The sequence below is a fragment of the Streptomyces sp. NPDC021080 genome (assembly GCF_044333225.1).
Taxonomy (GTDB): domain Bacteria; phylum Actinomycetota; class Actinomycetes; order Streptomycetales; family Streptomycetaceae; genus Streptomyces.
On record NZ_JBIRQM010000005.1, the window covers coordinates 57,672 to 115,342 of the forward strand.

General features: G+C 71.0%; 43 protein-coding genes and 1 pseudogene (2 of these 44 cut by a window edge). 32 read left to right on the forward strand and 12 right to left on the reverse strand.

Annotated features, from left to right (window positions below; genetic code table 11):
• Positions 1 to 531, forward strand: partial view of a M1 family metallopeptidase gene (locus ACH4S8_RS13600; protein ID WP_398393281.1) — the 3' end only. It extends 966 nt beyond the left edge of the window; 531 of the gene's 1,497 nt are visible here — the last part of the coding sequence; its start codon lies off the left edge, out of view; the stop codon is at positions 529 to 531.
• Positions 532 to 820: 289 nt separating this feature from the next.
• Complete coding sequence (gene hflX / locus ACH4S8_RS13605; protein ID WP_398393283.1) at positions 821 to 2,317, forward strand: GTPase HflX; 1,497 nt, start codon at positions 821 to 823, stop codon at positions 2,315 to 2,317.
• 191 nt (positions 2,318 to 2,508) lie between these two features.
• On the opposite strand, the gene ACH4S8_RS13610 is transcribed toward hflX, so the two are convergent.
• Both ACH4S8_RS13610 and ACH4S8_RS13615 read right to left on the reverse strand, forming a co-directional pair.
• Complete coding sequence (locus ACH4S8_RS13610; protein ID WP_398393285.1) at positions 2,509 to 3,690, reverse strand: trypsin-like serine peptidase; 1,182 nt, start codon at positions 3,688 to 3,690, stop codon at positions 2,509 to 2,511.
• 181 nt (positions 3,691 to 3,871) lie between these two features.
• The gene (locus tag ACH4S8_RS13615; RefSeq protein ID WP_398393287.1) at positions 3,872 to 5,101 is read right to left on the reverse strand and encodes a trypsin-like serine peptidase; all 1,230 of its coding nucleotides are present in this window, start codon (positions 5,099 to 5,101) and stop codon (positions 3,872 to 3,874) included.
• A 346-nt stretch (positions 5,102 to 5,447) separates the two neighbouring features.
• Between ACH4S8_RS13615 and ACH4S8_RS13620 the strand changes: the two genes are divergently transcribed.
• The 4 genes from ACH4S8_RS13620 (at position 5,448) to ACH4S8_RS13635 (ending at position 12,312) form a co-directional block, all read left to right on the forward strand.
• Positions 5,448 to 6,929: a diaminobutyrate--2-oxoglutarate transaminase family protein gene (locus ACH4S8_RS13620; protein WP_398393289.1), complete on the forward strand. Its 1,482-nt coding sequence runs from the start codon at positions 5,448 to 5,450 to the stop codon at positions 6,927 to 6,929.
• 105 nt (positions 6,930 to 7,034) lie between these two features.
• Complete coding sequence (locus ACH4S8_RS13625; RefSeq protein WP_398393291.1) at positions 7,035 to 9,101, forward strand: IucA/IucC family protein; 2,067 nt, start codon at positions 7,035 to 7,037, stop codon at positions 9,099 to 9,101.
• 38 nt (positions 9,102 to 9,139) lie between these two features.
• Positions 9,140 to 10,003 (forward strand): GNAT family N-acetyltransferase, encoded by an 864-nt coding sequence (locus ACH4S8_RS13630; protein WP_398393293.1) that lies wholly within the window; start codon positions 9,140 to 9,142, stop codon positions 10,001 to 10,003.
• A 263-nt stretch (positions 10,004 to 10,266) separates the two neighbouring features.
• Entirely contained in the window at positions 10,267 to 12,312 is a 2,046-nt protein-coding gene (locus ACH4S8_RS13635) for an ATP-dependent DNA helicase (protein WP_398393295.1), read from the forward strand.
• A gap of 132 nt (positions 12,313 to 12,444) precedes the next feature.
• Here the strand turns inward: ACH4S8_RS13635 and lexA are convergent, their stop codons facing one another.
• Positions 12,445 to 13,221, reverse strand: a complete 777-nt coding sequence (gene lexA / locus ACH4S8_RS13640; RefSeq protein WP_261708535.1) for a transcriptional repressor LexA — start codon at positions 13,219 to 13,221, stop codon at positions 12,445 to 12,447.
• Positions 13,222 to 13,740: 519 nt separating this feature from the next.
• Between lexA and nrdR the strand changes: the two genes are divergently transcribed.
• The 3 genes from nrdR to ACH4S8_RS13655 all read left to right on the forward strand — a co-directional run bounded on the left by nrdR (position 13,741) and on the right by ACH4S8_RS13655 (position 18,290).
• On the forward strand, positions 13,741 to 14,292 hold the full coding sequence (nrdR, locus tag ACH4S8_RS13645) for a transcriptional regulator NrdR (protein WP_398393298.1): 552 nt from the start codon (positions 13,741 to 13,743) through the stop codon (positions 14,290 to 14,292).
• 161 nt (positions 14,293 to 14,453) lie between these two features.
• Positions 14,454 to 17,360, forward strand: a complete 2,907-nt coding sequence (locus ACH4S8_RS13650) for a vitamin B12-dependent ribonucleotide reductase (RefSeq protein ID WP_398393300.1) — start codon at positions 14,454 to 14,456, stop codon at positions 17,358 to 17,360.
• A 249-nt stretch (positions 17,361 to 17,609) separates the two neighbouring features.
• On the forward strand, positions 17,610 to 18,290 hold the full coding sequence (locus tag ACH4S8_RS13655) for a DUF6215 domain-containing protein (protein WP_398393302.1): 681 nt from the start codon (positions 17,610 to 17,612) through the stop codon (positions 18,288 to 18,290).
• Between the two features lie 70 nt (positions 18,291 to 18,360).
• On the opposite strand, the gene ACH4S8_RS13660 is transcribed toward ACH4S8_RS13655, so the two are convergent.
• Positions 18,361 to 18,894: a TerD family protein gene (locus ACH4S8_RS13660; protein WP_398393304.1), complete on the reverse strand. Its 534-nt coding sequence runs from the start codon at positions 18,892 to 18,894 to the stop codon at positions 18,361 to 18,363.
• 154 nt (positions 18,895 to 19,048) lie between these two features.
• On the opposite strand from ACH4S8_RS13660, the gene ACH4S8_RS13665 reads away from it, so the two are divergent.
• The 4 genes and pseudogenes from ACH4S8_RS13665 (at position 19,049) to ACH4S8_RS13680 (ending at position 23,725) form a co-directional block, all read left to right on the forward strand.
• Positions 19,049 to 19,654, forward strand: a complete 606-nt coding sequence (locus tag ACH4S8_RS13665) for a YdbC family protein (RefSeq protein ID WP_398393306.1) — start codon at positions 19,049 to 19,051, stop codon at positions 19,652 to 19,654.
• Between the two features lie 125 nt (positions 19,655 to 19,779).
• Positions 19,780 to 20,440 (forward strand): annotated as a pseudogene (locus ACH4S8_RS13670) (histidine phosphatase family protein).
• A gap of 12 nt (positions 20,441 to 20,452) precedes the next feature.
• Positions 20,453 to 21,382 (forward strand): ADP-ribosylglycohydrolase family protein, encoded by a 930-nt coding sequence (locus tag ACH4S8_RS13675; protein WP_398393308.1) that lies wholly within the window; start codon positions 20,453 to 20,455, stop codon positions 21,380 to 21,382.
• Positions 21,383 to 22,003: 621 nt separating this feature from the next.
• Positions 22,004 to 23,725, forward strand: a complete 1,722-nt coding sequence (locus tag ACH4S8_RS13680; protein WP_398393310.1) for a DUF4153 domain-containing protein — start codon at positions 22,004 to 22,006, stop codon at positions 23,723 to 23,725.
• Positions 23,726 to 23,913: 188 nt separating this feature from the next.
• On the opposite strand, the gene ACH4S8_RS13685 is transcribed toward ACH4S8_RS13680, so the two are convergent.
• The gene (locus ACH4S8_RS13685; protein ID WP_398393312.1) at positions 23,914 to 25,461 is read right to left on the reverse strand and encodes an MFS transporter; all 1,548 of its coding nucleotides are present in this window, start codon (positions 25,459 to 25,461) and stop codon (positions 23,914 to 23,916) included.
• 275 nt (positions 25,462 to 25,736) lie between these two features.
• Here ACH4S8_RS13685 and ACH4S8_RS13690 point away from each other — a divergent pair, with 275 nt between their 5' ends.
• From ACH4S8_RS13690 to ACH4S8_RS13700, 3 genes are all read left to right on the forward strand, one after another.
• Entirely contained in the window at positions 25,737 to 26,360 is a 624-nt protein-coding gene (locus ACH4S8_RS13690; RefSeq protein WP_398393314.1) for a TetR/AcrR family transcriptional regulator, read from the forward strand.
• A 170-nt stretch (positions 26,361 to 26,530) separates the two neighbouring features.
• The gene (locus ACH4S8_RS13695; RefSeq protein WP_398393316.1) at positions 26,531 to 27,232 is read left to right on the forward strand and encodes a ribonuclease HII; all 702 of its coding nucleotides are present in this window, start codon (positions 26,531 to 26,533) and stop codon (positions 27,230 to 27,232) included.
• 68 nt (positions 27,233 to 27,300) lie between these two features.
• On the forward strand, positions 27,301 to 27,927 hold the full coding sequence (locus ACH4S8_RS13700) for a hypothetical protein (protein ID WP_398393318.1): 627 nt from the start codon (positions 27,301 to 27,303) through the stop codon (positions 27,925 to 27,927).
• A 490-nt stretch (positions 27,928 to 28,417) separates the two neighbouring features.
• Here ACH4S8_RS13700 and ACH4S8_RS13705 read toward each other — a convergent pair whose 3' ends face one another.
• Both ACH4S8_RS13705 and ACH4S8_RS13710 read right to left on the reverse strand, forming a co-directional pair.
• A complete protein-coding gene (locus ACH4S8_RS13705; RefSeq protein WP_398393320.1) occupies positions 28,418 to 29,050 on the reverse strand; it encodes a hypothetical protein in 633 nt (210 codons plus the stop codon).
• Between the two features lie 224 nt (positions 29,051 to 29,274).
• The gene (locus tag ACH4S8_RS13710) at positions 29,275 to 31,479 is read right to left on the reverse strand and encodes a RecQ family ATP-dependent DNA helicase (protein ID WP_398393322.1); all 2,205 of its coding nucleotides are present in this window, start codon (positions 31,477 to 31,479) and stop codon (positions 29,275 to 29,277) included.
• A gap of 132 nt (positions 31,480 to 31,611) precedes the next feature.
• On the opposite strand from ACH4S8_RS13710, the gene ACH4S8_RS13715 reads away from it, so the two are divergent.
• From ACH4S8_RS13715 to ACH4S8_RS13745, 7 genes are all read left to right on the forward strand, one after another.
• Positions 31,612 to 33,354, forward strand: coding sequence for a DUF4192 domain-containing protein (locus ACH4S8_RS13715; protein ID WP_398393324.1), 1,743 nt, complete (start codon positions 31,612 to 31,614; stop codon positions 33,352 to 33,354).
• Between the two features lie 503 nt (positions 33,355 to 33,857).
• On the forward strand, positions 33,858 to 35,993 hold the full coding sequence (locus ACH4S8_RS13720) for a glycogen debranching N-terminal domain-containing protein (RefSeq protein WP_398393326.1): 2,136 nt from the start codon (positions 33,858 to 33,860) through the stop codon (positions 35,991 to 35,993).
• A gap of 128 nt (positions 35,994 to 36,121) precedes the next feature.
• Positions 36,122 to 36,880 (forward strand): NUDIX hydrolase, encoded by a 759-nt coding sequence (locus ACH4S8_RS13725; RefSeq protein WP_351121542.1) that lies wholly within the window; start codon positions 36,122 to 36,124, stop codon positions 36,878 to 36,880.
• Positions 36,881 to 37,001: 121 nt separating this feature from the next.
• A complete protein-coding gene (locus tag ACH4S8_RS13730) occupies positions 37,002 to 38,765 on the forward strand; it encodes an ATP-binding cassette domain-containing protein (RefSeq protein WP_398393329.1) in 1,764 nt (587 codons plus the stop codon).
• Between the two features lie 162 nt (positions 38,766 to 38,927).
• Positions 38,928 to 39,815: a FadR/GntR family transcriptional regulator gene (locus ACH4S8_RS13735; protein WP_398393331.1), complete on the forward strand. Its 888-nt coding sequence runs from the start codon at positions 38,928 to 38,930 to the stop codon at positions 39,813 to 39,815.
• A gap of 407 nt (positions 39,816 to 40,222) precedes the next feature.
• Positions 40,223 to 41,758: an RNA polymerase sigma factor gene (locus tag ACH4S8_RS13740; protein WP_398393333.1), complete on the forward strand. Its 1,536-nt coding sequence runs from the start codon at positions 40,223 to 40,225 to the stop codon at positions 41,756 to 41,758.
• A 132-nt stretch (positions 41,759 to 41,890) separates the two neighbouring features.
• A complete protein-coding gene (locus tag ACH4S8_RS13745) occupies positions 41,891 to 42,709 on the forward strand; it encodes a S1 family peptidase (RefSeq protein ID WP_398393335.1) in 819 nt (272 codons plus the stop codon).
• 109 nt (positions 42,710 to 42,818) lie between these two features.
• Here the strand turns inward: ACH4S8_RS13745 and ACH4S8_RS13750 are convergent, their stop codons facing one another.
• Entirely contained in the window at positions 42,819 to 43,049 is a 231-nt protein-coding gene (locus ACH4S8_RS13750; RefSeq protein WP_103549626.1) for a hypothetical protein, read from the reverse strand.
• A gap of 440 nt (positions 43,050 to 43,489) precedes the next feature.
• Here ACH4S8_RS13750 and ACH4S8_RS13755 point away from each other — a divergent pair, with 440 nt between their 5' ends.
• The 6 genes from ACH4S8_RS13755 (at position 43,490) to ACH4S8_RS13780 (ending at position 50,778) form a co-directional block, all read left to right on the forward strand.
• Positions 43,490 to 45,613, forward strand: a complete 2,124-nt coding sequence (locus ACH4S8_RS13755; protein ID WP_398393338.1) for a type IIA DNA topoisomerase subunit B — start codon at positions 43,490 to 43,492, stop codon at positions 45,611 to 45,613.
• A 623-nt stretch (positions 45,614 to 46,236) separates the two neighbouring features.
• Positions 46,237 to 46,764, forward strand: a complete 528-nt coding sequence (locus ACH4S8_RS13760) for a DUF1453 domain-containing protein (RefSeq protein ID WP_398393340.1) — start codon at positions 46,237 to 46,239, stop codon at positions 46,762 to 46,764.
• The gene (locus tag ACH4S8_RS13765) at positions 46,761 to 47,912 is read left to right on the forward strand and encodes a sensor histidine kinase (protein WP_398393342.1); all 1,152 of its coding nucleotides are present in this window, start codon (positions 46,761 to 46,763) and stop codon (positions 47,910 to 47,912) included. The genes ACH4S8_RS13760 and ACH4S8_RS13765 overlap by 4 nt, the downstream gene beginning before the upstream one ends.
• On the forward strand, positions 47,909 to 48,595 hold the full coding sequence (locus tag ACH4S8_RS13770; protein ID WP_398393344.1) for a response regulator: 687 nt from the start codon (positions 47,909 to 47,911) through the stop codon (positions 48,593 to 48,595). Before ACH4S8_RS13765 ends, ACH4S8_RS13770 begins: the two co-directional genes overlap by 4 nt.
• 105 nt (positions 48,596 to 48,700) lie before the next feature.
• Complete coding sequence (locus ACH4S8_RS13775; protein WP_398393346.1) at positions 48,701 to 49,189, forward strand: DUF485 domain-containing protein; 489 nt, start codon at positions 48,701 to 48,703, stop codon at positions 49,187 to 49,189.
• On the forward strand, positions 49,186 to 50,778 hold the full coding sequence (locus tag ACH4S8_RS13780; RefSeq protein WP_398393348.1) for a cation acetate symporter: 1,593 nt from the start codon (positions 49,186 to 49,188) through the stop codon (positions 50,776 to 50,778). The genes ACH4S8_RS13775 and ACH4S8_RS13780 overlap by 4 nt, the downstream gene beginning before the upstream one ends.
• Before the next feature lie 74 nt (positions 50,779 to 50,852).
• On the opposite strand, the gene ACH4S8_RS13785 is transcribed toward ACH4S8_RS13780, so the two are convergent.
• Positions 50,853 to 51,545, reverse strand: a complete 693-nt coding sequence (locus ACH4S8_RS13785; RefSeq protein ID WP_398393350.1) for a response regulator — start codon at positions 51,543 to 51,545, stop codon at positions 50,853 to 50,855.
• Between the two features lie 162 nt (positions 51,546 to 51,707).
• Here ACH4S8_RS13785 and ACH4S8_RS13790 point away from each other — a divergent pair, with 162 nt between their 5' ends.
• From ACH4S8_RS13790 to ACH4S8_RS13800, 3 genes are all read left to right on the forward strand, one after another.
• Positions 51,708 to 52,523: an ABC transporter ATP-binding protein gene (locus ACH4S8_RS13790; protein WP_398393352.1), complete on the forward strand. Its 816-nt coding sequence runs from the start codon at positions 51,708 to 51,710 to the stop codon at positions 52,521 to 52,523.
• A complete protein-coding gene (locus ACH4S8_RS13795; protein WP_398393354.1) occupies positions 52,513 to 53,376 on the forward strand; it encodes an ABC transporter permease in 864 nt (287 codons plus the stop codon). The genes ACH4S8_RS13790 and ACH4S8_RS13795 overlap by 11 nt, the downstream gene beginning before the upstream one ends.
• Positions 53,377 to 53,519: 143 nt before the next feature.
• Positions 53,520 to 54,578, forward strand: a complete 1,059-nt coding sequence (locus ACH4S8_RS13800) for an ABC transporter substrate-binding protein (RefSeq protein ID WP_398393356.1) — start codon at positions 53,520 to 53,522, stop codon at positions 54,576 to 54,578.
• Between the two features lie 120 nt (positions 54,579 to 54,698).
• Here the strand turns inward: ACH4S8_RS13800 and ACH4S8_RS13805 are convergent, their stop codons facing one another.
• The 3 genes from ACH4S8_RS13805 to ACH4S8_RS13815 form a co-directional block, all read right to left on the reverse strand.
• Positions 54,699 to 55,379, reverse strand: a complete 681-nt coding sequence (locus ACH4S8_RS13805) for a response regulator (RefSeq protein WP_398393358.1) — start codon at positions 55,377 to 55,379, stop codon at positions 54,699 to 54,701.
• Complete coding sequence (locus ACH4S8_RS13810; RefSeq protein ID WP_398393360.1) at positions 55,376 to 57,091, reverse strand: ATP-binding protein; 1,716 nt, start codon at positions 57,089 to 57,091, stop codon at positions 55,376 to 55,378. Before ACH4S8_RS13810 ends, ACH4S8_RS13805 begins: the two co-directional genes overlap by 4 nt.
• Positions 57,092 to 57,350: 259 nt before the next feature.
• Positions 57,351 to 57,671, reverse strand: the 3' portion of a protein-coding gene (locus tag ACH4S8_RS13815) for a sucrase ferredoxin (RefSeq protein WP_398393362.1). It continues 624 nt past the right edge of the window; 321 of the gene's 945 nt are visible here — the last part of the coding sequence; the start codon falls outside the window, past its right edge — the gene reads right to left on this strand; it ends in the stop codon at positions 57,351 to 57,353.

Here is a 57,671-nt window from a genome sequence, read left to right on the forward strand (position 1 = left end):
TACGTCGACTCGATCATGGTGCACGAGCTGTCGCACCAGTGGTTCGGCGACAGCGTCACCCCCCGCACCTGGTCGGACGTGTGGCTCAACGAAGGGCACGCCACCTGGTACGAGGCCCTGTACGCCGAGGAGAAGGCGCACAAGCCCATGGAGAAGCGGATGAAGGCCGCCTACCGGCTGTCCGACTCCTGGCGCGCCGCCGGCGGACCGCCCGCCAGGCCCAAGGGCCCCAAGCCCGGCCAGAAGATCAGCATCTTCCGCCCGAACGTCTACGACGGCGCGGCCCTGGCCCTGTACGCGCTGCGCCAGGAGATCGGGCGCCGGGACTTCGAGCGCCTGGAGCGGACGTGGGTGAGCGTCAACCGCGACGACGTCGCCTCGACGGCCGACTTCGTGGACCTCGCCTCCGCCGTCGCCGCACGCGATCTGCGCGGGTTCTTCCACGCCTGGCTGTACGGCGAGAAGACACCGCCGATGCCGGGCCACCCGGACTGGAAGAGCGACGCCCCGAAGGCGCACAAGAGCAGGTGAGGACGCGGCACGGGCGGTCACCCGGAGCGACGGGAGTGGCCCCGGCGCGCCGGGACCGGGCCTGCGGCGGCACCCCGCGGGCAGGGCTGCCCGCGGGTGTCCGGCGGGTCACGATAAGTCGCGTGACGCGCCCGGCCGTGCCGTGCGACCATCTTCGAGCCGGTGGCGCGGCCCCCTTCGGAGGGTGGGCCGGGCCGGAACCGGGAATCTCCCGGAGGTCCCGGACGTTGTTCCCTGTGACGGACGGCATGCGTCGACCGGCAGCTCACCCCATCTACGTAAGGATCCAATGACCTCCTCTTCTTCCCCTTCCCAGGACGCGCAGACTTCCGCGCAGAACTACCCCGAAGGTCTTCGGGCCGATGCCCTGATGGAAGAGGACGTCGCCTGGAGCCACGAGATCGACGGAGACCGGGACGGCGAGCAGTTCGAACGCTCCGAGCGCGCGGCCCTGCGCCGCGTGGCGGGCCTCTCCACCGAGCTCGAGGACGTCACCGAGGTCGAGTACCGACAGCTCCGCCTGGAGCGCGTCGTCCTCGTCGGTGTCTGGACCTCGGGCACCATCCAGGACGCGGACAACTCGCTGGCCGAGCTGGCCGCGCTCGCGGAGACCGCGGGAGCGCTCGTGCTCGACGGCGTCGTCCAGCGCCGTGACAAGCCCGACGCGGCCACGTACATCGGTTCCGGCAAGGCCATCGAGCTCCGGGACATCGTGGTCGAGACCGGCGCCGACACCGTGATCTGTGACGGTGAACTGAGCCCCGGCCAGCTGATCCACCTCGAGGACGTCGTCAAGGTCAAGGTCATCGACCGTACGGCCCTGATCCTCGACATCTTCGCCCAGCACGCCAAGTCCCGGGAGGGCAAGGCGCAGGTCGCGCTCGCGCAGATGCAGTACATGCTGCCCAGGCTGCGAGGCTGGGGTCAGTCGCTGTCCCGTCAGATGGGCGGCGGCAAGGGCGGCGGCCTCGCCACCCGTGGTCCCGGTGAGACCAAGATCGAGACGGACCGGCGCCGTATCCGCGAGAAGATGGCGAAGATGCGCCGGGAGATCGCGGAGATGAAGACCGGCCGCGAGATCAAGCGCCAGGAGCGCCGCCGCAACAAGGTGCCCTCGGTCGCCATCGCCGGCTACACCAACGCCGGCAAGTCCTCCCTGCTCAACCGCCTCACGGGCGCGGGCGTCCTCGTCGAGAACGCGCTGTTCGCGACCCTCGACCCGACCGTGCGCCGGGCCGAGACCCCGAGCGGGCGGCTGTACACGCTGGCGGACACGGTCGGATTCGTCCGCCATCTGCCGCACCACCTGGTCGAGGCGTTCCGCTCCACCATGGAGGAGGTCGGCGACGCCGACCTGATCCTGCACGTCGTGGACGGTTCGCATCCGGCACCGGAGGAGCAGCTGGCCGCGGTGCGCGAGGTCATCACCGACGTCGGCGCGACCAAGGTCCCCGAGATCGTGGTGATCAACAAGGCGGACGCGGCGGACCCGCTCGTGCTCCAGAGGCTGCTGCGGATCGAGAAGCGCTCCATCGCGGTCTCGGCGCGCACCGGCCAGGGCATGGACGAACTGCTCGCGCTGATCGACAACGAACTGCCCCGTCCCTCGGTCGAGGTCGAGGCGCTCGTTCCGTACACGCACGGCAAGCTGGTCGCCCGCGCCCACACCGAGGGCGAGGTGATCTCCGAGGAGCACACCGGGGAGGGCACCCTGCTCAAGGTGCGGGTCCACGAGGAACTGGCGGCGGACCTCGCCCCGTACGTCCCGGCCCCGGCGCTCCGGTAGGCAACCGGAGACCCCGGCGTCGGCGCTTCGGCCGGCAACCGGAGACCCCGGCCCCGAAGTTCCGGTGACCAACCGGATCGGTACGCCCGGCGGGCGATCGCCCCGGACGCACGAAGGCCCGTCCCCTCCCGAGGGGGCGGGCCTTCGCGCGTGCACGCGGGCACGAGGTCCGTACCGGCGGACGGGGCCGCCTACCGGCCGCCGTACTGCCGGCTCATCCGCTCGTAGAGCGCCTGGGCGCCCCTGCCCAGCTGCGGTCCCGCCAGCCAGGTGTGGGCGGCCGGGCCGATCGAGGTGTTCGAGACGAGCTCGGTCCTGCCGTCGACGACCCGGAACCAGCCGCCGCCCGACGAACCGCCGGTCATGGTGCAGCCGATGCGGTACATCGTGGGCATGGCCGGGCTCAGCGACAGACGGCCCGGCTCGTCGACGCACTTGAACATGCTCTGTCCGTCGTAGGGCGGCGCGGCCGGGTAGCCCCAGGCGCCCACCGTCCCGGCGTCCTGGGCGGACGGCGCGGAGAAGTCCACGTCCAGTGCGTTGCCGACGGTCTCCTCCAGCGACTTGGTGCCCTGCTCCGGCTTCACGTGCAGCACGGCGTAGTCGTACGGGGCGCCCGCGCCGCCCGTCTCGTCGCCGCCGGAGATCCACTCGTCGGAGGTCGAGGCCCAGTCCGCCCACCACTGGCCGTACGGCGCGACCTCCGAGGCGTCGGCGCCGGCGAGCTGGGCCTCGGTCCTGCCCTGGTCGTTGTAGGACGGCACGAAGGCGATGTTGCGGTACCAGCCGCCCTTCCTGCCGGCGTGCACGCAGTGGCCCGCGGTCCACACCAGGTTGGACCTGCCGGGGTGGTTCACGTCCTTGACGACCGTGCCCGAGCAGACCATCGAGCCCTCGGGGGAGTCGAAGAAGACCTTCCCGACCGGAGCGGCGTGCTCGTGGTACGGGGTCTGCTCGGCCCGGGCGTCGACAGGAGCGGGCTCCGGGTCGCTCACGCCCTGGTCCGCCGCCGCGTCCTGCACGGAGACCGTCTTGGCCGGATCCTTGGCGGACTTCATCCGCTCGGGCTTCCACAGCCCGGTGATCACCGGGTTGACGAAGTCCTCGGCCTCACTGAGCCACTGGTCCTTGTCCCAGTTCTTCCAGGCGCCTTTCTTCCACTGGTCGACGTCGATGCCGTGCTCCTTGAGCCGGTCCTTGATGTCGTCCGGAATCCTGATCCGGTCGTCGCCGTTCCCGGATCCCTGCGACGCGGAGGCGGTCGGCCCGCCGCCCGCCCGGTCGTCACCGGAGTCGCAGGCGGTCGCGGTCAGCGCCAGAGCGGCCATGAGGCCGGCGGCGAGGACCGTACGACGTGGTCCTGGGATTCGCATTCTGTTGTACCCCCCCGGGTCGATCTCTGTTCTGTACGGGCCGGGCGAGGGAGGCCCTCCGGGGTATGTCCCGGACACCGGACCCCCTCGCGCGCCGGCCGGGGACGGACGGCGGCGGGACGGTGACCGTTCCCGTGCCCCGTTCCACCGCCGTCCGTCCGGACCTGTCACGTCGTGCGCGTCACCGCCCGGCGAACTTCGCGCTCACCGAGTCGTACACACCCTTGGCCACGTCGCCCAGCCGCGGACCCGCCAGCCAGCCGAACTTGACCGGGCCGATCGAGGTGTTGGACACCAGAGCCGGCTTGCCGTCCGGACCCGTGGCCACCCAGCCGCCGCCCGAGGAACCGCCGGTCATGGTGCAGCCGATGCGGTACATGGTCGGGTCGGCCTGCGCGACGGACAGCCGTCCCGGCTTGTCCGTGCACTGGTACATCTTCTGGCCGTCGAACGGAGCCGCGGCCGGGTACCCGGTGGCCGTGATGCTCGACACCTTGGGCACGGCCGGGGCGTTGAAGTTCACCGGCAGCGCCGAACCCACCGTCTCCTCCAGGGACTTGCCGCCGCTGCCCTTCTCCGGCGTCACGTGCAGCACCGCGTAGTCGTACGAGGCTCCCTGGCCGCCCGTCGACCCGCCCTGCTCGATCCACTGGTCCGAGGTCTGCGCCCAGTCGCTCCACCAGACACCGTACGGAGCGACCTCCTGGCGCGGGGCGTTCTGCAGCTGGGCCTCCGTCCTGCCCTGGTCGTTGTAGGACGGCACGAAGGCGATGTTGCGGTACCAGCCGCCCTTCTTGCCGGCGTGCACGCAGTGGCCCGCGGTCCACACCAGGTTGGACTTGCCCGGGTGCGCCGGGTCCTCGACCACCGTCGCCGAGCAGACCATCGTGCCCTCGGGGGCGTCGAAGAACACCTTGCCCGCGACGGGCACGCGGGCGTGGTACGACGTCTTCACGGCCTGCGCCGTCACCGGGGCCGGTTCGGGGTCGGTGACGCCCTGGTCACCGGAGAGGTCGTTGTCGTCGACGCCCTTGTTCTTGTCCGGGTCGTCGGCCCCGCGCATCCGGGCCGGGTCCCACAGCCCCTTGATGATCGGGTTGATGAAGTCGTCGGCCTGGCGCAGCCATTCGTCCTTGTCCCAGTTCTTCCAGGCGCCCTTCTTCCACTGGTCGACATCGATGCCGTGCTCTTTGAGCTTGTTCTTGATGTCGTCCGGGATCTGGATCTTTCCGTCGCCGCCCTGGGAGACGGTCGCGGTCGGCTCCCCGCTCGCCGTGGTGCTGCCCGAGTCGCAGGCGGTGGCCGTCAGGGTCAGGGCGGCGGCGAGGCCGACGGCGGCCAGGACGGGGGACGTTCTGCGGCGCGCGCTCCTGCCTCGACGGTCGGCGAAGGGCGGGCGTATGGATCGCATGGTGTGACTCCCCCTGCGTGGATGGGAACTGTGCGGCGCGTCTGCGGGCGCCTGAGCGGCTCGTCCGGCACGGCCGAACGGCATCACAGACTATGCGGTCGCCATGCGGGACACCCGACGGAACGGCAACGGTTCCGCTACGGGGGGAGCGCGCCCGCAGCGCCCGCCGGGGCCTGACGGACGGTCACCGGGAGGCCGTCGGACGTCCCCGGCAAAGAACCGGCAAGGAACCTCGATTTCACCCGCTTCCCAACGCGACCGGCGTCGTTGGTACGTACGGGGGGCCTGCCGCCTGCGTCCGGACCCCCTGCCAACTCGCCTCTGAACAGCGGGAGGACCTGAAGTCGTGGCCGTGACCGAGTCAGCGGTGGTGCCGGTGGGGGCGCCAGGGGAATCCGAGGGGGCGCGGAACACCGGCGCCGGAGCGGCCGAACGGGCGCGCGCGGCGCACGAGGGCATTCTGCGGCGCCAGTCGGCGCGCGAATCGGCGGCACGCACCTACGCGCGCGCCCTTCCGATCGTTCCCGTGCGGGCCCGCGGACTGACGATCGAGGGCGCCGACGGGCGCCGCTATCTCGACTGCCTCTCCGGAGCCGGGACCCTGGCCCTCGGGCACAATCACCCCGTCGTCCTTGAGGCGCTCAGAAAGGTCCTCGACTCCGGGGCACCCCTGCACGTCCTGGACCTCGCGACACCGGTCAAGGACGCCTTCACCACCGAGCTGTTCCGCACACTTCCGCCGCGGTTCGCCGAGCGCGCCCGGGTCCAGTTCTGCGGACCCGCCGGGACGGACGCCGTGGAGGCCGCGTTCAAACTGGTGCGCGCGGCCACCGGCCGCACCGGCATGCTCGCGTTCACCGGCGCCTACCACGGCATGACCGCGGGGGCGCTCGAAGCATCCGGCGGCGCGACCGACGTACGCGTCGCACGCCTGCCCTATCCGCAGGACTACCGCTGCCCGTTCGGCGTCGGCGGCGACCGCGGCGCCGAACTCGCCGCGCGCTGGACGGAATCCCTCCTCGACGACCCCAAGTCGGGCGTTCCGCTCCCCGCCGGGATGATCCTCGAACCCGTCCAGGGCGAGGGCGGGGTCATCCCCGCCCCGGACGCCTGGACCCGGCGGATGCGCGAGATCACCGAGGCCCGCTCCATCCCGCTGATCGTGGACGAGGTCCAGACGGGGGTGGGCCGGACCGGCGCCTTCTGGGCGGTGGAGCACAGCGGGATCACCCCGGACGTGATGGTGCTGTCCAAGGCCATCGGCGGCAGCCTGCCGCTGGCCGTCGTCGTCTACCGCGACGACCTCGACGTCTGGGAACCGGGCGCCCACGCCGGCACGTTCCGCGGCAACCAACTGGCCATGGCCGCCGGCACGGCCACCCTGGCGTACGTCCGCGAGAACGGCCTCGCCGAACGCGCGGCGACCGTCGGCGCCCGCATCCTGGACCGGCTGCGCTCGCTCGCGACGGAGTTCCCCTGCGTCGGCGACGTCCGCGGCCGCGGCCTGATGATCGGCCTCGAACTCGTCGACCCCGAAGGACCGCCGCAGCCCGCCCTCGACGGCCCCACGTCCGACGGCCCCCGCCCCGCCGCCCCCGAACTCGCCGCGGCCGTCCAGCGGGAGTGTCTGCGCCGAGGCCTGATCGTGGAACTCGGGGGCCGCCGGTCGAGCGTCGTGCGGCTCCTTCCTCCCCTGACGATCAGTGACGAACAGGCCTCCGCCGTGCTCGACCGGCTCGCGGACGCCGTGAGCGCGGTGCACTCGACGGCACGGGAGGAGCTGCGACCCGGGAGGAACGGGACCAGAGGTGCCGACGCACCTCTGTGACGGCCCGGCCCGGCAACAGGCCAGGAACGCGAAAGAGCCCGACGCACCCCGGCTCCGCCCCGGTTCGTCGCCGTACGAGCCCGAACGATCCGCAAGGAACTTCTCGTGAACGCCACCCCCGCACCCGACAGCCCGCCCTCCCCGTACGAGCGAGTTCCGTACGAGGGAGCCCCGTACGAGCGAGTCCCGTACGAGGGAGCCGCCCTCGGCGCACCGGTGCCGCACCTGCCCGGACCCGACTCCCTTCCCCGGCAGAAGGAGGCGGCCGGGGCGATCGAGCGGCCGGGCCGAGCCGGCGCCGACCTGCCGGACCTGCCGGACCTGCTGGATCACCCCGACATCCGGACGGCGGCGCAGACGGCGGCGGTCGAGAACCTGCTGCGCTGCTGGGTACGGGAGAACGATCTGGCCGCCCCCCACGACCGCATCCTGCGCATCGCGCTCCCGGCCAGCGGAGCGACCCTGCTCGTTCCCGTCCACCACTGGTCCCGCTCCGGCTGGCACCGCTTCGGGCTTCCCCGCCTCGCCGGTGCTCCCGAACACGCACCGGCCGTCGACGCGGTGACGGTGGCGGCCCTGCTCGCCCGACAGACGGCCCCCGGAACACCGGCCACGGACACGAGCCACCCGGCGCCCGGCGACGAACCGGCCGCGGTCGCACCGGGCGAAGCCGACCCCGGGCACACGGACAGCCCGGCCGGTGAGGGCGCCGACCTCGTCGGCCGTGTCGCCGACTCGGTCCGGCGTACCGCCGTCTTCATCCGGGACCGCAGGGAGCACCCCGCCGACACCCCCGACCGTTTCCTCGCCGCGGAACAGGCGCTCCTCCTCGGTCACCCCCTGCATCCGGCGCCGAAGGGGCGCGACGGTCTCTCCGACGCGGAAGGCCGGCTCTACTCACCCGAGTTGCGCGGCTCCTTCCCCCTGCACTGGATGGCGGTCGCCCCCTCGGTGCTGGCGTCCGACTCGGCGTGGACGGAACGCGGCCGCCCCGTGCCGGCGGAGCAGCTGGCCCTGCGGCTCGCCGGTCCCGGCCTGTCCCTCCCGTACGGCTACGCCGCCGTACTGCCGCTGCACCCCTGGCAGATGCGCGAGGTCCGGCACCGCCCCGAGACCGCGGCCCTGCTGGACGCCGGACTGCTCCAGGACCTCGGCCCACAGGGCAGCCCCTGGCACCCCACCTCCTCCGTCCGCACCGTCTACCGCTCCGGCGCGCCCGCGATGCTGAAACTGTCGCTGGGCCTGCGCATCACCAACTCCCGCCGGGAGAACCTCCGCAAGGAACTGCACCGCGGAGCGGAGGTCCACCGCCTGTTGCGCGGCGGCCTGTTCGAGCAGTGGCAGTCCGTCCACCCCGGGTTCGACATCGTCCGCGACCCGTCCTGGCTCGCCGTCGACGGCCCGGACGGCAACCCGGTCCCCGGGCTCGACGTGATGATCCGGCACAACCCGTTCGGGCCGGCGGACGACGCCGGCTGCGTCGCGGGGCTGGTCTCACCCCGGCCGTACACCCGACCGGGCACGCACGACCCGGCCGAGCGCGTCCCCTTCACGAGTTCCCGGCTCACCGAGATCGTCACCCGCCTCGCAGGCCGGACCGGCCGCCCGCGCGGGGCCGTCGCCACCGAGTGGTTCCTGCGCTATCTCGAACAGGTCGTACGCCCTGTGCTCTGGCTGGACAGCGAGGCGGGCATCGCTCTGGAGGCGCACCAGCAGAACACCCTCCTCCTGCTGGACGCGGACGGCTGGCCCGCGGGCGGCCGCTACCGGGACAACCAGGGCTACTACTTCCGCGAGTCCCGGCGCGCCGAACTCGACGACCGGCTGCCAGGGATCGGCGCGCACAGCGACACCTTCGTCTCCGACGAGGTCACCGACGAACGGTTCGCCTACTACCTCGGCATCAACAACGTGTTCGGCCTCATCGGGGCGTTCGGCTCCCAACGCCTCGCCGACGAAGCCGTGCTGCTCGCCGCGTTCCGGCGCTTCCTCGGCGGCGTGGCCACCGGCCCGGCGCGGCTGCGGACGCCCCTGCCTGCCCTGCTGCTCGACTCACCCGTCCTGCGCTGCAAGGCCAACCTGCTCACCCGGCTGCACGGCCTCGACGAACTCGTCGGTCCCGTCGACACCCAGTCCGTCTACGTCACCATCTCCAACCCCCTTCATTCCTGAGGGACATGACCCACTCCGTCTCCCGAGAGGATGTCGTCGTGCCTCCCACCGATGAGAGCACCGACGCCGGCACCGCCCGCGCCACCCGAGCCGACCGAGGACCCGGGCCCGCCGTGCGCGCGAGCACCGGATCCGACCCCGGCGCGAGCACGGACTGCGAGGACACGCTCGACCTGCGCCTGTCCGAGGAGCTGATCGCGCTGTTCGCCGGGGACACCGGATCTCGGGACGGGACCGAGGAAGGGGCCGCGTACGGGATTCCGGCCGGCTTCCCGGAAGGAGCCGCCTACGGGATTCCGGCCGACCCTCCGGAAGGGGCCCCGGACGGGGACGATCTGCTCGACCGGGTCGGCGGCTGGGGACCGGCCACGACACCCGCGGGCGTCTTCCACCTCGTCCCGGTACGGGCCGGACGCGACCTGGCACTCGTCCACCGCTGGATGAACGACCCCGCCGTCGCGGAGTTCTGGGAGCTGGCCGGGCCCGAGACCGTGGTCGAGGAGCATCTGCTCCGGCAGCTCGACGGCGACGGACGCAGCGTCCCCTGCCTCGGAGTGCTGGACGGCACCCCGATGAGCTACTGGGAGATCTACCGCGCGGATCTCGACCCGCTGGCGCGCCACTACCCCGCCCGCCCCCACGACACCGGCGTCCATCTCCTCATCGGCGGTGTCGCCGACCGCGGGCGGGGCCTCGGCTCCACCCTGCTCAGAGCCGTCGCCGACCAGGTGCTGGACAAACGCCCCGCGTGTGCCCGGGTCGTCGCGGAACCCGATCTCCGCAACACCCCGTCCGTGTCCGCGTTTCTGAGCGGAGGCTTCCGGTTCTCCGCCGAGGTCGATCTGCCCGGCAAACGGGCGGCCCTCATGATCCGGGACCGGGCCCTGCGCGATCTGCTGTAGAGCCGCCGCTCTTGGTCCAGCGGCCGATCGCCCGGTCCGGTTCCCCGCCGAGGAGTCTGCGTGCCCCATCCGTCCGCCGTCCCGTCCACCCGGGAGAGGCCCGTCCGGGAGACATCCGCCCAGGAGACGCCCGTCCGGGAGACGCTCGCCCCGCGCGGCCCTTCACCGGCGGTGATCCCCCTTCCCGCGCCCGCCTTGATCACGCCGTCGGTTCCGGGCTTGATCGCCCGGTTGTCAGTGGCGCCCCGTAGGCTGGCAGCGCTATGACAAAGCCCTCACTCCCCGAACTCCTCCATGCCGCCGTCACCGCCGTCGGCGGTACGGAGCGCCCCGGCCAGGTGACGATGGCCGAATCCGTCGCCGCCGCCATCGACGACAGCTCCCACCTGCTGATCCAGGCGGGCACCGGCACCGGAAAGTCGCTCGGCTACCTGGTGCCCGCGCTCGCGCACGGCGAGCGGGTCGTCGTGGCGACAGCCACCCTCGCGCTCCAGCGCCAGCTCGTGGAGCGGGACCTGCCGCGCACCGTCGACGCGCTGCACCCGCTGCTTCGCCGCCGCCCCGAGTTCGCGATGCTGAAGGGCCGGTCGAACTATCTGTGCCTGCACCGCCTGCACGAGGGCGTGCCGCAGGACGAGGAGGAGGGCCTCTTCGACCCGTTCGAGGCGGCCGCGCCCAGCAGCAAGCTGGGACAGGACCTGCTGCGGCTGCGCGACTGGTCGGACGAGACCGAGACGGGGGACCGCGACGACCTCACCCCCGGCGTCTCCGACCGGGCCTGGGGCCAGGTGTCGGTGTCCTCCCGGGAGTGCCTCGGCGCCACCAAATGCGCCTACGGAGCGGAGTGCTTCGCCGAGATGGCCCGCGAGCGGGCCAAGCTCGCCGAGGTCGTCGTCACCAATCACGCGCTGCTCGCGATCGACGCCATCGAGGGCGCGCCGGTCCTGCCGCAGCACGAGGTGCTGATCGTGGACGAGGCCCACGAGCTGGTCTCCAGGGTCACCGGTGTCGCCACCGGCGAGCTCACGCCGGGACAGGTCAACCGTGCCGTGCGCCGCGCCGCCAAGCTCGTCAACGAAAAGGCCGCCGACCAGCTCCAGACCGCCGCCGAGGGCTTCGAGCGCCTGATGGAGCTGGCCCTGCCGGGCCGCCTGGAGGAGATCCCCGAGGACCTCGGGTACGCGCTGATGGCACTGCGCGACGCCGCCCGCACGGTGATCACCGCCCTCGGTTCCACCCGCGACAAGTCCGTCCAGGACGAGGACGCCGTACGCAAGCAGGCCCTGGCGTCCGTCGAGTCCGTGCACGCCGTGGCGGAACGCATCGCGAACGGCTCGGAGTGGGACGTCGTCTGGTACGAACGTCATGACCGCTTCGGAGCCTCGCTGCGCGTCGCCCCGATGAACGTGTCCGGGCTCCTCAGGGAGAAGCTCTTCGCCGACCGGTCGGTCGTCCTCACGTCCGCGACCCTCAAGCTCGGCGGCGACTTCAACGGAGTGGGCGCGTCGATGGGGCTCGCCCCGGAGGGCACGCTGGGGGAGGACCTCCCCCAGTGGAAGGGCGTCGACGTCGGCTCGCCCTTCGACTACCCCCGGCAGGGCATCCTCTATGTCGCCCGGCACCTGTCGCGCCCCGCGCGGGACGCCGACCGGGGGGACATGCTGGACGAGCTCACCGAGCTGATCCAGGCCGCCGGCGGCCGTACGCTCGGTCTGTTCTCCTCGATGCGCGCGGCCCAGCTCGCGGCCGAGGAACTGCGGACCCGCATCCCCGAGTACCCGATCCTGCTCCAGGGCGAGGAGACGCTCGGCGAGCTGATCAAGAACTTCGCGGCCGACCCGAAGACCTGTCTGTTCGGCACCCTCTCGCTCTGGCAGGGCGTGGACGTGCCGGGCCCCAGCTGTCAGCTGGTCGTCATGGACAAGATCCCCTTCCCCCGCCCCGACGACCCGCTGATGAGCGCACGCCAGAAGGCGGTCGAGGAGAAGGGGGGCAACGGCTTCATGTCCGTCGCCGCCACCCACGCCGCGCTCCTCATGGCCCAGGGCGCCGGCCGTCTCGTCCGTGCCTCGGGGGACCGGGGTGTGGTGGCCGTGCTGGACCAGCGTCTGGCCACGGCCCGTTACGGCAGCTATCTGAAGGCCTCGCTCCCGGACTTCTGGTACACCACGGACCCGGGCCAGGTCCGCAGATCCCTCGCGGCGATCGACGAGAAGGCCCGGACGGCCGAGGAGGCCGCGGCGAAGTCCGACGACGCGGCGGGCCGGGAGATCGAGGTCGACGAGACCGAGACCGACGAGACCGCGTAGCGCGCCTGCGGGAGTCCGCACGGCCGCCGGGGGACCGGACGGCCCGGCGGGCGAACGAACAGGACCCCGGAACCGGCGCAGTGGTTCCGGGGCCCGGTCAGGGGCGGGGGCGGCGGACCGCCCGTCGCGGTGTCACACCCGGCGCAGTACGGCGACGACCTTTCCGAGGATGGTCGCCTCGTCGCCGGGGATCGGCTGGTACGCGGAGTTGTGCGGCAGCAGCCACACATGTCCGTCCTCGCGCTTGAAGCGCTTCACCGTGGCTTCGCCGTCCAGCATCGCGGCGACGATGTCACCGTTCTCGGCGACCGGCTGGCGGCGGACCGTCACCCAGTCCCCGTCGCAGATGGCGGCCTCGATCATCGAGTCGCCGACGACCTTCAGGACGAACAGCTCCCCGTCGCCGACCAGCTGGCGGGGGAGCGGGAACACGTCCTCCACCGACTCCTCGGCCAGGATCGGGCCGCCGGCGGCGATCCGGCCGACGAGCGGTACGTAGGACGCGGCCGGCTTGCCCGCCGTGTCCGTCGGCTGCACCGAGGACTGGTCCGAGCCCCGTACCTCGTACGCGCGCGGGCGGTGCGGGTCCCGCCGCAGGAAGCCCTTGCGCTCCAGTGCCATCAGCTGATGTGCGACGGAGGAGGTGCTGGAGAGGCCGACGGCCTGTCCGATCTCCCGCATCGACGGCGGGTAGCCGCGCCGCTGCACGGAGTCCCGGATCACCTCGATCACCCGGCGCTGCCGGTCCGTGAGTCCCGAGCTGTCGGCCCGGATGCCTGGAGGTCGGCCGGGCAGGGAGCGCTTTGGCCCCTCATGATTCGCGGGTTCGTTCATCACATGCACCGGCTCGAGTCGGCCCTGGGAGCGGTCCTGGGCGGTGATGGTGGCGCTGTCTGCGGTGGTGGTCACGTCGGCCCCTCTCGATGGTCTCCCTGCTGCACAACGGTAGTTGCTTTCGAAAGGTTGCGCCAAACACACGTTCGAGTGAAAAACCGTGAATTGCCTGACGTAAACATGTGTCCGGGTGTATGACCGGCGACGTGCCCGGCGGACGAGAGGGTCTTCCGCTGTACCCTTCACCGCCGTGGGCGGCAGTCGTACCGGCTGACCTGGGTCGTCGTCCAGTCTGCCATCCGACGGCCGGCCGGCCGGGGACCGGTCCTCTTCCGTGCGTCGGCCACGCTATCCCCGTGTGTCCGGGATGGGTATGCCTGTGCGGCACGTGCCCTTACGTGTATGACACGCGCGTCGTGGGCGAATTCGCGACCCGATCCCCCACATCTAGTGGTTGGATTGCGGAGGCATCCCAGAACTTGTGGTCCCCCGGGTCTCCCGACCCTCGGGCATCGCCTATGCTTGAGGCTGCTTCGAGGGGCCCGTGAGGCCCCGCGAGGTTCCTGAGTCGTGCTGTGAAGGAGGGTTGGAGCCATGCACTGCCCCTTCTGCAGGCACCCGGACAGCCGCGTCGTCGACAGTCGTACGACCGACGACGGCACGTCGATCCGCAGGCGCCGCCAGTGCCCCGACTGCTCCCGTCGTTTCACGACCGTGGAGACGTGCTCGCTGATGGTGGTGAAGCGCTCCGGTGTGACCGAGCCCTTCAGCCGCACCAAGGTCATCAACGGAGTGCGCAAGGCGTGCCAGGGGCGGCCCGTCACCGAGGACGCGCTCGCCCAGCTCGGCCAGCGGGTCGAGGAGGCCGTGCGAGCCACCGGAAGCGCCGAGCTGACCACCCACGATGTGGGGCTGGCCATACTCGGACCCTTGCAGGAACTCGACCTCGTGGCCTACATGAGGTTCGCGTCCGTGTACCGGGCCTTCGACTCGCTCGACGACTTCGAAGCCGCCATCGCGGAACTCAGGCAGGTGAATCAGCGCCCCGCCGCGGACGACGACGTCCCGGACGCGGTGCGCAGGAAGACCGAGGACGGGCCCGGCGGAACCGTGGAGGTTCCCGTGCCCGCCACCGCCGCCGACTGACCGCGGACCGGACCCTCCGGGCGTCCGGGCCCGCCCGCGGGCGGCGACCACAGACTTGCAGCGCACGGCCGCTACCGCGGCGTGCGCGGCATCAGACACAGACCGTGCCACGGGAAGTTCGCGGCACTTCAGCGCGTTTTAGCCTGTTACAGGGAGGCGGCATGACAGAGACGGCGAGCGGTCCGGCACGAGGTTCCCGCGTCAAGGGCGGAGCCAAGGCCAGCAAGGGACTGCGCATCGAGCGCATCCACACCACCCCCGGCGTGCACCCGTACGACGAGGTGGAGTGGGAGCGCCGTGACGTCGTCATGACCAACTGGCGCGACGGCTCGGTCAACTTCGAGCAGCGTGGCGTCGAGTTCCCCGGCTCCTGGTCGGTGAACGCGGTCAACATCGTCACCAGCAAGTACTTCCGCGGTGCCGTCGGCACCCCGCAGCGCGAGGTGAGCCTCAAGCAGCTCATCGACCGCATCGTGAAGACGTACCGGAAGGCCGGCGAGGACTTCAAGTACTTCGCCTCGCCCGCCGACGCCGAGATCTTCGAGCACGAGCTGGCGTACGCCCTCCTGCACCAGATCTTCAGCTTCAACAGCCCGGTCTGGTTCAACGTCGGGACCCCCCAGCCCCAGCAGGTCTCCGCCTGCTTCATCCTGGCCGTCGACGACTCCATGGAGTCGATCCTCGACTGGTACAAGGAAGAGGGCATGATCTTCAAGGGCGGCTCCGGCGCCGGCCTGAACCTCTCCCGCATCCGCTCCTCCAAGGAGCTCCTCTCCTCGGGCGGCAACGCCTCGGGTCCCGTCTCCTTCATGCGCGGTGCCGACGCCTCCGCGGGAACGATCAAGTCGGGCGGCGCCACCCGCCGCGCGGCCAAGATGGTCATCCTGGACGTGGACCACCCCGACATCGAGGACTTCATCCAGACCAAGGTCAAGGAAGAGGAGAAGATCCGCGCCCTGCGTGACGCGGGCTTCGACATGGACCTGGGCGGCGACGACATCACGTCCGTCCAGTACCAGAACGCCAACAACTCGGTCCGCGTGAACGACACGTTCATGAAGGCGGTCGAGGAGGGCGGAACGTTCGGCCTCACCTCGCGCATGACCGGAGAGGTCATCGAGAAGGTCGACGCCAAGTCCCTCTTCCGCAAGATGGCCGAGGCCGCCTGGGCCTGCGCCGACCCGGGCATCCAGTACGACGACACGATCAACCACTGGCACACGTGCCCGGAGTCCGGTCGTATCAACGGCTCGAACCCGTGCAGCGAGTACATGCACCTGGACAACACGTCCTGCAACCTCGCCTCGCTGAACCTGATGAAGTTCCTGAAGGACGACGGCAAGGGCCACCAGTCCTTCGACGTCGAGCGCTTCGCCCAGGTCGTCGAGCTGGTCATCACCGCGATGGACATCTCCATCTGCTTCGCCGACTTCCCGACCGAGAAGATCGGCGAGAACACCCGCGCCTTCCGCCAGCTCGGCATCGGTTACGCCAACCTCGGCGCCCTCCTGATGGCGACCGGCCACGCGTACGACTCCGACGGCGGCCGCGCGCTCGCCGGCGCCATCACCTCCCTGATGACCGGTAGGTCGTACAAGCGTTCCGCCGAACTCGCCGCGGTCGTCGGCCCGTACGACGGCTACGCCCGCAACGCGCAGCCCCACCAGCGCGTCATGAAGCAGCACGCCGACGCCAACACCGCGGCCGTCCGCATGGACGACCTGGACACCCCCATCTGGGCCGCCGCCACGGAGGCCTGGCAGGACGTGATCCGCCTCGGCGAGAAGAACGGCTTCCGCAACGCGCAGGCCTCCGTCATCGCCCCCACCGGCACCATCGGTCTCGCGATGTCCTGCGACACCACCGGCCTCGAACCCGACCTCGCGCTGGTCAAGTTCAAGAAGCTGGTCGGTGGCGGCTCGATGCAGATCGTCAACGGCACCGTGCCGCAGGCCCTGCGCCGCCTGGGCTACCAGGAGGAGCAGATCGAGGCGATCGTCGCCCACATCGCCGAGCACGGCAATGTGATCGACGCCCCCGGCCTCAAGCACGAGCACTACGAGGTGTTCGACTGCGCCATGGGCGAGCGCTCCATCTCCGCGATGGGCCACGTCCGCATGATGGCCGCGATCCAGCCCTGGATCTCCGGCGCGCTCTCCAAGACGGTCAACCTGCCGGAGACGGCGACCGTCGAGGACGTCGAAGAGGTCTACTTCGAGGCGTGGAAGATGGGCGTCAAGGCGCTCGCGATCTACCGCGACAACTGCAAGGTCGGCCAGCCCCTCTCCGCCAAGACCAAGGAGAAGGAGAAGTCCGCGACCGACGCCGTCACGGCGAAGGCCGAGGACACCATCCGTACCGCGGTCGAGAAGGTCGTCGAGTACCGCCCGGTCCGCAAGCGTCTGCCCAAGGGCCGTCCCGGCATCACGACCTCCTTCACGGTCGGCGGCGCCGAGGGTTACATGACCGCCAACTCCTACCCTGACGACGGTCTCGGCGAGGTCTTCCTGAAGATGTCGAAGCAGGGCTCCACCCTCGCGGGCATGATGGACGCCTTCTCCATCGCCGTCTCGGTCGGCCTGCAGTACGGCGTGCCGCTGGAGACGTACGTCTCGAAGTTCACGAACATGCGCTTCGAGCCGGCCGGCATGACGGACGACCCGGACGTGCGGATGGCGCAGTCGATCGTCGACTACATCTTCCGCCGCCTGGCGCTGGACTTCCTGCCCTTCGAGACGCGCTCCGCGCTCGGCATCCACTCCGCCGAGGAGCGTCAGCGTCACCTGGAGACGGGTTCCTACGAGCCCGCCGATGACGAGGTCGACGTGGAGGGTCTGGCCCAGTCCGCGCCCCGCGCGCAGGAACTGAAGGCCGTCGCCGCCCCGAAGGCCGAGGCCGTCGTGGCCGAGGCTGCGCCGAAGCAGGTCCGCACCAGCGCCGAGCTGGTCGAGATGCAGCTGGGCATCCAGGCCGACGCCCCGCTCTGCTTCTCGTGCGGCACGAAGATGCAGCGGGCCGGGTCCTGCTACATCTGCGAGGGCTGCGGTTCGACGAGCGGGTGCAGCTGACACCGAGCGCCTCGAGGGCGTGACGTAGCTGGTCAGGGCGGTGGAGCAAGCAGTCGGCTCCACCGCCCTCGGCGTTGCCGGGGTGGTGCCGGCGCGTGCGGAGGCCGGTTCCTCGCGCGGTCGGGCCCGGCCGTTCCGCGTGCCGCGGCGCGAAGGCCCCGGACCATGGCGGAATTCGCCTTTCCCACGAAACGATCAACGGCTAGTCTCCCTCCGCGCGCATGGGGCGCGACGGGGGAGGCGGGGGACATGGCCGACAAGGTGGCCGGATCGAAGAGAGGCCTGAACGCGGCGGTTCAGGCATGCGCGGCGGTGGCGCTGGTCGCGGGCGTCACGGGGGGTATATGGGGGCTCTCGCGGGTCCTTCCGAACAACCACGACGCCGACGACCCGGCCAGGTGCTCCGACCGGCTCGGCACCCCGCCGCCGAAGCGCGTCTCCGGTGAGCAGCTGTGCCAGGCGCTCAACCGCTCGGACCTGCCGGTCCTCCTCGGGACGCCCGACGAGCACGCGCAGACGGCACACGGCGACGACAGCGTGATCACCCTCGACGGTGGCACCAAGATCACCAGCCCGGAAGCGAACGTCACGCTGAAGACGTACTCCGTGAAGCTGGTCGCCTCGGACGACCGGCTCTCCGTCGCCCAGGGCCTCGATCTGCTTCCGAAGGCGCAGCCGAGGCAGATCCTGGGCCACCCGGCGGTCCTCTACTCGGACCGGACGATCGCCCTCAGTTTCGGCTCGGGCAAGGCCGAAAGCGGCCCCGGCGGCGTCGCCCGCAGCCTGCTGGTCGCCAAGGACGCCAAGGGGGGCGGCGGTTCGTTCGAGATCACCATCTGGCGTCAGGACGACGTGGCACCCGACGACGCGGCGTTGTTCCGCGTCGCCGAGCTGGTGCTGCCGACGGTCCCGGGCTGGAAGAGCGGCTGAACACCCGCCGCCGGGTGAGTCCGGGACCGAAGGCCGGCACAGCGTGCGCACCCGGACGCCGGGTCGTGCCTCAGGCCTCCTGCGGGCTGCCCATGACCCTGGCGAAGGTCGCCGGGTCGGTGTCGAAGCCGTGGATGCCCGCGTGGAACGTCCATTCCCCGGAGTGGTCGCGCACGAACTCCCCGATGGTCGCGGCCGTCGAGCCCGGTACGTCGCCGAAGTCCCCCTCGGTCAGGACGGTGTAGCCCTCGCGCAGCCGGAAGGCGGGGTTGAGGACACTGGCGAAGGTCCGCGCCTCGGTGCGCTGCTGGATGAGGACACCGACGACCACGCGCGCGTAACGGCTGTCCAGGCGGTCGAGTTCCAGGGTCATGACCTCGTCCCAGCCGAAACCCTTGCCGTCCTTGCTGTCGCGGTTCAGATAGATGGTGCCGTCCGGCGAGCGGCTGCCGAAATACACCACGTAGTCCGGGTTTCCGTGCGGCGCGGACGCCAGATACGTCGCCGCGACGATGTCGAGATCGGTCGCGGGCTCACCTACGGGACTGGGATCCCACTTGATCGCCAACTCGGCCTTGCGGATCCCCTTGTTGAGACCGTTCACCGGATGTCCCCTCCCCGTTCCTCAACAGTCACCGGTCCAACTCCCCTGAGAGTAGGGCCGGTTGTCCATCGTGCCACGCGCGTCGGGGCGTGCGCCCGGATCCACTCCGCCAGAGCGTGACCGGCGCCACGTTCCTGGGCCTTACGATGGCGCGGTGCTGGTCAAGTGGATTCGCTGCACCGTGGTCGACCGCCGCGGTTTCGAACGGGGGCAGCGAAAGTGGGCGGGGCTCCTGGGGGAGCCGGGATTCCGGGGACAGGGGGGAGGATGGAGCGTGGGACGGTCCGGCGTCGCGCACATCTTCTCGTTCTGGGAGAGCCGCGCCTTCTACGACTCCTTCATGGCCCGGTCCCATGACCGGCTCGCCGCCTCGCAGTCGGGCACCTTCAAGGACTTCCAGGCCAAGCTGTTCGACCACCGCTTCGACGTGAAGACGGGCTTCGAGCCGCGCTTCACGGACTCCGACACGGTCCGGGTCGCGCACTGCCGTGTCCACGAGGACCGTGCGGAGCACTTCGCGCTCATGCAGGAGAAGGTCTGGAACCCCGCGATGGCCGGGTCGCCCGGCATGATCCGGGGCATGTTCGGCGAGGCGCCCGGCAGCGAGTTCCTGGTCCTGTCCATGTGGCAGTCGGCCGCCGAGCACGGCAAGTACCGCGCCGAGCGGGTGGAGCGGCTGGCACTGCGCGCCCAACTGGAGGCCGACATAGCCGCCCTCGCGGGGGACGTCGTGCAACTGGAACCCGGCTGGATCGTCTGACGGCACCCCCTCCGGGTTCCCGGCGGCCCCGTCGGGCGAACTGCTGTTCGAGGAATGGTGTGACCTGCGCCTTATGGAACCCGTACGACCGCTCGAACGGGGCCGGCACGATCTAGGGTTTTGGCATGGCACGACCACGGCGCATCGTCCTTGTCCGGCACGGCGAGTCGGTGGGCAATGCCGATGACACCGTGTATGAACGCGAGCCCGACCACGCTCTGGCGCTCACGGAGACGGGGTGGCAGCAGGCGGAGGACACCGGCAAACGGCTGCGTGAACTCTTCGGCAATGAACGCGTAAGCGTTTACGTCTCTCCTTATCGCCGTACCCACGAGACGTTCCGGGCCTTCCACCTCGACCCCGGTCTCGTCCGGGTGCGCGAGGAGCCGCGACTGCGCGAGCAGGACTGGGGCAACTGGCAGGACCGTGACGACGTACGTCTCCAGAAGGCCTACCGCGACGCGTACGGCCACTTCTTCTACCGGTTCGCACAAGGCGAGTCCGGCGCCGACGTGTACGACCGGGTCGGCGGCTTCCTGGAGAGCCTGTACCGGAGCTTCGAGGCCCCCGACCACCCGCCGAACGTGCTCCTGGTGACCCATGGCCTGGCCATGCGGCTGTTCTGCATGCGCTGGTTCCACTGGACGGTCGCCGAGTTCGAGTCGCTCTCCAACCCGGGGAACGCGGAGGTGAGGATGCTCGTTCTGGGGGAGGACGGCCGGTACACCCTCGACCGTCCCTTCGAGCAGTGGCGTGATCCGGAAGTCGTACGGAGCCACCGGATAGAGTGGCAGGGCGATGATCGCTGACTCCTCTCCCGAAGGGCGCTTCGAGCGCGCCCTCGCCAGCCTGCGCGGACTCGCGGTGGGAGACGCGCTGGGCTCGCAGTTCTTCGTGCCCGCGAACTACCCGCTGCTCAAGCGCCGAGAGCTGCCTCCCGACCCCTGGCAGTGGACCGACGACACCGAGATGGCCTGCTCCGTGGTCGCCGTCCTGGCCACGCACCACCGCATCGACCAGGACGCACTGGCCCACTCCTTCGCGCACCACCACGACTTCGACCGCGGGTACGGCCCGGCGGTCAACCGACTGCTGCGCCTGATCCGGGAGGGCGGCGACTGGCGCGAACTCGCGTCGGCCCTCTTCAAGGGACAGGGCTCCTGGGGCAACGGCGCCGCGATGCGGATCGCCCCCCTGGGCGCCTGGTACGCCGACGACCCGGAGCAGGCGACCCACCAGGCCGAGATCTCCGCCTATCCGACGCACCAGCACCGTGAGGCCGTCGTCGGTGCCATGGCCGTCGCCGCGGCCGCCGCGCTGGCCGCCGACCCGGCGGGCCCGCCGAGCGCGGAGGCCCTGCTCGACGGCGTCATCGCGCTCGTGCCCCGCAGCGCCGTGGGGGCCGGCCTGCGCCGCGCCCGGGACATGCTCGACTACGGGGACGCCGCGACCGTGGCCGCCGTACTGGGCTGCGGACGGCGTACGTCGGCCCACGACACCGTTCCCTTCGCCCTCTGGTCGGCCGCCCGCGCCCTCGGTGACTACGAAAAGGGCTTCTGGGTCACCGCCCAGGTCGGTGGTGACGTGGACACGACCTGCTCCATCGTCGGCGGCGTGGTCGCCTCCGGGAAGGCGGGAGCGCCCCCCGGGGCGTGGCTGGACGCCACGGAGGCGCTGCCCGAATGGCTGCCGGGGCCCGTGTCCGGGCGTACCGGCAGCGGGGCGTAGAGCCGGAGGTCTCCGGCCGAGGGTGCCCGGGCCGTCGAGCCGGTGGGGCGGTGCGAGGGCGGCGCCGCACGGCGGGCCGTGGGTCTGTGGGCCGCGGGCAGGGGCCCTGCGCGGGTCCCCTGGCCGGCGGACGCGGAGGACGGGCGCCGGCGCCTGTGTCACAGGCTTGCTACAGCAGCCCCGTAGCGCCGTCGTGAGCCGCAAGACCCGTGGATACCCTGTGCGCCACGCCGCCCGTTGATCATGGCGGGCGTGTGCCGACGAGATGCCGGCCGCCAGCCTCTCCGCCGCAGTGCGCGATCCGGGCTGCCCGGTGGCCGGCGGGGAGGGGATCCCTTGTCCGACATACCGTCCACGCCCGAGCCCGAAGACGGAGCGCCGGCGCAGCGGAGGAGAGCCGAGGCGCGCGAGGAGACTTCGGGAGCCGAGTCCCGGCTTCCGGAGGGACCGGAGCCCGCGGACGCCACGGATCCGGCCGTACCGGGATCCGCCGGGCGGCGCCCGGACACCGGTGCCGGGGTCACGCCGAAGGCGGCCGAACAGGGGGGTGCGGCCGAACCGGGGCGGGCGGACGGGCTCGGAGACGGCGCCGGGGCCGGGGGAGACGCCGGAGCCGGGGGCGTGAACGGCCCTGGGGGCGAGCCGGAGGACGAGGACGGGCCCGTGACCGCGGACCGGTCCGCGGGTGAGGGCGAGCGCGGGAACGGGGGCGAGCCCGGGGACGATGAGACCGGCGACGCGCGAGGGCGTGGCGGACGGCCCTCGGCCGGGCGGACGGCCGGGGTGGACGGCAGGGCGCGGTCCGAGGCCCCGCGCTCCCCGCACGGGGGCGTCGGCAAGACACCCCCGTCGCCCGCTCCCGGTCTGTGGTCGCCGGAGCTGTGGGCCACGTCGGCCGCCCCGGTGCGTACGCCGACGTTGTGGGCCGTGCTCGCGACCGGAGTGCTGAGCATGCTGCTCCTCGACGGCGGTCTGGCGATCAACCTCCTGCTGGTCGCGATACCCGCCGCGCTCGCCGCGTACTTCGCGGGCCGGGCCGCAGGACGTTCCACGCGCGCGTGGAGCCTGGTCTGGGGCATCGGCGGCCTCGGTCTGCTGGTCGTGCCCGCTCTGCGGGACGCGGACTGGCCGTCGTTCCTGGCCGTCGTCACGGCGATCGGACTCGGCTCGCTCGCGCTGAACGGCGGCCGCACCTGGCCCGCGGTTCTGCTCGGCCCCATCGGCGTGGTGAACTCCGTGGTCACCGGTGTCGCCTGGGGCTGGCGCGGGCTGCGGGAACGATTCGGCGGTGCCCGTCGCGGTGTGGGTGTAGGACTCCGCGCGTTCATGGTGAGCGCGGTCCTGCTGCTGGTCTTCGGGGCGCTGTTCGCCGGGGCCGACGCCGCCTTCGCCGATCTGCTCGGCGACCTGGTACCGGACACCTCGGTCGCCGGCGGCCCCTGGCGTGTGGTGCTTCTGGCGTCAGGCCTGGTCGTGGCACTGGCCGTGGCCCGTACGGCGGCCGCGCCCGTGCGGCTGGACCGGGTCGTGGTGCGGCCCGGGCGCCCGCGCAACCGCGTCGAGTGGGCCCTCCCGCTGATCGTGCTCACCGTGCTCTTCGCGGCGTTCAACGCGGTCCAGCTCGTCGTCCTCTTCGGCGGATACGACGCCGTGCTGAAGAAGACCGACCTGTCGTACGCCGAGTACGCGCGTCAGGGCTTCTGGCAACTGCTGATCGTCACCCTGCTGACCCTGCTCGTCGTGGTGTTCGCGCTGCGCTGGGCACCCCGCGACGGCGCGGGCGACCGGAAGCTCGTACGGGGCGTGCTGGGAACTCTCTGCGCGCTGACGCTCGTTGTCGTGGCATCCGCTGTGCGACGTATGGACATGTATGTGGAGGCCTATGGGCTGACGCGGCTGAGGATCTCGGTGCTGGCCGGGGAACTGTGGCTGGGCCTGGTCATCGTGCTCATCATGGCGGCCGGGGTGTGGGGCGCGCGCTGGCTGCCCCGTGCCGTCGCGGCCAGTGCGGCGGCCGGCGTCCTCGCGTTCGGGCTGATGTCGCCCGACAGCCTGATCGCCGAGCAGAACGTCCAGCGGTACGAGGACACGGGCAGGTTCGACCTCCTGTACGCCCGCGAACTGTCGGCCGACGCCGTACCCGCCCTCGACAAGCTCAAGGAGCCGATGCGTTCCTGTGTGCTGAGGTCGTTCGCCGACGACCTCAGCCAGGACGACGCACCTTGGTACGCGACCAGTTGGGGCGAGGCCCGGGCCCGGGACGTCCTGCGCGACCACCCGCCGGCCGCGTCCGCCGACGGGAGCGTGTGCGCCTCGTTGGCGGAGACGTCCGAGTACCGCTGAACGCCTCCTTCCGGCGTTTCGGCGGACCCGGCCGCTGCTCCGTACGGCGGCCGGCGGCTGGCCCCTGCCGCGGGCCGCTGCTCCGTATCGCGGGCGGCGGCTGCTCCGTACCTCGGGCGGCCGGGCCGTGGTCGCCATGGGCCAGGGCCCCGGCCAGGACCGCGCCCCGGCCTTCCGCGGTCGAGCCCTCAGCCCGCGGCCGGTCCCGCCGTACCGGCGAGAGCCTCCAGGTCGCTCTTGCGGACCCTGATCACCAGCGCCGCGGTGGTCAGGGCGAGCAGGGCCATGCCCACGGCGGGCACGAAGGCGGTGGAAATGCCGTGGGCGAGCACGTCGTGTCCCCAAGGGGCGGGCAGCTGGTGGGTCTTGGCGAACGCCGCCTTCTGCTCGGCCGAGCCGTCCGCCAGGAACTTCGGCATTTGCCGGTGCGCCTCGTCGCGGCTGGCCGAGCCGAAGACCGTGGTAAGGATGGAGAGGCCGAGCGAACCGCCCACCTGCTGCGTGACATTGAGCAGACCGGAGGCCGCCCCCGCCTCGTGCTGGGCGACACCGGAGACCGCGGTCACCGTCAGCGTCACGAAGTTCAGGCCCATGCCGAAGCCGAACAGCAGCATCGGGCCGAGGACCCCGCCCGCGTACGAGTCGTCGGGGCTGATGAAGGTCAGCCAGCCGAGCCCGAGGGCGACGAGTGACGAGCCGGTGACCATGAACGGCTTGGGGCCGAGCACCGGCAGGAAGCGCTGTGAGAGACCCGCGCCCACCGCGATCGCGACGGTCACCGGGAGGAAGGCCACACCGGCCGAGATCGGCGTGTATCCCAGCACGTTCTGCACGAACAGCACGATGTAGAAGAACATCCCGAACATCGCGGCGGCGAGGCTCAGCATGATCAGATACGTGCCCGAACGATTGCGGTCGGCGAACATCCGCAGCGGGGTGATGGGTTCACGTGCCCGTGTCTCGATGATCCCGAAGGCCAGCAGCAGTACCGCGGCCGCGCCGAACGACCCGATCGTGAGGCCGTCCCGCCAGCCGTTCTCGGCCGCGCGGATGAAGCCGTAGACCAGGGATGCCATGCCGGCCGTCGAGGTGAGCGCGCCCGCGACGTCGAAGCGGCCCGGGTGGCGCCGGGACTCGTTGATGTACACCGGCGCCAGAACGGCGATCAGGATGCCGATGGGCACGTTGACGAAGAGGACCCACCGCCAGTCGAGCCACTCCGTGAGCATGCCTCCGGCGAGCAGGCCGATGGCGCCGCCGCCGGCCGAGACCGTCGCGAAGACGGCGAAGGCCCGGTTGCGCTCCGGGCCCTCGGGGAAGGTCGTCGTGATCAGGGCCAGCGCGGTCGGCGAGGCGATCGCGCCGCCCATGCCCTGCAGGGCCCGCGCCGCCAGCAACTGCCAGGGTTCCTGGGCGAGTCCGCCGAGCAGCGAGGCGAAGGTGAACAGCAGGATGCCGGTCATGAAGACCCGGCGTCGGCCGAGGATGTCACCGGCCCGCGCGCCGAGAAGCAGCAGGCCACCGAAGGTGAGGGTGTACGAACTGACCACCCATGTCAGGTCGGTCGTACTGAAGTCGAGGGCGTCTTGAATGTGCGGGAGTGCGATGTTCACAATCGTCGCGTCGAGTACCACCATGAGTTGGCAGGCCGCGATGACGGCGAGCGCGATGCCGGGATGCCCCTCCCGGCGGGCCGCACCTGACTTGCTGTCCTGAATCAGTTGAGAGGTTGTCACTATGCTTCCCCCACAAGTGCCTTAGTGAACGCTCGCGTTCACTGCCGCGTCAACGGTAGTGAGTCCCCGTCAGTGAACGCAAGCGTTCACTGAATCGCTCTCCGATGATGTCGGCACGGCGACCCGCCCCGCACGAAAGCCCGATCCCGAACTTCCCGATCCCGAACTCCCCGATCTGGACTCCCGGGCTTGAATCCCCGGACCTGAATCCCCGGGCTTGAACTCCCGGGCCCGAACTCCCGGAATTCCGCTCCCTGTACGACGGAGACACTCTGATGGTTACTTCGCGTTGGACGGCCGCCCCCGCTCAGGCGTCCTCCCCGCGCCGGCGCGGTGCCGTGCTCGAGCGCGCGATCCTGGAAGCCGCCCTGGAGCGGCTCGGCGCGGTCGGTTGGAACGGCTTCACCATGGAGGGGGTGGCCGCCGGTGCCCGGACCGGCAAGGCCGCGGTCTACCGCCGCTGGCCCTCGAAGGCGGACCTGGTCGCGGACGCACTCCAGGCCGGACTGCCGGACCTGACCCCGGCTCCCGACCTCGGCAGCGTCCGCGAGGACCTGCTGGAGGTGTGCCGGCGCGTACGCGAGGCGATGTTCTCGCGGTCGGGGATCGCGCTTCGCTCGGTGCTTCACGAATGCGATGTCAGGCAGGCTGAACACTTCAACCGGGTCATCGTCGGCGGAGTCGTCGAGCCCACGCTCCAGCTGCTCCGCGAGGTCGTTCAGCGTGGGATTGAACGGGGTGAGGTACGACCCGACGCCGTGAACTCCTACGTCTTCGACGCCATCCCGGCGATGATGATGTATCGCTCCAAGGTGTGCGCGAGCGAATGGAGTGACCTGGATCTCCAAGAAATGATCGACCAGATGATGGTCCCGCTGCTGTGTGCGCGCGTCGGCTGACCGGCCCGAGCGGGTTCGCCGACGCGCCTGCGCGGGCCGGCCGGCCGACGCGCCCGGGCCGTCCTTGCCGATGTGTCCGAGCCCTCCCCGCCGGCGTCGGGGAGGGCTTTCCCGCGGCCCGGGGACCTGGGTGTCGTGAGGGGCTCCGGGCGGCGTAGTCTGAGGGCGCCATGCCGTACGAACCCCCCACTCATACCGTCGAGCGCTCCCTCCGCGCCACGACCGGAGCGAAGGTCATTGCCGGTGTCGACGAGGTGGGACGCGGTGCCTGGGCGGGCCCCGTCACCGTCTGCGCCGCCGTCACCGGACTGCGCCGGGCTCCCGAAGGGCTCACCGACTCCAAGCTCCTGACCGTCAGGCGCCGTACCGCGCTCGCCGTGGAGCTGGAGAAATGGGTGACGGCGTACGCCCTCGGGCACGCCTCCCCCGAGGAGATCGACCGGCTGGGGATGACGGCCGCGCTGCGCCTCGCGGCTGTACGCGCGCTGGAAGTCTTGCCGGTCCGCCCCGACGCGGTCATCCTCGACGGGAAGCACGACTATCTCGGCGCCCCATGGACGGTCCGTACGGTGATCAAGGGCGACCAGTCCTGCATCGCCGTCGCGGCTGCCTCGGTGATCGCCAAGGTGCGGCGCGACAAAATGATGGCCGAACTGGGCATCGACCATGCAGACTTCGGCTTTGCGGCCAACGCCGGGTATCCGTCGCCGGTCCACAAAGCCGCGCTGGAGGAGCGGGGACCCACCCCGTACCACCGGTTGTCGTGGGCGTATCTTGATGCGCTGCCCCAGTGGCGGCACCTCAAGAAGGCCCGCAGCTCGGCGGACGGAAGCGTTCCGGAGATCGAGGGCCAGCTCGGCTTCGATTTCTGACGACTCCGTTCGCACTCATGTGCCACCCGCCGGGGCGAGTCGCACCGGCGTTTGATAGATATCAGCTCATGCCTCTCATTCCCGAGGAGCCTCAGATTCACGAGAGTGCCCAGGGTCCCCGCGTCACTCCGGCCAGTGGCCGCACCGCGCCGACCCCTCGCCCCGTACCCGGTCCCCGTCCCGCGGCTCCGCCGCGTCCCGGCCGCCCGGGTCCTGTCCGGCCGATGCCGGTCCAACGCACCCCGCGCGAGCCGGTCGTGGCCGCGCCGGGGCCGTCCGCCAAGCCGGCCGCACCCGCGGCCGTCGCCCCGCAGATCCAGCTCGTCCCGGCCTCGGCCGACGGTGCGCTGGACGCAGCGGAAGAAGCCGTCGACCTGCTGCTGGAGTCGGGCCGCGCCCCCGGTGAGGTGCTGGTGATCACCACCGGCGATCCGCACCCGTGGGCCGCGCACGAACTCTCCTTCGGCGAGGCCGCCTACTGGGCGCAGCACGACGCCGGCGACGACGTCTTCTACGCCGACGCCGCTGCCGCGCGCCGGGCCGCTTCCCGTCCCGTGGTCGTGGTCGCGGTCAACGGTGGTTCCGGCGAGACCGCCGCGACCGCCCTGCCCCTGGCCCTCGGCCGGGCCGGTGCCCTGCTGATCGTCTGCGGCGACCCGCAGCAGATCAACTCGGTTCTGGCCGCAGGCGTCTGAGCGCGTTCCGGACCCGGTCCGGAACGCGCCCGGCGGGACGCTGAGGGTGCCGCCACGGCGGCACCTGTACGGCGGTCGCCTCGGCGTGCCCGCGTGCGTTCACTCCCGCAGGTGCCCGGTCTGCCGCTCGTTCGTGTGATGCGCGGCGCCCTGCCGCGCGCCCGCCCCTCCCCCGAGGACCCTCCGGCTCCCGGTGGGCGTCACGAGGCGGAGCCTGACCGCTGTCCGCGTCCGCCTTTACGGCCGACAGTCGGTGCCGGACGGCGCTGCGCCCGGCATCCGTGTGGTCACCCGACGCGCACGCCGTTGCCCGCATGCGCCTTCCGCGCCACGGAGCGTGGACGTGCCCCCGGATCCGGTCGGCGTGGGATCCGGTTCGCGCGTCCGCGGCACATCCGCACACGAGTGGTACGGCCCTGGTGCCCGCCGGGCCGGGCGTGCGCGGCCCGCCTTCCCCCGGGGCGGGCGACGCACACGACTCACCCACCTCTCAGCGGGCGGCCGCCCGGCGCATCACCTCGGACGCGACGCCCCCGGTGCGAGGGAGCGGAGGCAGCACCTCGCCCACGTAGAACTCCGGCGCCGACTCGGAATTGGGGCGGCGTCCGCCGCGGCCCTCGCCGAGAACCTGCCAGCCGTCACGTGTCAGTGTGATGTACGCGCCGCACCGCAGCCCGTGGAGCGTGCAGGCGTCCCGCAGCCCCCACATCCAGGCCCCGTCCTCCTCCGTCCAGCGCGCGTCGCCGTCCCGGCAGTACATCAGTACGGCCGTGCGCGCGGGAGTACGGCGCCGCAGATCGTGCGGGATGACCCGGCGCAGCTGTGCGAGCAGCGCGTTGCGGAACATCCAGCCGTCCGCGGGTGCCGGACGCCGGGTGAAGGAGGCGCTCGCCATCAGCCGCTCGTCCTGGTCGAGCACCGCGACGACCGCGGTCGACGGTCTGGGCCGGTGCCGGGCGTGAAGGCCGCTGACGACCTCACGGGGATCGCGCAGAAGCGGAATTCCGGCCGAGGCCCATTCGGCGGGTTCCAGCATGCGGGTCAGTGGGTTGGTGGAAGCGGCGGACAGGTCGGGAGACGTCGACAAGGTTGCCGCCGAGGACGGAGCGAATCCGAAGGTCACGGTCCTCCCTTCGGCTACGTGCCCGGACAGCGGGCGGGGTCGGACTTGGGGGAATGGCACGCCGCAGCAGAGCCCTACCGGACCACGGGCAAACCGTGCGGGGAGCGGAGCTCAATTCTTCCTGTCGAACTGGGATGCGGCAACGAGCAATTGATGTCACCGACCGTTTTCGGGCGATTAACTCCCTATATACCTGCCCGGTGTTTCGAATCGCGACACACGAGTCACGCCTGTATGGCGAGGACCAGCGGCAACACCGCCTGGGCACCCGCTCTGCGCAGCATCCGCACCGCCACCGCCAGCGTCCAGCCCGTGTCCGTGGCGTCGTCCACCAGCAGAACCGGACCTTCCGTTTGTTTCAGGACCTCGGCCAGCCGCGGTGGCACGGTCAGGGCCCCGTCGAGTGCCTTCAGTCGCTGCGCACTGTTGCTCCGGGAGACCGGGGACGCCTCGCCGACGTACTCCACGGACCCCAGCAGCGGCAGCCGGCCGATCTCCGCGATCCGCGCACCGAGCGAGTGGATCAGCTGCGGCCGCGAACGCGAGGCGATGGTCACCACCCCGACGGGGCGCGGCGGCGCGTCGGGCTGCCCCGAGGCCCAGCCGCCGGGGCCCTTGGCCCAGTCGGCCAGGACACCGACCACGGCCTGCGCGACATCGTCCGGAACAGGCCCGTCCGGGGCCTGCGGGGCGAACATCGGCCGCAGTCGGTTGCCCCAGCCGATGTCCGAGAGCCGTCCCAGGGCGCGCCCCGGAGCGGCCTGTTCGCCTGCCGGGATGCGGCCCTTCAGTTCGACGCCGACCGCGGCCAGCCCGGTCGGCCACATCTTCCGGGGCTCGACCTCGACGCCCGCGCGGTCCAGTTCGCCGTTCGCCGCGTCCAGTGCGGCGGCGGACACGGACGCCTGGAACCGCGCGCCGGCGCAGTTGTCGCAACGCCCGCACGGCGCGGCTCCCTCGTCGTCCAGCTGCCGCCGGAGGAACTCCATGCGGCAGCCGGTCGTCGCCACGTAGTCCCGCATCGCCTGTTGCTCGGCCGCCCGCTGCTTGGCGACCCAGGCGTAGCGCTCGGTGTCGTACGTCCAGGGCATGCCCGTGGAGATCCAGCCGCCCTTGACCCGGTGCACGGCTCCGTCCACGTCGAGCACCTTGAGCATGGTCTCCAGGCGGGACCTGCGCAGCTCGACCAAGGGTTCCAGCGCGGGCAGGGAGAGCGGGCGCTCGGCCCGGGCCAGCACGTCCAGAGTGCGCCGCACCTGCTCCTCCGGGGGGAACGCGACCGATGCGAAGTACTCCCAGATCGCCTGGTCCTCCTTGCCCGGCAGGAGCAGCACCTCCGCGTGCTCCACACCGCGGCCCGCACGTCCCACCTGCTGGTAGTAGGCGATCGGGGAGGAGGGGGAGCCCAGGTGCACCACGAAGCCCAGGTCGGGTTTGTCGAAGCCCATGCCCAGCGCCGACGTGGCCACCAGAGCCTTGACGCGGTTGGCGAGCAGGTCCTCCTCGGCCTGCTGGCGGTCGGCGTTCTCGGTCTTCCCGGTGTACGACGCCACGGTGTACCCGCTCTGGCGCAGGAACGCGGAGACCTCCTCCGCCGCGGCCACCGTCAGCGTGTAGATGATCCCGGAGCCCGGCAGGTCGTTCAGATGCTCGGCGAGCCAGGCCATCCGGTGCGCGGCGTCCTGCAACCGCAGCACGTTGAGGCTCAGGCTCTCCCGGTCCAGCGGGCCGCGCAGGACCAGCGCGTCGGTGCTCACGCCGGTGCCCAGCTGCTCGGCGACGTCGGCCGTCACGCGGGCGTTGGCCGTCGCGGTGGTGGCCAGCACCGGGGTGTCGGGCGGGAGGTCGGCGAGCATGGTGCGCAGGCGGCGGTAGTCCGGCCGGAAATCGTGGCCCCAGTCGGAGATGCAGTGTGCCTCGTCGACCACCAGCAGGCCGGTGGCCGCGGCGAGCTTGGGCAGCACCTGGTCGCGGAAGTCGGGATTGTTCAGCCTTTCCGGACTCACCAGCAGGACATCGACCTCGCTCGCCGCCACCTCGGCCTGGATGCTCTCCCACTCCTCCGTGTTGGAGGAGTTGATCGTCCGTGCGCGGATTCCGGCGCGGGCCGCCGCCTCCACCTGGTTGCGCATCAGGGCCAGAAGCGGCGAGACGATCACCGTGGGTCCGGCACCCTGCCCGCGCAGCAGCGCGGTCGCGACGAAGTACACCGCGGACTTGCCCCAGCCGGTGCGCTGCACGACCAGCGCTCTGCGCTTGTCGGCCACCAGCGCCTCGATGGCGCGCCACTGGTCCTCGCGCAGCCGCGCCTGGCCCGCCCGCGCGCCGACCAGGCGGGCCAGGACGGCGTCGGCCGTGGCCCGGAGGTCTTCGCGGGCGGCGTCGTGTGCGTTGCCGGGGACTGTGGGTCGCGGGTCTTCGTTGGTCATGGCTCCATGCAACCGGATGGGTCCGACAAAGCGCGAACGAGCCGTCGAGCTGTGGACGACTTCTGGCGTGGTCATGGTGATGGTTATCCACAGGCCCAACCGGAATTTCGCGATCCGCGGGATGGTCACCGCATGACGAATCACGACGAAGCGACCGGCACGTCCGGCGACAAGGACATCAGCGCGCTCGGTGGATGCGGCTGGAACCCCGGGCGTGACCGGGCCGGCGGCGAAGACGGTCACGGCAGTCGGAGCGACCGGAGCGAGCCGGGCGGCCACGCGGGCGAGGTGTGGGACGAGCCTGGTGGCCGGTCCGGACACGAGGGCGGGGACCGGTCGGTCCCGAAGACCGGCCCCGCGGTCCCCGGCGGTTCGGCCATTCCCGGCTTGCTGCGCCACGGGGACGGAGCGGGCCGTGCCCGCGACGACCGTCACACGGGCGGCGTGGGTCTCCCCGGCGGGGAGCACCAGGTGACACTCCGGACCCCGGCGGAGCTGGCCGACGCGCTGCCCTATCTCCTCGGTTACCGCCCCGACGACAGCATCGTGCTGGTCGCCCTGCACGACCACGAACGGCGGGGCCGGTTCGGCGGCCGGGCCCGTCTCGGCATCCCGGCCCACGCCGAGGACTGGCCGTCCGCCTCCGACCAGCTCGTGCAGGGACTGGTGAAAGGGAGCGAGCGCCGGGGCGCCCGCCCCGGGAGCATGGTGGCGTACCTGTGCCAGGAACCCGGGAGCGGTGAATCGGGGCGGGACGTGAAGGAACGCCTGCGCCCGCTGGCTCAGCTGCTGCGGACGGCCTGCGGACGCCTCGACGTTCCGGTGATCGAGGCTCTCTGCATCTCCGACGGCCGCTTCTGGACGTACACCTGCCCGGGGCAGGGCTGCTGTCCGGCGGAAGGCACGGCGATGGGGCTGCCGGGCACATCCGTGCTCGCAGCCGCCGCGACGTACGCGGGCCTTCAGGTACGCGGATCCCTGAAAGACCTGACAGCCAGGTTTCTTCCCTGGGAGTCCGCCGTCGCGCTGGGCCAGGAGGTGGCGCTGGACACGGCCAGCATGGCCCTCGTGCCGAGGATCCTGGGGGACGACAGCCGGGCCGAGGTGGCCGAGGAGGCACTCGCACTGGCTCGGCGGATCAGGGACCGGTTCGCGGCGGCTTCTCCCGTCTCGGGCACGCGTCCGTCGGACCTGCGCGACGACGGACTCCTGGAGAACGACGAGGCCGCCACGCTGATCCTCGGCCTCCAGGACCGCACGACCCGTGACCGTGCCGCGCAGTGGATGGAGGGCGACGAGGCCGCCCCGGCGCTGCGCCTGTGGCGGGCGCTCGCCCGTCGCTGTGTCGGCCCCTACCGCGAGCACGCCGCGGCACCCTTGACCCTCGCGGGGTGGGTCGCCTGGTCCATGGGCGACGAGTTGGAGGCACGGGAAGCGCTCGCCATGGCGCTCGGCGCCGATCCCGACTATCTGTTCGCCCGCCTTCTCCACCAGGCGTGCAATGAGGGCCTGGACCCGGAATCCGTCCGGCGCTGCCTGCGCGCGGAGCGTACGGGCAGCGGCCCGACCGAGGTGGAGCAGCAGAGCGATTCCGGTACGCCACTTCCGGCGGGCGGCCTGACGACGCCCGGTTCTCCAGCGCCGGACACCCAGCCCCCGGCAACCACCGTTCGCCGCCGTCGCAGGCCCCGTTCGACGGCGAACGCCAGTGGCCGACCGGACCGGCGCGGCCCCGGAAGCCCGGCTGCCCAAGGGCGCCGCCTGGCAGGCGGCGCCTCATCGGCCGGGGACCGGCCGCGGCGGTCGGCGGAGCGGGCGGACGGCCGGCTGCGCGGACGGGGCGACAGCGGGCTCGGTGCCGGGGAGGACGGGTGAGCGGCCGGGGCACAGCAGAGCGGTGCAGGTCGGGGACGAGGAGCGGGCGGACGGCTCGGCGGGTGAGGGAGAGGCCCGGGCCGGGGCCCGGACGGACTGCTCGGCCGAGGCGGGGCGGGGCGGCGCCCGGGACGAGGACCGGCCTGACTGCTCGGCCGAGGCAGGGTGGGGTTCCCGATGCCACGAGGGCGGGCCGTGTCCTGATCTCTCCGCGATCGGCCGGGGTGTTTCGTTGCGGCCACGTCACCCTCCGCGCCGCCCGCCGCCACTCGACCGGTGCTCGTGAGACCGGTGCTGGTGGGGCCGGTCGGCCGACCCGCCGCCATTCGGTCGGCTTCACCCGGGAAATGCGTGACCCGGGGCAGGGCTGCCCCGTTCACCTGAGTGGCGGAATCCGTGGCCGGATTGCGCCGCCGCAACACCCGCGACCCCGCGGAGCCCCCCACCAGGAGCACAGGAGCCGAGCGGGCTCCAGGCGCACCGAGCGCGGAGGAAGCCACCCCATGTCCATGCCCCATCCGCCCTCGGCACCCGACGACCCCCGTCCGTCCGGGCACGAATCCGCACAGCCCGTCGGACACGGGGGCGCTCCGGCCGCCCCACGAGCCGGCCGTGACGCAGGCGCGCCCTTCATCCCCGCGGGGCGCGGCCCCGGCGTTCCCCGGACGCCCCTTCCCGTGCCGGGCCGGCCGGCGGACCTGCCGCCCGCTCACAGCACCCTGATCTGTGCCGCTCTTCCCGGACTCGTGATCTCGACGGAGGAAGGACAGCTGACCGGGCGCGGGCTCGAGGGCTTCTACATGGCGGGCAGGCGGATTCTGTCCCGCTGCCTGGTCCGGGTCGCGGGCCGGGAACCGCTCGCGATGCAGGCCCGGATGCTCGCGGCCGACCGGGCCCGCTTCGTGGGTACGCTGCGCGCCTCTCCCGACACCGGCCCGGACCCCGACCTGGTCGTCGAGAGAACCCGCCATGCGGAGGGCATCGAACGGATCACCCTGCGCAGCTCGGCTCTTCGGGCTCTGCGCCTGCCCGTCGAGGTGGCCCTCGGCACGGACCTCGCGGAACTGGGCGACGTCGCCTCGGGACGGTCCGGGCCCGAGTTGCAGGCCAGTGTCCACGCCGCAGGCCTGCGCTGGTCCTGCCCCACGGGATACGTGACCGTCACCGCCGACCCGCCGCCCACCGACGCCCTGGCTTCGGCAGGACTGCTCCGCTGGGAACTCGAACTGCCGCCGGGCGGCACTCTCACCCTGGAACTGCGCGTCAGACCGGACGGCCAGGGGCCGGTCAGGGCGGCGGGCCGCGGCGCGGCGAACCCGTTCGCCGAGGCCCAGGTGCTGAGCGACGAGCCCGGGGCCGAGGCGCTCCTGCGCACCTGCGTCGACGACCTCCGGGCCCTGCTGCTGCGCGACCCCCGGCACCCGGCCGACACCCACCTCGCGGCCGGAGCTCCCTGGCGCTGCGGACTGGCGCCGGCCGAGGCGCTGGCCGCGGCCCGGATGACCCTGCCGCTCGGCACGCGTCTTGCCGTGGGCACGCTGCGGACCCTGGCCCGCTCCCAAATCGCCGGTCCGGGACCGCACCGCGGACTGATTCCGGGCCCGCTCCGGGACAGCGGGCCACACCTGCCGCCGGGCTGCACCGCGACCGAGGCGACACTGCTCTTCCCCGTGCTCCTCGCGGAGGCCCGGCGGTGGGGGCTGGCCGAGCGGGAGGTGGAGGAACTGCTGCCCGCGGCCGAGCGGTGTCTGGAGTGGCTGCGGACCGCAGTCGGCGACGGCACCTATCTGGCCGACCCCCAGCCGGGCGGACCGTTCCGCTGCGAGACGCAGGCACACGCGCATCGCGCGGCGCTGCTCGGTGCCGAGCTGCTCGACGCCCACGGCCGGACCGGTGGTACGGGACTGCGGCAGTGGGCCCAGGCCATGCGGAACGCGTTCCGCGACGACTTCTGGGTCGAGGACGGGGGCGGTGGCCGACCGGCCGCCGCCCGCACCCAGGACGGACGCTCCGTGCCCCAGTCGGCTTCGGGTACCGCCCATCTCCTCGACACCGGCTTGTCGGGTTCGGGAGAGATGGCCCCCGGACTGCTCGACAAGGCGCGGACCGAACAGCTCGCGCGGCTGTTCGGCGGTCCGGCCATGGACTCGGGCTGGGGGCTGCGCAGCCTCGGGGTGAAGGAGGCGGCGTACAACCCGTTCGGTCATCGCAGCGGGGCCGTGCGCGTCCAGGAGACGGCCGTCGCCGTCACGGGGCTCGCCGCCGCCGGTCATGAGCAGGAGGCGGGTTGGCTGCTGCGCGGAGTACTGGCGGCGGCCGAGTCCTTCGGTGGCAGACTGCCCGAGATGTACGCGGGGGAACAGCGCACACGGGGGAGTGCCCCGCTTCCCCATCCGGCCGCCTCCCGGCCCGCGGCCACCTCGGCCGCCGCCGGGGTGCTGCTGCTCTGCTCCCTGGCCGGTATCCGCCCCGATGTGCCTGCGGGCACCGTGACCCTGCGCCCGTTCAGGGCCGCACCCCTGGGCGAGATCGCGCTCACGGGCCTGCGGATCGCGGGCGCCCCCTTCTCCGTCCGCGTCAGCGGACTCGGGCTCGCCGAGGTCGAGGAATCGGGCGACGGACTGCAGTTGGGGATGTGACGTCGGGAGACGGGTCCCTGACGGAACGCACTCGGCGGTGGGGTGCCGTACGGGACGGAAGTCGATCAGCCATGGACCGGGCTCCTGAAGGAGGTGTTTATCGTCAGGCAGACGACTATGATCGCGGCATGCCCTACGACCCGTCAGCCTTTCCGCCCTTCGCCGTGACCGTGGACCTGGTCGTGCTGACCGTGCGCCGCCATGCCCTGTGCGCGTTGGCGGTACGGCGGGGCGAGCAGCCGTTCCAGGGGCGATGGGCACTTCCCGGCGGCTTCGTACGGACCGACGAGGACCTCGCCCAGGCCGCCGCACGCGAGCTGGTCGAGGAGACGGGCCTGTGCGCCCACGACCCCTCCGTGCCTGCACAGGACAACGGCGCGCACCTGGAGCAGCTCGCGACCTACGGCGACCCCAAGCGCGACCCCCGGATGCGCGTGGTGAGCGTCGCGCATCTCGCCCTCGCCCCCGACCTGCCCGCTCCCCGGGCCGGCGGCGACGCGAACAGCGCCCGCTGGGCACCTGTCGAGGAACTGCTGCAACAGGGCGGGTACGGACGTGACGGGGAGCAGGCGGCACCCCTCGCGTTCGATCACGCGCAGATCCTCTCGGACGGCGTGGAGCGCGCCCGTTCCAAGATCGAGTACTCGTCGCTCGCGACCGCTTTCTGCCCGACCGAGTTCACCGTCGGCGAGCTGCGCCGCGTCTACGAGGCCGTGTGGGGCGTGGCGCTCGACCCGCGCAACTTCCACCGCAAGGTGACCGGTACGCCGGGCTTCCTCGTGCCCACGGGGGGCACGACCACGCGCCAGGGCGGCCGGCCCGCCCAGTTGTTCCGTGCGGGCGGTGCCACGCTGCTCAACCCGCCGATGCTGCGTCCCGAGGTCTGAGGAAGGCGGCGAACGCGGTGGAGGGTCCCGGGCCTCGGTGTGCTCGCCGGACCTGTGAGGCCCGCCGTGACGAGCCGCATGGTGCCCGGAAAATCCGAAATGTCGCGCTATCTTGCTTTGGGTGATCCAGGCCATCGGACTGACCAGCAATACCCGCAAGGCGCGTCCGCCCGCCGTCGACGACGTGTCCTTCGAGGCGCGAGCGGGCCATGTCACAGCACTCGTAGGAGCCCCGGGCGCGGGTAAGACGACGGCGCTGAGGCTCATGCTCGAACTCCGTCAGGGCCGCGGAATCACCTACTTCCGAGGCAGGCCGCTGCATCGGATCGCCCACCCTTCGCGCGAGGTCGGCGCCCTCCTGGGTGAGGTGCCGGGCCATCCGGCACGCACGGTTCGCGGCCAGCTCCGCATGCTGTGCGCCGCCGCCGGTGTACCCGTGCGCCGCGCGGACGAAGTCCTCGAAGTGGTCGGGCTCGTCAGTCTCCGGGACGAGAGTCTCGGCACCCTGTCCCGCGGCATGGACCGCCGGCTCGGACTGGCCTGCGCGCTCCTGCCCGACCCTCACGCCCTCGTGCTCGACAACCCCGCGGACGGACTGTCCGTCCGGGAAGGTCGATGGCTGCACGGGATCCTGCGGGCACACGCGGCACGGGGAGGCACGGTGCTGTTCACCACGGACGACGCCAAGGAGGCCGCGCGAGCCGCCGACCGGATCGTCACGCTGGACCAGGGCCGCCTCGTCGCCGATCAGGAGGCCGCCGAGTTCGCTCGCACCCGGCTCCGGCCGCGAGTGGCCGTCCGCAGTCCGCACGCCGCCCGGCTCGGTTCCCTCCTGACCAAGGAGGCCCGCGCGGCGCAGCGCTCCGTCGAGGTCGTGCGCGAGGAGGGCAACCGGCTCTCCGTGTACGGCAGCACCTGTGCCGACGTGGGCGAGACGGCATTCCGCCACGGCATCCTCGTACACCAACTCGCCGACGAGGCGGGTGACATGGGCCCCGCGCCGACCGCTCCGTCGTCCGAGGGGGGCGAGCGTCCCGCCGGTGGGCCGTGCCCCGCCGAGGCGCCGGCCGTGGACGATCTCTCCGCCCTTCCGCCGCCCATCGCCGTACGTCAGGCCCGGAGTCCGCTGCGGCCCCTGCGCTACGAACTGCGCAGAGCCGGCGGTGTCGGTACCGGTTACTTCACCGCGGGCGCCGTGCTCGTCTCCTCGGCCCTCCTGTCCGTCCTCCTGGCCAGGATCGGTCACACCCCCCAACCGCGTCTGCTGGCCGCGTGGCCGCGGGAACTTCCGCTGCCGCCCGCCGCGCTCGGCGCCGGGCTGCTGGGCGCCGTCTCCTTCGGCGAGGAGTTCCGCCACCCCGCCCTGGCCGCGGACCGCGGCACCGTCCCGCGCCGGCTGGGACTGCTGACCGCCAAGCTCCTCGTCGCCTCGGCCACCGCGCTGATGCTGGCGTTCCTCACCGTGGGATGCGACCTCGAGACGCTCTACCTCGTCTACGGGCGGGAGCTCACCGGAGTTCCGTCGGACTGGCTCTCGCTGAGCGCGAGTTGGTCCGGCCTCGTGGTGGGCTGCGCGTGGGCGGGCGTGCTGGCGGCCGGCATCTTCCGGTCCACCGCCGCGGGGCTCGCGGCGGTGCTCGCCGTCCCCGTGGCCGTCGTACCGCTCGTACAAAAGGTCTTGAAGGGGCCGTCTGCGCGGTCGGCGGCCGGATTCCCGGAGCGGCTCCGGGAACTGGTCCTCGTGCAGTGGCCGTTCGGCGGCGAGCGCTACCTGGCGGCCGGTGTGCGGGTGCTCGCCCAACCCGTTGGTGGAGCACTGCTGTTGTCGCTGGCCGCTCTGCTCTGCGCATATCTGCTCACGACTCTGCGGAGCCGGGTCCGATGACGACCGTCCGCGCCCTTCCGTTTCCCCTGTGCGCACAACTTCCCGAAGAACGCCCATTTCTTTCCGATAAGGCGTCAATTGCGACGGTGTGAGCGATCACCCTTTCGTGTGCTTTTCACCAAAGACCTCAAGGCAGTTGGAGTCGGCGCCGACAAAAGACCCGTGAGTACCCTTGCGCAGACCATGATGACCGCCGCCCGTTCCTCAGACTCCGGCCTGGCCGGACCGGGCGAACTCGACCGTTACCCCTATGCCGACGCGTCCGGTGCCGACCGCGTCGGCCCCCCTGTGTGGGAGAGCGCCGAGCCCGAGCTCGGCCGTGTCGGCCGGCGCCCCGCCGGGAGCCGCGGACGCGGACTGCACGGCCAACTCGTCCAGCAGCTCGGCCAGATGATCGTCTCCGGAGACCTCGGCGCCGACCGTCCGCTCGTGCCCGAGGAGATCGGCCAGCGGTTCGAGGTCTCCCGGACCGTCGTCCGTGAGTCGCTCCGCGTGCTGGAGGCCAAGGGGCTGGTCAGTGCCCGCCCGAACGTCGGCACGCGCGTGCGCCCCGTCAGCGACTGGAACCTTCTCGACCCGGACATCATCGAATGGCGGGCCTTCGGGCCGCAGCGGGACGACCAGCGGCGCGAGCTGAGCGAGCTCCGCTGGACCATCGAGCCGCTCGCCGCGCGCCTCGCGGCCGGACACGGCCGCGAGGAGATCCAGCAGCGGCTCGGCGACATGGTCGAGATCATGGGCCACGCCATGTCGCAGGGTGACGCCCTCACCTTCTCGCGGGCCGACATCGAGTTCCATTCCCTGCTCATCCAGCTCGCCGGCAACCGGATGCTGGAGCACCTCTCGGGGATCGTGTCGGCGGCGCTCCAGGTCTCCGGCGGCCCGGTCACCGGCTGTGACCGGCCGAACGAGGCCTCGCTGGGGCACCACGCCCGCATCGTCGACGCCCTCGCGTCAGGCGACGGGGCGGCGGCCGAGACGGCCATGCGGCAGCTTCTCACCGTCCATCCCGGGGGGGAGCGTGTCGTGCCCGCGCCGCGCGAGCACTGATCGCGCGGAGAGGGTGACGCGGTCCGGAGCGTGTGCGCGTCCGTGGTCGCGCCGGACCCGTGAACCGTCACCCGTCGGGACCTCACCGAATCTCTGTGGATTCGGTGAGGTCCCGACGGTGCGACCGGACGGCGGATCATGAACTAACCTAGTTTGATAGGATCTGCCAGTTTTTAGGCGCTTACGGGGTGTGACTCGGGCCACGCAGATTGGGCGTAACGCTCTTCGGGGCAGCGCGATGACCTAAGAGGTGATAGCCGAGGAAGGAATACAGGCGCCGTGTGTGGCGCTGTGCATCTTCCCGGCCCCCGCCCGCGCCGTCGGCCCATCCCCAGTCGGCGGTCGTCGGTTCCTGTCCGCAGTGGACGGGGCCGAAAACCGTTTTCCAACGTTCCGAGAGGTTGTTCGTGTCGGCCAGCACATCCCGTACGCTCCCGCCGGAGATCGCCGAGTCCGTCTCTGTCATGGCGCTCATCGAGCGGGGAAAGGCTGAGGGGCAGATCGCCGGCGATGACGTGCGTCGGGCCTTCGAAGCTGACCAGATTCCGGCCACTCAGTGGAAGAACGTACTGCGCAGCCTCAACCAGATCCTCGAGGAAGAGGGTGTGACGCTGATGGTCAGTGCCGCGGAGCCCAAGCGCACCCGAAAAAGCGTCGCAGCGAAGAGTCCGGCCAAGCGCACCGCCACGAAGACCGTGGCGGCCAAGACGGTGACCACCAAGAAGGCCACCGCCACCGCGGCTCCGGCTGCCCTCGCCGACGATTCGGCCGAGGACGCCTCCGCAGGCAAGCCCGCCGCAGCCAAGAAGACGACGGCGAAGAAGACCGTCGCCAAGAAGACGGTCGCCAAGAAGACGGCGGCCAAGAAGACGAGCGCCAAGAAGGACGACGCCGAGCTCGTCGACGACGAGGCGGTCGAGGAGACCCCGGGCAAGCCCGGTGCGGACGAGCCCACCGAGGACGGCGCCCAGGGTTTCGTCCTGTCCGACGAGGACGAGGACGACGCGCCCGCGCAGCAGGTCGCCGCCGCCGGTGCCACCGCCGACCCGGTCAAGGACTACCTCAAGCAGATCGGCAAGGTCCCGCTGCTCAACGCCGAGCAGGAGGTCGAGCTCGCCAAGCGCATCGAGGCCGGCCTGTTCGCCGAGGACAAGCTGGCCAACGCCGACAAGCTCGCCCCCAAGCTCAAGCGCGAGCTGGAGATCATCGCCGAGGACGGCCGCCGAGCCAAGAACCACCTCCTGGAGGCCAACCTCCGTCTGGTGGTCTCCCTGGCCAAGCGCTACACCGGCCGCGGCATGCTCTTCCTGGACCTCATCCAGGAGGGCAACCTCGGTCTGATCCGCGCGGTCGAGAAGTTCGACTACACCAAGGGCTACAAGTTCTCCACGTACGCCACCTGGTGGATCCGTCAGGCGATCACCCGCGCCATGGCCGACCAGGCCCGCACCATCCGTATCCCGGTGCACATGGTCGAGGTCATCAACAAGCTCGCGCGCGTGCAGCGCCAGATGCTCCAGGACCTGGGCCGCGAGCCCACCCCGGAGGAGCTGGCCAAGGAACTCGACATGACCCCCGAGAAGGTCATCGAGGTCCAGAAGTACGGCCGCGAGCCCATCTCGCTGCACACCCCCCTGGGCGAGGACGGCGACAGCGAGTTCGGTGACCTCATCGAGGACTCCGAGGCCGTCGTCCCGGCCGACGCGGTCAGCTTCACGCTCCTCCAGGAGCAACTGCACTCCGTACTCGACACCCTGTCCGAGCGCGAGGCGGGCGTCGTCTCGATGCGCTTCGGTCTCACCGACGGTCAGCCGAAGACCCTCGACGAGATCGGCAAGGTGTACGGCGTGACCCGTGAGCGGATCCGTCAGATCGAGTCCAAGACCATGTCGAAGCTGCGTCACCCGTCGCGTTCCCAGGTGCTGCGCGACTACCTCGACTAGGCCTCGGCCGCACGTCGACGAGGGCCCGACCTCCTTTGGGGGATCGGGCCCTCGCCGTCTGCGCGGAGTGCGTGCCTTCGCTCGCTGGATCACTCTGGGTGTTCCACGACCCTCCCAGTGTGAGGAGCGCGCATGCGCCGTCCCTACGTCCCGACGCTGGCCCTTGCGGCCACCACGGCGGTCATATCGCTGACGACCCCCGCCCTGGCGTCCTCCGACAGCGTTGTCATCGGAAGTCGCCCGGTCCACATCTCCGAGAGTCCGTGGACGGTCGCGCTGTCCAGCCGTGACCGGTTCGGGGGTACGCGCTCGGGGCAGTTCTGCGGAGGAGTGGTCATCAGTCCGACCAGGGTCCTGACCGCGGCCCACTGCCTCGGCGAGGACGTGCTGGGGGCGCCGCCGCACCAGACGGACGATCTGAAGGTCATCGCGGGGCGCGAGGATCTCATGGCCGACGACGGCAAGGAGATCCGTGTGAGAGACATCTGGGTCAACCCGCACTACGACAGTGATACGAACGCCGGGGACTTCGGCGTGCTGACGCTGGCCGAGCCGCTGCCGGCCGCCTCCGTGATCCGCATGGCCCCCTCGGGGGATCCGGCGTACGCGTCGGGGACCGCCGCCGTGGTCTACGGCTGGGGCGACCTGACGGGCGGCGGCGACTATGCCGACAGCCTGCGGGCCGCGGATGTCCACGTGCTTCCCGACGCCTCGTGCGAGCGGGCCTATCCCGGCAATGAGTCCGGGACCTACGACGCCGGGTCCATGGTCTGCGCCGGAGAGGCGGCGGGCGGCCGTGACGCCTGCCAGGGGGACAGCGGCGGGCCGTTGGTGGCCCGGGGCCGTCTCATCGGCCTGGTGTCGTGGGGGAGCGGCTGCGGGCGCGCGGGGAGCCCTGGCGTCTACACGCGGGTCTCAGAGGTGGTCCAAGCGCTGAACGCGAGCCGCTGAGAACCCCTTGCGATGCGATACGAGTGCGGGCGGCCACTCCCTGTGTCCAGGGTGTGACCGCCCACTCACCGGCCTGTCGCCGGCACCCGCTCGTCGTTGATGCGAAGGGTCAGCGATCTTCGTCGTTGACGCTCTCGGGAACGGACGTGAGCCGCTCCGTCTCGTCCTGTATCTCAGCGGCGATCTTCTTGAGTTCCGGCTCGAACTTGCGACCGTGGTGGGCGCAGAAGAGCAGTTCTCCGCCGCTCAGGAGGACGACGCGCAGATATGCCTGGGCGCCGCAACGGTCGCAGCGGTCAGCGGCCGTCAGCGGGCTCGCGGGGGTCAGAACAGTAGTCACGTCGCCTCTTCTCTAGCTCGACGAGCTGTCGTACCAGGGTCAACATCCAACCAGGCCGAAAACGTTCCCGCTCGCGGCTTTTCCTCGAAATTTTCTTTCGAAGCGGCTGTCTGCTGCCGGGTGGCGGCGAATGAGCCGTATTGCGTGTCTTTGTGTCTGTACGGGTTCGCGCTGTCTGTCAGTGTCGGTCCTCCCGGCTGGATTGCCGGTTGTTCATGAGGACGTGCCCGGAGCCTAAATGGTTCATGCCTGGAAGGGAACGTGATATGTACTTCACTCCATCGAGGCATCGAACACCCATGCGATCCTGGACTAGGGTGAGTTCATGCGAGGGTGGTGCTACAACGGCTCTACCAGGCCTCGGTACCCTCTGAGCGGCGACCGAAGCCGGGCCCTTACCCCAAAGGGTTCCCCATGAAATTCAGCGAGGAGCGAACCGCGTGACCGCCGATACGTCCGTGCCGTCCACAGCGCTGCTGACCGGAGCAGACCGTGACGGTTCCAACTACACCGCGCGGCACCTGCTCGTCCTTGAGGGGCTCGAGGCAGTGCGGAAGCGCCCGGGCATGTACATCGGGTCGACCGACAGCCGTGGTCTGATGCACTGCCTCTGGGAGATCATCGACAACTCCGTGGACGAGGCCCTCGGGGGCTTCTGTGACCACATCGAGGTCATCCTGCACGACGACGCCTCCGTGGAGGTGCGGGACAACGGCCGTGGCATCCCCGTCGACGTGGAGCCGAAGACCGGCCTCTCCGGCGTCGAAGTGGTCATGACCAAGCTGCACGCCGGCGGCAAGTTCGGTGGTGGCTCGTACGCGGCCTCCGGTGGTCTGCACGGCGTGGGCGCCTCCGTGGTGAACGCGCTCTCCGCCCGTCTGGACGTCGAGGTGGACCGCAACGGCCAGACGCACGCGGTGAGCTTCCGTCGTGGCACCCCGGGTGTCTTCAAGGCCGACGGACCCGATGCCGCCTTCGATGCGACGGGCGGGCTGCGCAAGCTCAAGCGGATCCCGAAGACCCGCACCGGTACGCGCGTGCGCTACTGGGCCGACCGGCAGATCTTCCTCAAGGACGCCAGGCTCTCCCTCGAGCACCTGCACCAGCGCGCCCGCCAGACCGCGTTCCTGGTGCCGGGCCTGACCATCGTCGTCCGTGACGAGTTCGGGCTGGGCGAAGGTGGCAGCAAGGGTGAGGAGTCGTTCCGCTTCGACGGCGGAATCAGCGAGTTCTGCGAGTTCCTGGCCGCCGACAAGCCGGTCTGCGACGTCCTCCGCTTCACCGGGCAGGGGACCTTCAAGGAGACCGTCCCGGTCCTCGACGAGCACGGCCAGATGACTCCGACCGAGGTCACCCGTGAGCTGGGCGTCGACGTCGCGATGCGCTGGGGCACCGGCTACGACACGAACCTGAAGTCGTTCGTGAACATCATCGCCACGCCCAAGGGCGGCACCCATGTCGCCGGCTTCGAGCAGGCCGTCGCCAAGACGATGAACGAGGTCCTGCGGACCAAGAAGATGCTGCGCGTCGCCGAGGACGACATCGTCAAGGACGACGCGCTGGAGGGCCTCACGACCGTCGTCACCGTGCGTCTGGCCGAACCTCAGTTCGAGGGGCAGACGAAGGAGGTCCTCGGCACCTCGGCCGCCCGCCGCATCGTGACGAACGTGGTGACCAAGGAGCTCAAGGCGTTCCTGACCTCCGCCAAGCGGGACGAGGCCGCGCAGGCCCGGGTCGTCATGGAGAAGGCCGTCGCCGCCGCGCGCACGAGGATCGCCGCCCGTCAGCACAAGGACGCGCAGCGCCGGAAGACCGCTCTGGAGTCCTCCTCGCTGCCCGCCAAGCTCGCCGACTGCCGCAGTGACGACGTCGAGCGCAGCGAGCTCTTCATCGTCGAGGGCGACTCCGCGCTGGGTACGGCCAAGCTGGCCCGGAACTCCGAGTTCCAGGCGCTGCTGCCGATCCGGGGCAAGATCCTCAACGTTCAGAAGGCGTCCGTGACGGACATGCTGAAGAACGCCGAGTGCGGTGCGATCATCCAGGTCATAGGGGCCGGCTCCGGGCGGACCTTCGACATCGACGCGGCGCGCTACGGAAAGATCATTCTGCTCGTCGACGCCGATGTCGACGGCGCGCACATCCGGATTCTGCTGCTGACGCTGTTCCAGCGCTACATGCGGCCCATGGTCGAGGCCGGGCGCGTGTTCGCGGCGGTCCCGCCGCTGCACCGGATCGAGCTCAGCCAGCCCAAGAGGGGGCAGGACAAGTACGTCTACACGTACTCGGACCGTGAGCTGCGGGAGACGGTGCTGGAGCTGCAGCGCAAGGGCGTGCGCTACAAGGACTCGATCCAGCGGTACAAGGGTCTCGGTGAGATGGACGCCGATCAGCTGGCCGAGACGACGATGGATCCGCGGTTCCGGACCCTGCGCCGGATCAACATCTCCGACCTGGAGGCGTCCGAGCAGGTGTTCGACCTGCTGATGGGGAACGATGTGGCGCCGCGCAAGGAGTTCATCTCCAGCTCGGCCGCGACGCTGGACCGGTCGAGGATCGACGCGTAGCCCTGCCGGGCGGTTCGCGGGCGGGTCTCGTCGTGGGTCGGGGCCGTGCCGGTACATCCGCCCGCATCCGAACGGATCCCAGCGGCGTCGCTAGGCGTGCGTGGGTTCTGATCCGTCCGGCCTGCGGGCATCTGATGTACCGGCACGGCCCCTTCCGTGCGTTCCCGACTGCGGGTGCGTCGTGGTGACCTGCCGACCGCTGCGGTGGTTCGGGTGCGGCGCCTTCCTACCCGATTTCCATCGGGGGAAATTCCAGCCCCGGCCGGGGAAAGTTCAGCCCCTCCGGCGTTTGAGGAGCGGGGTCCGGGGCGGAGCCCCAGGTGCGATGGGGGTCCCCCCTGGTCGAGCGAAGTCGAGACCTTGGGGGAGGGTAGGGGCGGAGGGGGCGAAAAGCCTGTGGCCGGCTCGTCGGGACTGGTGGCTGGGGCCGCATGCCCCGGGGCTCGGGCCGCATGGTTGGGACTCGGTGTGGGGCGGTCCACCCCTGGGTGGAGAGACGGGGTGCGGGGATTCCACCCATGGTCCACCCGGGCGCCGATCTGCCGGGAGCGCGATGTCCGTAGCGTCGATGGGGTCGGCAGCGCTCGCTGCGGACACCCGCTTCTCGCTCACGGAGGCCGTGCATGTCCGGGCTCATGAATGCCTTGATGATCTTCGCGGTCGCCGCTGTGGTGATCGCGCGCCAGTTCAGCGCGCGCCGGATCGGTTCGGACCGGCGCTGGTGGATCGTGCCCGCCGTCCTCGCCGTCGTGGCGCTGCGCGAGCCCGGCGTGATCGACCCGCACCATCAGGCCGAGGCGTCCCTCCTGCTGGGCGCGGAACTGGTGACGGCGCTGGCCGTCGGAGCCGGATGGGCGTGGACGACGCGGATATGGACCGAGCCGGACGGCTCGGTGTGGAGCAAGAGCACCAGGGCCAGCGGGGCCGTCTGGATCGCGGGCATCTGTCTGCGCCTGGGCCTGTTCGGCATCGGCGTCCTGCTCGGGGTGCACCAGAACTCCTCGGCCCTGATGCTCGGCCTGGCGGCCACCCTGCTGGTCCGTTCCGGGCTGCTGACCTGGCGGGCGCAGTCCATCGGGCCCACGGCGACCGGACAGGTCCCGGCGTACGGTGACGGTGTGCGCCGGGTCCTGCGGAAGGAGCGTCTGTGACGGACAACGTCTGGATGCGCTGGCCCTCTCGTGAGGCACTCTCCCGCGTGGGGGTGCACAAGGCCCGCCGCATGTTCGCCTGGGTCACACGCGCCATCGTCCTCACCATGCTCGTCGCCACGACACTCACGAACTCCGAGCTCAGCGGCTGGATCCTCGCCGCAGGCGTCACGGGAATCGCGGTGTGCGGACTTCTCGCCCGGGGGTTGTGGCGGACCACACTGGAACACCGCCTGCTGCCGTCCCTGGCGCTGCTCGCTCTTCTGCTGGCGGTCGCTGCCGCAGGGTACGGCGCGGGCTTCCGGATCCCCTCACTCGTCCTGCTGTGCGGCTGCGCCGTCGCAGCCATCGAACGGCTGCCCCTCGCGGCGGCCCTGCCGGCCACGGCGGTGGCGCTGAGCGCGTACGCGGTGCTCGACAACGACGTCTGGCTGACCACCGCGGCCACCACCGTGGGGCTGGCGCTCGCGGGTTACGTGCTGCGTCTCGACGCCGAAGCGCGGGCGAGCGCGCAGCGACTGCTGGCACAGGAACGCGCGGCCCGCGTGGCGGAGGCGGAGTCGGCGGCCCTCGCGGAGCGGGCGCGGATAGCCAGGGAGATCCACGACGTCCTGGCGCACAGCCTCTCGGCTCAGCTCGTGCATCTGGAGGCGGCACGACTGCTCATCGAGAGAGGCGCGGACCGGGAGATCATCCTCGAGCGGGTCGTGGCGGCACGCGGAATGGCCCGCGAGGGGCTCTCGGAGACCCGGCAGGCACTGTCCGCGCTCCGGGGCGAGATGTCTCCGCTGGAGGACTTCCTCGGCGAGCTCTTCACCACCGCCGACTGCGCCGGTGTCACGGTGACCGGCGAGCGCCAGCCGCTTCCGGCGGAGGCCTCCCAGGCGGTGCGCAGAGTCGCCCAGGAGGCGCTGACGAACGTGCGTAAACACGCTCCGGGCGCCAGGATTCACATCCGGCTGGACTACGGCGAGCACGAAGTCACGCTGGACGTACGGGATTCGGGTGGAAAACCGGGCGAACTCAGCGGTTCGGGAGCCGGGTACGGTCTGCTGGGCATGCGCGAGCGTGCCGAGCTGCTGGGCGGCTCGCTGGATGCCGGACCGGGCGAGGAGGGGTTCGTGGTGACGTTGAAGGTGCCGGTATGACCGAGAGGGCGGAGAGCAGGCAACCGGCGCGGGTCGTCGTCGCGGACGATCAGACGGTCGTGCGCGAAGGCATCGTGATGCTGCTGGGGCTGCTGCCCGGGATCGAGGTCGTCGGGGCTGCCGGTGACGGGGCCGAAGCGGTGGAGCTGGTGGCCGAACTCGCCCCGGACGTGGTGCTGATGGATCTGCGCATGCCCCGGTGCGACGGGGTCGAGGCGACCCGGCGCATCCGTGCCGAGTATCCCGGGACCCAGGTCGTCGTGCTCACGACGTTCGCGGACGACGAGTCGCTGTTCCCCGCGCTCCGGGCAGGGGCCCGCGGCTATCTGACCAAGGACGCGGGAGGCGACGAGATCGTGCGGGCCGTGGAGAGCGTGCTCTCCGGGGACGCGGGGCTCTCGCCCAGCATCCAGCGGCGGCTGCTGGAGCGGCTGTCGGCCCCGGAACCGGAGCCCGGTCCGCCGCCGGAGTCCCCGGACGGGCTCACCTCGCGCGAGACGGAGGTGCTCCGGCTGATCGCCGAGGGCCTCAGCAACCACGAGATCGCCCGCAAGCTCCATGTGTCCACGGCCACCGTGAAGACCCACATCAACAATCTCTTTGCCAAGGCAGGTCTCAAGGACCGTGCCCAAGCAGTCCGTTACGCCTATGGGAAAGGTCTCGTACGGCCGCCCGCGGGATGAGGTCACCTGATGGGGTGAAGAGCACGGAGAGGGGGGTCGGGGAGCCCTCCGATCTGCACATCCTTGGGCACGCGGCAGAAACGGGTCGCGGACAAGGAGAGTTCGGTGGACAAGCACGACGGCGGCGGTACGGGGGAGGTCCGGTTCGACGACCCCTGGTACGACGCGCTCGCTTCCGGCTGGGGCGAGCTGGACGGCACGGGTGCACTCGCTCCCGTCGTGCCGGCCGCCCGTTCGGAGCACGAAGAACGAACGGGCGGCGCCGCCCACGTCTACCTGGAGGTGCAGCGCAGCGCAGCCTTCCAGGAAGTGCGCGGCCGGTACCGCAGGTTCGTGATTCCGGCCGTCGCCGTGTTCTTCCCCTGGTACGTGGGTTATGTGGTGACCGCGACCACCGCGCCGGGGTTCATGGCGCGGCCCGTCGTCGGCGTGGTGAACGTGGCGCTGCTCGCGGGACTCGGGCAGTTCCTCACGACGTTCCTGCTCGCCTGGGCCTATGCGCGGCACGCGCGGCTGCGCCGGGACCGCGCGGCTCTGGAACTGCGTTGGGACACCCAGGAGATGACGCGGAACGCAGGGGGTGGTGAGCGGTGAACGGCCACCATCAGACTCTGGCGCTCGTGCTGTTCAGCGTGTTCGTCGCGGTGACGCTGGCGATCACGACATGGGTGAGCCGCAACCGGCACGGTTCGGCAGAGGAGTTCTACGCGGGCGGGCGGTTGTTCTCGCCGATGGAGAACGGCTTCGCCCTCTCCGGGGACTACATGTCGGCCGCTTCCTTCCTCGGTATCACGGGACTCATCTCCCTGTACGGCTACGACGGTCTGCTGTACGCCGTGGGATTCCTGGTGGCCTGGCTGGTCGTTCTCTTCCTCGTCGCCGAACTCGTGCGCAACTGCGGACGGTTCACGCTCGCCGACGTCGTGGCGGCCCGGATGGACGCGCGGCCGGTGCGGATCGCGGCCGGATCGTCCTCGGTCGTGGTGTCCGTCATGTACCTGGTGGCGCAGATGGTGGGCGCGGGCAGTCTGGTCTCGCTGCTGCTGGGAGGCACGAGCGGCGCGGCACGCAACTGGACGGTCATCGGTGTCGGCGCTCTCATGGTGATCTATGTGTCGATGGGAGGGATGCGGGCGACCACCTGGATCCAGATCGTCAAGGCGGTTCTGCTGATCGGCGGGGCCGTCATCCTCACCGTGCTGATCCTGATGCGGTTCCACGGGGACGTCAACGAACTGCTGCGTTCCGCCGCGCGGCGCAGCGGCCACGGCAGGGCCTTTCTCGCGCCCGGGCTGAAGTACGGCGGTGACTGGACGTCACGCTTCGACTTCATGAGCCTCGGGCTCGCGCTGGTGCTCGGCACCGCCGGGTTGCCGCACATCCTGTCGCGCTTCTACACCGTGCCGACCGCGCGAGCCGCCCGGCGCTCGGTGGTCTGGGCGATCGGGCTCATCGGCGGCTTCTACCTGATGACGATCGTGCTGGGCTTCGGCGCGGCCGCCGTCGTCGGTCCCGAGGCGGTGCGCGGATCGAACGCCGCGGGGAACACCGCGGTTCCTCTGCTGGCCCTGGACCTGGGCGGCGGAGCCGACTCCACAGGGGGAACGGTCCTGTTCGCGGTCGTCGCCGCCATCGCCTTCGCCACCATTCTCGCGGTCGTCGCCGGAGTCACCCTCGCGTCCTCGGCGGCCGTGGCGCACGACCTGTACGCCTCGCTGCGCCGCCGTCGCGCGAAGTCGTACGGCGAGGTCGCGGTCGCGCGCGCCGCGTCGGTCGGCATCGGCGTGATCGCCATCGCCCTGAGCCTCCTCGCCCGCGACCTCAACGTGGCCTTCCTGGTCGGGCTCGCGTTCGCCGTCGCCGCGTCCGCGAACCTGCCCGTGCTGCTGTACTCGCTGTTCTGGCGGTCCTTCACGACCCGTGGTGCCGTGTGGGCCGTATACGGCGGCCTGGTGCCCGCGCTGGTGCTCGTGCTGCTCTCGCCGGTGGTGTCGGGCAGCCCCGAATCACTGTTCCCAGGTGTGGATTTCCAGTACTTCCCGCTGCAGAACCCGGGCCTCGTCTCGATCCCCTTGGGCTTCGTCGCCGGCTGGCTCGGCACCGTCACCTCGGCGGAGCCGCCTGACGAGGCCAAGCACGCCGAGATCGAGGTTCGTGCGCTCACGGGTGCCGGGGCCGTCTGAGGGCCGCCGACGTCGTGCGCGACCGTTCTGAGGCGGCATGATCCATGCGGCGGCCCGTGGGCGGGGGTGCCCGCTCAGGGTGCCACCCACGCGTAGCGGTGTTCCGGGCGCCCTGTGTCTCCGTACTTGAGCGAGAGGCGCAGCCGCCCGGCTTGTTCCAGGTGGCGCAGATAGCGTTGGGCGGTGGATCTGCTCAGACCGGTCTCGTCGGCGACCTCGTGGGCGGACAGCGGCTGGCTCGCCTGGTGCAGCACGTCGCAGATCAGGTCCGTGGTCGGCTCCGAATGACCGCTGGGCAGCCCGGGAGAGGACGGCGCGGGTGCGGTACGCAGGGCCCCGAAGATCCGGTCGACCTGTTCCTGGCCCGTCACACCGTGACCGCCCACCCGGTCGACGGTGCGACGCAGGGCGGCGTACGAATCGAGGCGTGTGCGCAGGGCGGTGAAGGTGAACGGCTTGATCAGGTAGTGCAGGGCACCCAGACGCATCGCCGCCCGTACGGTGGCCACATCGCTTGCCGCGGTGATCATGATGACGTCGGTGCCGTGACCGTTCTCCCGCATCCGGTGGACGAGTTCGAGGCCCGTCCGGTCCGGCAGGTAGTGGTCGAGCAGTACCAGGTCGACGGGAGAGCGCTCGATCGCGGCCAGCGCCTGGGCGGCACTGTGCGCGCGGGCGGCCACCCGGAATCCGGGCACCTTGCCCACGTACTTCGCGTTGATCTCGGCGACGCGGAAGTCGTCGTCCACGACCAGGACGTCAATCATCGGGCCTCTTCCTCTCAAGGCCTGGGCGTTCGTCGCGCCCGTGGTTCGGCTCCGCTGTTGTAGCGCGAGCAAAATGAGCACAACAGCCCCTTGCGAGCAGAAGAACGCCTTGCGCCCAGAAGACTGATGCTGTGGCCCGCACCACATCTACGGTCCCGGGCCATGAGCACAGACACCAGTCCCGCCATCGAGCTGCGGGGCGCGAGCAAGATCTTCAAGACCCCGTCAGGGGGTTTGCACACGGCCGTCAGGGACCTCGACCTGGCGGTCGGCCGGGGCGAGTTCGTGGCCGTCGTCGGACCGACCGGCTGCGGGAAGTCCACCACGCTGACCCTGGTCAGCGGTCTTGAGGAGCCCACCGAGGGCGAGGTCCTGGTCGCCGGGGAGCCGGTCGCCGGCGTCGGGGACAAGGTCGGCTTCGTCTTCCAGCAGGACGCCACCTTCCCCTGGCGCACGGTTCTGTCCAACGTGATGGCCGGGCCCCGGTTCCGTGGTGTGCCCAAGGCGGAGGCGAAGGAACGAGCCCGGGAATGGCTCGCCCGGGTCGGGCTCGCGGCCTTCGAGGACCGCTACCCCCACCAGCTCTCCGGCGGCCAGCGCAAGCGCGTCGCCCTCGCCGCCACCTTCGTCAACGACCCCGAGATCCTGCTGATGGACGAGCCGTTCTCGGCGCTCGACGTGCAGACCAGGGCGCTGATGTCCGACGAACTGCTCGAACTGTGGGAAGGCACGGGTGCCTCGGTCGTCTTCGTCACCCACGACCTGGAGGAGTCCATCGCGCTCGCCGACAAGGTCGTCGTCATGACCGCCGGCCCCGCCACCGTGAAGCAGGTCTTCGACATCGATCTGCCCCGGCCGCGCAAGGTCGAATCGGTGCGCCTGGAGCCGCGGTTCATCGAGATCTACCGCGAGATCTGGGAGTCCCTCGGCGAAGAGGTCCGCATCACCCGCGAAAGGGGCGCCGCTCATGTCGCCTGAGGTCCTCAGCGCTCCGGTTGCCGACACGGCCAAGACTTCGGGCCGCGCGTACTCCCGCGCCCGTGCCGCACGCAGACGCAAGATCGTGGTGGGCGCCGCCCGGGTACTGCTCCTGGCCGCCGTGCTCGGCCTGTGGGAGGTGCTCTCGCGAGCCGAGGTCATCGACCCGTTCAACTTCTCCATGCCCTCGAAGATCTGGGAACAGATCCAGACCTGGGTGATGCACGGGACCGCACTCGGTCCTCTCGGCGAGCAGATCTGGTACACGCTGCACGAGGCGCTGCTCGGCTGGGTCATCGGTGTGGTCGCCGGAGTGCTCTTCGGTATCGCTCTGGGGCGGATCGCCTTGCTCGCGGACATTCTTGGTCCGTACATCAAGGTGCTGAACTCCATACCGAGGATCGTCCTCGCGCCCATCTTCGTGATCTGGTTCGGGCTCGGGCCCGCCTCCAAGGTCGCCTCGGCCGTGGTGCTCGTCTTCTTCCCGGTGTTCTTCAACGCCTTCCAGGGTGCCCGGGAGGTCGACCGGAACCTGGTGGCCAACGCTCGGATCCTGGGTGCGAGCGACCGCAGGGTGACGCTTCAGGTCGTCATACCGTCCGCCACGTCGTGGATCTTCACCAGCCTCCACGTCAGTTTCGGCTTCGCGCTCATCGGCGCGATCGTCGGCGAGTACATCGGCGCCACCAAGGGCATCGGCCTGCTCGTCGCACAGTCGCAGGGCACCTTCAACGCGGCCGGGGTGTACGCGGCGATGGTCATCCTCGCCGTCGTCGCTCTGCTCGCCGAAGGACTGCTGACGTTCGGCGAACGCCGCATCTTCCGCTGGAAGCCGTCGGAATCCGACCGCTGACCCCGCCGCCTTTCCACGCACGCGCGATTCCACCCCTCAAGCACGCACGAACCCTCTCTCAAGCACGCACGAGCCCGTCCGTACACACGGTCCCGCCGTACGCACGCACGGCCGCCCCTCCACTCACAAGGACGTGAACCACCATGCGCAAGACCGCCAGATACTCCGCGCTGGCAGCCGCCGGTCTGCTCGCTCTCACCTCGCTCACCGCTTGCGCCAACGACGCGGCGGGCACGACGGCCGACTCCGGCAACGGCGGTGGCGGCAAGGGGGAGCACGTCAAGATCATGGTCGGTGGGCTGGACAAGGTCATCTACATGCCGGCGATGCTCACCCAGCGGCTCGGCTACTTCGCGGACGCGGGACTGGACGTCCAGCTCCTCAGCGAGCCGGCCGGTGTCCAGGCCGAGACCGCCCTCGTCTCGGGACAGGTGCAGGGAGCGGTCGGTTTCTACGATCACACGCTCGACCTGCAGACCAAGGGCAAGGCCGTCGAGTCCGTCGTGCAGTTCTCGCACGCGCCGGGTGAGGTCGAGATCGTTTCCAACAAGCGTGCGGGCGACATCACTTCGCCCAAGGACTTCAAGGGCAGGAAGCTCGGCGTCACCGGACTCGGCTCCTCGACCGACTTCCTCACGAAGTACCTCGCCGTCAAGAACGGGGTGGGGGTCAGCGAGTTCACGCCGGTGGCCGTCGGCGCCGGCCCGACGTTCGTCTCCGCCCTCGAGCAGGGCGCCATCGACGGCGGCATGACGACGGACCCCACCGTCGCCACGGTCATGGAGAAGAACCTCGGCAAGGTACTCATCGACATGCGCACGCCGGAGGGTTCGCAGAAGGCGCTGGGCGGGCCGTACCCCTCGTCAAGTCTGTACATGCAGACGGACTGGGTCAACGGTCACAAGGAGACGGTCCAGAAGCTGGCCGACGCCTTCGTGAAGACCCTTCGCTGGATGTCCGAGCACAGCGCCTCCGAGATCGCCGCCAAGATGCCCGCCGACTACTCCCAGGGCAACCAGACGCTGTACGCCGCGGCGATCAAGAGCACGCTGCCGATGTTCACCGACGACGGGGTGATGCCCGAGAACGGGCCCGAGACCGTCGAGAAGGTTCTCAAGGCGTTCAACCCGAACATCAAGAACGCCCATGTGGACCTGAGCAAGACGTACACCACGGAGTTCGTGAAGAAGGCGGCCGGCTGACCGCCCCGGCCGAGACCGCGCCGAACCGCACTGTCACGCGTACGACCGGCCTTCCCGCCGGTCGTACGCGTCGGCCGTACGCGTGACGGGGCGGTCGTACGTGAGTCGGCGGGCCCGTCCTCAGCTGCGGGTCGCCCAGACGTAGCGGTGCTCCGGGCGGCCCGCGTCGCCGTACCGGAGGGTCAGGGCGGCCTTCCCCGTCCGCTCCAGGAGCTTCAGATAGCGCTGCGCGGTCTGCCGGCTCAGCCCCGTCCGCTCCGCGACCTCCTGGGCCGACAGTGAGCCCTCCGTGTTCAGCAGCGCACGCCGTACGCGCTCGGCGGTCGGAGGGGAGTGCCCCTTGGGCAGATCGGGCACGATGCCCGTCGACAGGCTTCCGAAGATCAGGTCGACATCGGACTGTCCGGCCGTGCCGCCACGGTCGAGGGCGTGTCGCAGATCGGCGTACGCCTCCAGTTTGTCCCGCAGCCCGGCGAACGAGAACGGTTTGACCAGGTACTGGAGCACGCCCTGTCGCAACGCCGCCCGGACGGTCGTCAGGTCACGTGCCGCGGTCACCATGATCACATCGATCTCAAGTCCCCGTCGGCGCATCTCCTGGACGACCGCGAGGCCCGTCTCGTCCGGCAGATGGTGATCCATGAGAACCAGGTCCGGGCGCGGCGGAGCCTCCATCCGGCGCAGCGCCCCGGCCGCGCTGTGCGCCTGACCGGCGACACGGAAGCCGGGCACTCTGTCCACATAGGCGGCGTTGACGCGAGCGACCCGTGTGTCGTCGTCCACGACCAGGACCTCGATCATCGCGACTCTCCGTGCACACTCTCTGCGTTCCCGGTGGCCCCGATGGCCCCGATGGCCGCGGTGGCCGCGGTGTCCCCGGTCGTGTCCTTCGGAGCGAGTGACGGATCCGTCAGCGCCTCCGGCAGGACGACAGTGAACTGCGCGCCGCCGCCGTCCGCGTCGGTCACCTCCGCGCTGCCGCCCTGCCGCTCGGAGAGGCGCCTCACCAGGGAGAGGCCGATTCCCCGCTTGCCGTGCGCGGGCGGCTGCTTGGTGCTCCAACCGTCCGTGAAGATCAACTCCCGCCGTTCCTCCGGGATGCCGGGCCCGGTGTCCCGTACCCGCAGCACGGCGGTCCGACCCTCGGTACACAGTTCGACCTCCACGCGCGCGTGCGGCGTGCCCGCGACGGCGTCGAGCGCGTTGTCGACGAGATTGCCGACGACCGTCACGAGCCCCCGCGGGTCGACCAGCCGGTCCGGCAGCAGCGTCCGGTCCGAGATCCACAGCGCCACGCCACGCTCGGTCGCCACGGTCGCCTTGCCCACCAGAAGCGCGGCGAGCAGCGGATCGTGGATCTTCTCGGTGACCTGTTCCGCGGTGACCCTGTGGTCGCCGACCACCTCGCCGACGAACTCCACCGCGTCGTCGTACATCTCCAGTTCGAGCAGCCCCAGAAGCGTGTGCATCCGGTTGGCGTGCTCATGGTCCTGTGCGCGCAACGCGTCGATCAGGCCGTGCGTGGAGTCGAGCTCACGGCCGAGCTGCTCCACTTCGGTCCGGTCGCGCAAGGTGGCCACGGCGCCGCCGTCCTCGGTGGGCATCCGGTTGGCGACCAGCACGCGCTGGCCGCGGACGGTCAGCAGGTCCGTCCCGGTGACGCGGCCGGCCAGCACATCCGTCGTACGGCCCGGACCCAGCGCGTCGTCGAGCGGCTGCCCGATGGCCTCGGCGCCGACCCCGAGCAGCCGCTGTGCCTCGTCGTTCAGAAGACGTACGCGACCGCCGCGGTCGAGGGCGACCACGCCCTCCCGGATGCCGTGCAGCATCGCCTCACGTTCTGCGAGGAGCGCCGAGATGTCGGAGAAGGCCAGGTCACGGGTCTGCCGCTGGATCCTGCGGGAGATCAGGTACGAGGCCAGAGCGCCTGCGGCCATGGCCCCGCCCGCGTACGCGAACAACCCCGGGATCGCGTCGATCAGCCGGGCCCGCACACTGCCGTACTTGATCCCCACCGACACCGCGCCGATGATCCTGCCGTCGGCGTCCCGCAGCGGCACCTTGCCCCGTGCGGAGCGCCCCAGGGTCCCGGTGTCGATCTCCTTGACGTCCTTGCCGGCCAGAGCCTGCTTGGCGCTCGTCGAAACCGGTTTGCCGATCTCGTCCGGGGCCGTGTGCGACCAGCGGATCCCCCGCGTGTCCATCACGACGACGTACTCGGCACCACTCGCCTTCCGTATCCGCTCGGCCTCGGCCTGCACGGGGCCGGTCCTGGAGGGGGCCGTCCGCTGGAGGTCCACGGCGATCTGCGGCTGGACGGCCGTGGTCTGCGCGATCGCGAGAGCGCGCTGCATGGCCTGGTCGTCCAGCTGCGCGCTGAGCGGCGCCAGGAACAGCCCGGTGGCGAGTACGGCGACTCCCGCCGCGATCGAGATCTGCATCAGCAGCACCTGGGCGAACACGCGCCGCGGCAGACCGAGGCGCAGTCGTCGTGCGGGGGGAGTGGGGCTCATGCCCATGACGGTACGGCGGCGTGCGCGCCCCTCCGAAGGGGGTGTGGTGTGTATCTCTTGATCAACGGTTGAGGTCGCCCAGTCGCCACGGCGTCGCGGATCCGGTGGTGGAGAGCAGGCCGCGGCGCAGGGGGCGGCCATGGCGCAGGGTCGGCTGCAGTACAGGACCGGCTGCGGCGCAGGGGCGGCCCCTGCGCCGCAGCCGGACCCGGTCGCTCGCGCCGGGGCCGTACCGGGTTCCGCCCGCCGGCCCGCGCCGTCAGCAGGCCACGGCGACGGCCGTCTGCTCCAGTTGCCGCACGGCCACTACATCCATCCGCGCAGGTGAACCGAGAGCCGAACCGCAGCTCTCCGGGCGGGGCGGCAGCGAGGCGCCCTGCGCGACGACGACCCGCCACAGGCGCCCGTCGCGGTGGGCGACGGTCACTTCCCAGCGAGGCGCGGTGCCGTCCGTACGGATCACCGTCAGGACACCGGCCTCCTGCTCCCCCGAAGCCGTTCGTACGGCCAGCTCGGCCGCCTGGCCGGGGCGTTCCCAGGCGGAGTTCCCGCGACATCCCTCGGTGACGATCCGGCCCTC

What these genes read in the sequence shown, in the direction of transcription:
- hflX (WP_398393283.1), top strand. Translation starts at nt 821, where the DNA reads ATGACCTCCTCTTCTTCCCCTTCCCAGGACGCGCAGACTTCCGCGCAG.
- ACH4S8_RS13610 (WP_398393285.1), bottom strand. Translation starts at nt 3,690, where the DNA reads ATGCGAATCCCAGGACCACGTCGTACGGTCCTCGCCGCCGGCCTCATG.
- ACH4S8_RS13615 (WP_398393287.1), bottom strand. Translation starts at nt 5,101, where the DNA reads ATGCGATCCATACGCCCGCCCTTCGCCGACCGTCGAGGCAGGAGCGCG.
- ACH4S8_RS13635 (WP_398393295.1), top strand. Translation starts at nt 10,267, where the DNA reads ATGACAAAGCCCTCACTCCCCGAACTCCTCCATGCCGCCGTCACCGCC.
- nrdR (WP_398393298.1), top strand. Translation starts at nt 13,741, where the DNA reads ATGCACTGCCCCTTCTGCAGGCACCCGGACAGCCGCGTCGTCGACAGT.
- ACH4S8_RS13650 (WP_398393300.1), top strand. Translation starts at nt 14,454, where the DNA reads ATGACAGAGACGGCGAGCGGTCCGGCACGAGGTTCCCGCGTCAAGGGC.
- ACH4S8_RS13655 (WP_398393302.1), top strand. Translation starts at nt 17,610, where the DNA reads ATGGCCGACAAGGTGGCCGGATCGAAGAGAGGCCTGAACGCGGCGGTT.
- ACH4S8_RS13675 (WP_398393308.1), top strand. Translation starts at nt 20,453, where the DNA reads ATGATCGCTGACTCCTCTCCCGAAGGGCGCTTCGAGCGCGCCCTCGCC.
- ACH4S8_RS13690 (WP_398393314.1), top strand. Translation starts at nt 25,737, where the DNA reads ATGGTTACTTCGCGTTGGACGGCCGCCCCCGCTCAGGCGTCCTCCCCG.
- ACH4S8_RS13695 (WP_398393316.1), top strand. Translation starts at nt 26,531, where the DNA reads ATGCCGTACGAACCCCCCACTCATACCGTCGAGCGCTCCCTCCGCGCC.
- ACH4S8_RS13700 (WP_398393318.1), top strand. Translation starts at nt 27,301, where the DNA reads ATGCCTCTCATTCCCGAGGAGCCTCAGATTCACGAGAGTGCCCAGGGT.
- ACH4S8_RS13710 (WP_398393322.1), bottom strand. Translation starts at nt 31,479, where the DNA reads ATGACCAACGAAGACCCGCGACCCACAGTCCCCGGCAACGCACACGAC.
- ACH4S8_RS13715 (WP_398393324.1), top strand. Translation starts at nt 31,612, where the DNA reads ATGACGAATCACGACGAAGCGACCGGCACGTCCGGCGACAAGGACATC.
- ACH4S8_RS13720 (WP_398393326.1), top strand. Translation starts at nt 33,858, where the DNA reads ATGTCCATGCCCCATCCGCCCTCGGCACCCGACGACCCCCGTCCGTCC.
- ACH4S8_RS13725 (WP_351121542.1), top strand. Translation starts at nt 36,122, where the DNA reads ATGCCCTACGACCCGTCAGCCTTTCCGCCCTTCGCCGTGACCGTGGAC.
- ACH4S8_RS13745 (WP_398393335.1), top strand. Translation starts at nt 41,891, where the DNA reads ATGCGCCGTCCCTACGTCCCGACGCTGGCCCTTGCGGCCACCACGGCG.
- ACH4S8_RS13760 (WP_398393340.1), top strand. Translation starts at nt 46,237, where the DNA reads ATGTCCGGGCTCATGAATGCCTTGATGATCTTCGCGGTCGCCGCTGTG.
- ACH4S8_RS13770 (WP_398393344.1), top strand. Translation starts at nt 47,909, where the DNA reads ATGACCGAGAGGGCGGAGAGCAGGCAACCGGCGCGGGTCGTCGTCGCG.
- ACH4S8_RS13785 (WP_398393350.1), bottom strand. Translation starts at nt 51,545, where the DNA reads ATGATTGACGTCCTGGTCGTGGACGACGACTTCCGCGTCGCCGAGATC.
- ACH4S8_RS13790 (WP_398393352.1), top strand. Translation starts at nt 51,708, where the DNA reads ATGAGCACAGACACCAGTCCCGCCATCGAGCTGCGGGGCGCGAGCAAG.
- ACH4S8_RS13795 (WP_398393354.1), top strand. Translation starts at nt 52,513, where the DNA reads ATGTCGCCTGAGGTCCTCAGCGCTCCGGTTGCCGACACGGCCAAGACT.
- ACH4S8_RS13800 (WP_398393356.1), top strand. Translation starts at nt 53,520, where the DNA reads ATGCGCAAGACCGCCAGATACTCCGCGCTGGCAGCCGCCGGTCTGCTC.
- ACH4S8_RS13805 (WP_398393358.1), bottom strand. Translation starts at nt 55,379, where the DNA reads ATGATCGAGGTCCTGGTCGTGGACGACGACACACGGGTCGCTCGCGTC.
- ACH4S8_RS13810 (WP_398393360.1), bottom strand. Translation starts at nt 57,091, where the DNA reads ATGAGCCCCACTCCCCCCGCACGACGACTGCGCCTCGGTCTGCCGCGG.